Origin of the sequence: Aeromonas sp. QDB03, assembly GCF_027707985.1 — a bacterium.
Classification (GTDB): Bacteria; Pseudomonadota; Gammaproteobacteria; order Enterobacterales; family Aeromonadaceae; genus Aeromonas; species Aeromonas hydrophila.
The window spans coordinates 813,878-870,519 of the sequence record NZ_JAPCJG010000001.1 but is presented as its reverse complement, the minus strand read 5'-3'; the positions used below and the strand labels follow the sequence as shown (position 1 = coordinate 870,519).

At 61.4% G+C, this 56,642-nt stretch carries 50 protein-coding genes and 2 tRNA genes; 27 read left to right on the top strand and 25 right to left on the bottom strand.

From position 1 onward, the window contains the following. Positions 1–243: 243 nt before the first annotated feature. Positions 244–957 (top strand): fatty acid metabolism transcriptional regulator FadR, encoded by a 714-nt coding sequence (gene fadR, locus PG900_RS03905; RefSeq protein WP_016350565.1) that lies wholly within the window; start codon positions 244–246, stop codon positions 955–957. A gap of 64 nt (positions 958–1,021) precedes the next feature. Here fadR and PG900_RS03900 read toward each other — a convergent pair whose 3' ends face one another. The 4 genes from PG900_RS03900 to PG900_RS03885 all read right to left on the bottom strand — a co-directional run bounded on the left by PG900_RS03900 (position 1,022) and on the right by PG900_RS03885 (position 8,262). After that, entirely contained in the window at positions 1,022–2,539 is a 1,518-nt protein-coding gene (locus tag PG900_RS03900) for a SpoVR family protein (RefSeq protein WP_226033462.1), read from the bottom strand. 10 nt (positions 2,540–2,549) lie between these two features. After that, complete coding sequence (locus PG900_RS03895) at positions 2,550–3,821, bottom strand: YeaH/YhbH family protein (protein WP_016350566.1); 1,272 nt, start codon at positions 3,819–3,821, stop codon at positions 2,550–2,552. A 23-nt stretch (positions 3,822–3,844) separates the two neighbouring features. Next, complete coding sequence (locus PG900_RS03890) at positions 3,845–5,767, bottom strand: PrkA family serine protein kinase (RefSeq protein WP_011706273.1); 1,923 nt, start codon at positions 5,765–5,767, stop codon at positions 3,845–3,847. A gap of 545 nt (positions 5,768–6,312) precedes the next feature. Then, on the bottom strand, positions 6,313–8,262 hold the full coding sequence (locus PG900_RS03885; RefSeq protein ID WP_270799197.1) for a RecQ family ATP-dependent DNA helicase: 1,950 nt from the start codon (positions 8,260–8,262) through the stop codon (positions 6,313–6,315). A 337-nt stretch (positions 8,263–8,599) separates the two neighbouring features. Here PG900_RS03885 and sstT point away from each other — a divergent pair, with 337 nt between their 5' ends. Continuing rightward, entirely contained in the window at positions 8,600–9,850 is a 1,251-nt protein-coding gene (sstT, locus tag PG900_RS03880) for a serine/threonine transporter SstT (RefSeq protein ID WP_029303148.1), read from the top strand. A gap of 408 nt (positions 9,851–10,258) precedes the next feature. On the opposite strand, the gene PG900_RS03875 is transcribed toward sstT, so the two are convergent. The 3 genes from PG900_RS03875 to pabB all read right to left on the bottom strand — a co-directional run bounded on the left by PG900_RS03875 (position 10,259) and on the right by pabB (position 13,673). Next, positions 10,259–11,557 (bottom strand): serine/threonine transporter, encoded by a 1,299-nt coding sequence (locus PG900_RS03875; protein WP_270799200.1) that lies wholly within the window; start codon positions 11,555–11,557, stop codon positions 10,259–10,261. Positions 11,558–11,772: 215 nt separating this feature from the next. Next, positions 11,773–12,339 (bottom strand): CoA pyrophosphatase, encoded by a 567-nt coding sequence (locus PG900_RS03870; RefSeq protein WP_011706269.1) that lies wholly within the window; start codon positions 12,337–12,339, stop codon positions 11,773–11,775. Positions 12,340–12,386: 47 nt separating this feature from the next. Beyond that, positions 12,387–13,673 (bottom strand): aminodeoxychorismate synthase component I, encoded by a 1,287-nt coding sequence (gene pabB, locus PG900_RS03865; RefSeq protein ID WP_270831007.1) that lies wholly within the window; start codon positions 13,671–13,673, stop codon positions 12,387–12,389. A gap of 296 nt (positions 13,674–13,969) precedes the next feature. Between pabB and PG900_RS03860 the strand changes: the two genes are divergently transcribed. Next, the gene (locus tag PG900_RS03860) at positions 13,970–15,493 is read left to right on the top strand and encodes a fumarate hydratase (protein ID WP_024944465.1); all 1,524 of its coding nucleotides are present in this window, start codon (positions 13,970–13,972) and stop codon (positions 15,491–15,493) included. Between the two features lie 401 nt (positions 15,494–15,894). On the opposite strand, the gene PG900_RS03855 is transcribed toward PG900_RS03860, so the two are convergent. Continuing rightward, positions 15,895–16,383 (bottom strand): cell division inhibitor, encoded by a 489-nt coding sequence (locus PG900_RS03855; protein WP_270830953.1) that lies wholly within the window; start codon positions 16,381–16,383, stop codon positions 15,895–15,897. A 233-nt stretch (positions 16,384–16,616) separates the two neighbouring features. On the opposite strand from PG900_RS03855, the gene PG900_RS03850 reads away from it, so the two are divergent. After that, a complete protein-coding gene (locus PG900_RS03850) occupies positions 16,617–16,814 on the top strand; it encodes a DUF4250 domain-containing protein (RefSeq protein ID WP_005300391.1) in 198 nt (65 codons plus the stop codon). Positions 16,815–17,199: 385 nt separating this feature from the next. Further along, positions 17,200–19,674: a glycogen/starch/alpha-glucan phosphorylase gene (locus PG900_RS03845; protein ID WP_041217444.1), complete on the top strand. Its 2,475-nt coding sequence runs from the start codon at positions 17,200–17,202 to the stop codon at positions 19,672–19,674. A gap of 254 nt (positions 19,675–19,928) precedes the next feature. Here the strand turns inward: PG900_RS03845 and PG900_RS03840 are convergent, their stop codons facing one another. Together PG900_RS03840 and trxC are read right to left on the bottom strand one after the other, a co-directional pair. Continuing rightward, on the bottom strand, positions 19,929–21,317 hold the full coding sequence (locus PG900_RS03840) for an SLC13 family permease (RefSeq protein ID WP_106552683.1): 1,389 nt from the start codon (positions 21,315–21,317) through the stop codon (positions 19,929–19,931). A 165-nt stretch (positions 21,318–21,482) separates the two neighbouring features. Then, positions 21,483–21,911: a thioredoxin TrxC gene (trxC, locus tag PG900_RS03835; RefSeq protein ID WP_029303141.1), complete on the bottom strand. Its 429-nt coding sequence runs from the start codon at positions 21,909–21,911 to the stop codon at positions 21,483–21,485. A 154-nt stretch (positions 21,912–22,065) separates the two neighbouring features. On the opposite strand from trxC, the gene PG900_RS03830 reads away from it, so the two are divergent. The 4 genes from PG900_RS03830 (at position 22,066) to PG900_RS03815 (ending at position 29,242) form a co-directional block, all read left to right on the top strand. Continuing rightward, entirely contained in the window at positions 22,066–24,867 is a 2,802-nt protein-coding gene (locus tag PG900_RS03830; protein ID WP_270830952.1) for a response regulator, read from the top strand. Positions 24,868–25,008: 141 nt separating this feature from the next. Beyond that, complete coding sequence (locus PG900_RS03825; RefSeq protein ID WP_270830951.1) at positions 25,009–26,745, top strand: ABC transporter transmembrane domain-containing protein; 1,737 nt, start codon at positions 25,009–25,011, stop codon at positions 26,743–26,745. Positions 26,746–26,851: 106 nt separating this feature from the next. After that, positions 26,852–28,603, top strand: coding sequence for an ABC transporter transmembrane domain-containing protein (locus tag PG900_RS03820; RefSeq protein WP_270830950.1), 1,752 nt, complete (start codon positions 26,852–26,854; stop codon positions 28,601–28,603). 165 nt (positions 28,604–28,768) lie between these two features. Then, positions 28,769–29,242, top strand: a complete 474-nt coding sequence (locus PG900_RS03815; protein ID WP_005300417.1) for a DUF4442 domain-containing protein — start codon at positions 28,769–28,771, stop codon at positions 29,240–29,242. A 38-nt stretch (positions 29,243–29,280) separates the two neighbouring features. Here the strand turns inward: PG900_RS03815 and ybcJ are convergent, their stop codons facing one another. The 4 genes from ybcJ to PG900_RS03795 form a co-directional block, all read right to left on the bottom strand. Then, positions 29,281–29,514, bottom strand: a complete 234-nt coding sequence (gene ybcJ / locus PG900_RS03810) for a ribosome-associated protein YbcJ (RefSeq protein ID WP_010674882.1) — start codon at positions 29,512–29,514, stop codon at positions 29,281–29,283. Positions 29,515–29,703: 189 nt separating this feature from the next. Continuing rightward, positions 29,704–30,108 (bottom strand): MaoC family dehydratase, encoded by a 405-nt coding sequence (locus PG900_RS03805; RefSeq protein WP_270830949.1) that lies wholly within the window; start codon positions 30,106–30,108, stop codon positions 29,704–29,706. Next, entirely contained in the window at positions 30,105–31,889 is a 1,785-nt protein-coding gene (locus tag PG900_RS03800) for a class I poly(R)-hydroxyalkanoic acid synthase (RefSeq protein WP_270830948.1), read from the bottom strand. Before PG900_RS03800 ends, PG900_RS03805 begins: the two co-directional genes overlap by 4 nt. A 93-nt stretch (positions 31,890–31,982) precedes the next feature. Continuing rightward, on the bottom strand, positions 31,983–32,333 hold the full coding sequence (locus tag PG900_RS03795; RefSeq protein WP_011706254.1) for a phasin family protein: 351 nt from the start codon (positions 32,331–32,333) through the stop codon (positions 31,983–31,985). Positions 32,334–32,651: 318 nt separating this feature from the next. Here PG900_RS03795 and PG900_RS03790 point away from each other — a divergent pair, with 318 nt between their 5' ends. The 4 genes from PG900_RS03790 to pdxY all read left to right on the top strand — a co-directional run bounded on the left by PG900_RS03790 (position 32,652) and on the right by pdxY (position 35,241). After that, positions 32,652–33,215 (top strand): VC2662 family protein, encoded by a 564-nt coding sequence (locus PG900_RS03790; RefSeq protein WP_017409548.1) that lies wholly within the window; start codon positions 32,652–32,654, stop codon positions 33,213–33,215. 78 nt (positions 33,216–33,293) lie between these two features. Continuing rightward, positions 33,294–34,049, top strand: coding sequence for a DUF429 domain-containing protein (locus PG900_RS03785; RefSeq protein ID WP_270830947.1), 756 nt, complete (start codon positions 33,294–33,296; stop codon positions 34,047–34,049). A gap of 37 nt (positions 34,050–34,086) precedes the next feature. Further along, the gene (locus tag PG900_RS03780) at positions 34,087–34,356 is read left to right on the top strand and encodes a hypothetical protein (protein WP_270830946.1); all 270 of its coding nucleotides are present in this window, start codon (positions 34,087–34,089) and stop codon (positions 34,354–34,356) included. Positions 34,357–34,377: 21 nt separating this feature from the next. Then, a complete protein-coding gene (pdxY, locus tag PG900_RS03775) occupies positions 34,378–35,241 on the top strand; it encodes a pyridoxal kinase PdxY (protein WP_270830945.1) in 864 nt (287 codons plus the stop codon). Between the two features lie 206 nt (positions 35,242–35,447). On the opposite strand, the gene PG900_RS03770 is transcribed toward pdxY, so the two are convergent. The 5 genes from PG900_RS03770 to cyaB form a co-directional block, all read right to left on the bottom strand. Then, positions 35,448–35,753 carry an antibiotic biosynthesis monooxygenase family protein gene (locus PG900_RS03770; RefSeq protein ID WP_016350587.1) on the bottom strand — a complete coding sequence of 102 codons (306 nt, stop codon included), beginning with the start codon at positions 35,751–35,753 and terminating at the stop codon, positions 35,448–35,450. A gap of 116 nt (positions 35,754–35,869) precedes the next feature. After that, positions 35,870–36,988 (bottom strand): glycerol dehydrogenase, encoded by a 1,119-nt coding sequence (locus tag PG900_RS03765; protein ID WP_016350588.1) that lies wholly within the window; start codon positions 36,986–36,988, stop codon positions 35,870–35,872. A gap of 266 nt (positions 36,989–37,254) precedes the next feature. Continuing rightward, positions 37,255–37,761, bottom strand: coding sequence for a GNAT family N-acetyltransferase (locus tag PG900_RS03760; protein WP_041217453.1), 507 nt, complete (start codon positions 37,759–37,761; stop codon positions 37,255–37,257). A 169-nt stretch (positions 37,762–37,930) separates the two neighbouring features. Next, positions 37,931–38,323 carry an NUDIX hydrolase gene (locus PG900_RS03755; RefSeq protein ID WP_270830944.1) on the bottom strand — a complete coding sequence of 131 codons (393 nt, stop codon included), beginning with the start codon at positions 38,321–38,323 and terminating at the stop codon, positions 37,931–37,933. Further along, the gene (cyaB, locus tag PG900_RS03750) at positions 38,320–38,892 is read right to left on the bottom strand and encodes a class IV adenylate cyclase (protein ID WP_270830943.1); all 573 of its coding nucleotides are present in this window, start codon (positions 38,890–38,892) and stop codon (positions 38,320–38,322) included. Before cyaB ends, PG900_RS03755 begins: the two co-directional genes overlap by 4 nt. Positions 38,893–39,249: 357 nt before the next feature. Here cyaB and PG900_RS03745 point away from each other — a divergent pair, with 357 nt between their 5' ends. The 4 genes from PG900_RS03745 to PG900_RS03730 all read left to right on the top strand — a co-directional run bounded on the left by PG900_RS03745 (position 39,250) and on the right by PG900_RS03730 (position 41,559). Next, entirely contained in the window at positions 39,250–40,095 is an 846-nt protein-coding gene (locus PG900_RS03745) for a DUF5718 family protein (RefSeq protein ID WP_257689394.1), read from the top strand. Between the two features lie 161 nt (positions 40,096–40,256). Then, positions 40,257–40,589, top strand: coding sequence for a YnfA family protein (locus tag PG900_RS03740; protein WP_011706244.1), 333 nt, complete (start codon positions 40,257–40,259; stop codon positions 40,587–40,589). Positions 40,590–40,622: 33 nt separating this feature from the next. Next, the gene (locus PG900_RS03735; RefSeq protein ID WP_270830942.1) at positions 40,623–41,114 is read left to right on the top strand and encodes a GNAT family N-acetyltransferase; all 492 of its coding nucleotides are present in this window, start codon (positions 40,623–40,625) and stop codon (positions 41,112–41,114) included. 7 nt (positions 41,115–41,121) lie between these two features. After that, positions 41,122–41,559, top strand: coding sequence for an acetyltransferase (locus tag PG900_RS03730; RefSeq protein ID WP_270830941.1), 438 nt, complete (start codon positions 41,122–41,124; stop codon positions 41,557–41,559). A 63-nt stretch (positions 41,560–41,622) separates the two neighbouring features. On the opposite strand, the gene PG900_RS03725 is transcribed toward PG900_RS03730, so the two are convergent. Continuing rightward, the gene (locus PG900_RS03725) at positions 41,623–43,008 is read right to left on the bottom strand and encodes a DEAD/DEAH box helicase (RefSeq protein ID WP_011706241.1); all 1,386 of its coding nucleotides are present in this window, start codon (positions 43,006–43,008) and stop codon (positions 41,623–41,625) included. Between the two features lie 148 nt (positions 43,009–43,156). After that, complete coding sequence (locus PG900_RS03720) at positions 43,157–43,633, bottom strand: glutathione peroxidase (protein ID WP_135319639.1); 477 nt, start codon at positions 43,631–43,633, stop codon at positions 43,157–43,159. A 287-nt stretch (positions 43,634–43,920) separates the two neighbouring features. Here PG900_RS03720 and PG900_RS03715 point away from each other — a divergent pair, with 287 nt between their 5' ends. Both PG900_RS03715 and PG900_RS03710 read left to right on the top strand, forming a co-directional pair. Then, a complete protein-coding gene (locus PG900_RS03715) occupies positions 43,921–44,529 on the top strand; it encodes a 2OG-Fe(II) oxygenase (RefSeq protein ID WP_016350596.1) in 609 nt (202 codons plus the stop codon). A 200-nt stretch (positions 44,530–44,729) separates the two neighbouring features. Beyond that, on the top strand, positions 44,730–45,719 hold the full coding sequence (locus PG900_RS03710) for a D-alanine--D-alanine ligase (RefSeq protein WP_024944446.1): 990 nt from the start codon (positions 44,730–44,732) through the stop codon (positions 45,717–45,719). A 78-nt stretch (positions 45,720–45,797) separates the two neighbouring features. On the opposite strand, the gene PG900_RS03705 is transcribed toward PG900_RS03710, so the two are convergent. Further along, on the bottom strand, positions 45,798–46,211 hold the full coding sequence (locus tag PG900_RS03705; RefSeq protein WP_270830940.1) for a VOC family protein: 414 nt from the start codon (positions 46,209–46,211) through the stop codon (positions 45,798–45,800). 166 nt (positions 46,212–46,377) lie between these two features. Between PG900_RS03705 and PG900_RS03700 the strand changes: the two genes are divergently transcribed. Then, positions 46,378–47,139, top strand: coding sequence for a tRNA-uridine aminocarboxypropyltransferase (locus PG900_RS03700; protein ID WP_270830939.1), 762 nt, complete (start codon positions 46,378–46,380; stop codon positions 47,137–47,139). A 349-nt stretch (positions 47,140–47,488) separates the two neighbouring features. Beyond that, on the top strand, positions 47,489–48,268 hold the full coding sequence (locus PG900_RS03695) for a TSUP family transporter (protein ID WP_011706235.1): 780 nt from the start codon (positions 47,489–47,491) through the stop codon (positions 48,266–48,268). 84 nt (positions 48,269–48,352) lie between these two features. Here PG900_RS03695 and PG900_RS03690 read toward each other — a convergent pair whose 3' ends face one another. Continuing rightward, entirely contained in the window at positions 48,353–49,207 is an 855-nt protein-coding gene (locus PG900_RS03690; RefSeq protein ID WP_016350602.1) for a LysR family transcriptional regulator, read from the bottom strand. Positions 49,208–49,264: 57 nt separating this feature from the next. Continuing rightward, positions 49,265–50,176: a DMT family transporter gene (locus tag PG900_RS03685; protein ID WP_270830938.1), complete on the bottom strand. Its 912-nt coding sequence runs from the start codon at positions 50,174–50,176 to the stop codon at positions 49,265–49,267. A 167-nt stretch (positions 50,177–50,343) separates the two neighbouring features. Between PG900_RS03685 and PG900_RS03680 the strand changes: the two genes are divergently transcribed. From PG900_RS03680 to PG900_RS03665, 4 genes are all read left to right on the top strand, one after another. Further along, positions 50,344–51,231, top strand: a complete 888-nt coding sequence (locus PG900_RS03680; RefSeq protein WP_270830937.1) for an AraC family transcriptional regulator — start codon at positions 50,344–50,346, stop codon at positions 51,229–51,231. Between the two features lie 61 nt (positions 51,232–51,292). After that, on the top strand, positions 51,293–51,415 hold the full coding sequence (locus PG900_RS03675; protein ID WP_254902163.1) for a hypothetical protein: 123 nt from the start codon (positions 51,293–51,295) through the stop codon (positions 51,413–51,415). Positions 51,416–51,492: 77 nt separating this feature from the next. After that, the gene (locus PG900_RS03670) at positions 51,493–53,130 is read left to right on the top strand and encodes an ATP-dependent endonuclease (RefSeq protein ID WP_011706231.1); all 1,638 of its coding nucleotides are present in this window, start codon (positions 51,493–51,495) and stop codon (positions 53,128–53,130) included. A gap of 207 nt (positions 53,131–53,337) precedes the next feature. Continuing rightward, the gene (locus PG900_RS03665) at positions 53,338–54,057 is read left to right on the top strand and encodes a hypothetical protein (RefSeq protein ID WP_076360836.1); all 720 of its coding nucleotides are present in this window, start codon (positions 53,338–53,340) and stop codon (positions 54,055–54,057) included. Positions 54,058–54,140: 83 nt separating this feature from the next. On the opposite strand, the gene glgX is transcribed toward PG900_RS03665, so the two are convergent. Beyond that, positions 54,141–56,204, bottom strand: coding sequence for a glycogen debranching protein GlgX (glgX, locus tag PG900_RS03660; RefSeq protein ID WP_270830936.1), 2,064 nt, complete (start codon positions 56,202–56,204; stop codon positions 54,141–54,143). Between the two features lie 196 nt (positions 56,205–56,400). Between glgX and PG900_RS03655 the strand changes: the two genes are divergently transcribed. Then, positions 56,401–56,477 (top strand) — tRNA-Met (locus PG900_RS03655). 92 nt (positions 56,478–56,569) lie between these two features. After that, positions 56,570–56,642, top strand: a tRNA-Met gene (locus tag PG900_RS03650).

Genomic DNA, 56,642 nt, shown 5'->3' with positions numbered 1-56,642 from the left:
TTGATTCCTCATGATTTTAATCAAAAAGAGCATTAACTATAAATAACATAGTCGGCCTTGCCCACGAGATTGGCCGTTTTATCGACAATCGATGGGGTTGGCTGACACCCATCGCATGAATAAATACATATTTTTAACAAAATGGCCTGCTTATGTGAGCAGAGGACCGACCTTCTGCTTGCCAGCCCTCCCTGCTTTGCTATTATTCGTGAGCCTTTTTACGTACTACAACAGAGTCACTACATGGTCATAAAAGCGCAGAGCCCTGCAGGGTTTGCCGAGGAATATATCATCGAGTCCATCTGGAACAATCGCTTTCCTCCAGGATCCATCTTGCCGGCCGAGCGTGAGCTGTCCGAGCTGATTGGTGTGACTCGAACCACCTTGCGTGAAGTGCTGCAGCGTCTGGCCCGTGATGGCTGGCTCACCATCCAGCATGGCAAACCGACCAAGGTGAACAACTTCTGGGAAACCTCGGGACTCAACATTCTGGAGACCCTGGCCAGGCTGGATCAGGACAAGGTGCCGGACCTGGTAGCCCAGCTGCTGTCGGCGCGCACCAACATCTGCACCATCTTCATTCGTGGCGCGATCCGCAACAATCCGGAGCAAGCCGCCGAGATCCTGCGTGGTGCCGACGCGGTAGAGAACTCCCCGGAAGCGTATGCAGAGTTTGATTATCGCCTGCACCACCAGCTCTCCTTTGCCTCAGGCAACCCGATTTATGCCCTGATCCTCAACGGCTTCAAGGGGCTGTACAGCCGGGTTGGCCGTTACTACTTCTCCGACAAGCAGGCCCGTGAAGCAGCCGATGCCTACTACAAGACCTTGCTGAACCTGGCCGAGACCAAGAATCACGAAGCCGTGTTCATGACGGTACGTCAGTACGGCATCGAGTCAGGCAAGTTGTGGACCCGTCTGCGTCAGGACATGCCGAGCAATCTGTGCGACAACTGATGGTATTCTGATACAAGAAAAACGCGCCGAATGGCGCGTTTTTCTATGGTGGATGGCTGGTTGCTCAAGCCGGTTTTTTCTCCGGGCAATGCCCGATGATATCGGCAGGCAGTTCACCATTGTCCTGTTCCAGCACCACATCGAACCCCCACAACTGGTGCAGATGCTTGAGCACCTCGTGACGTGAGTCACCCAACGGGATCCGGTTGTGCGGCACGTAGCGCAGCGTCAGCGAGCGATCGCCCTTCACCGCCACGTTGAATACCTGGATGTTGGGCTCCAGATTGCTCAGGTTGTATTGGGCCGACAAGGTATTGCGTACCTGGCGGTAGCCCTCGTCATTGTGGATGGCGGAGACCTTGAGATAGTTCTTCAGATCGTCGTCATCAATGGCGAACAGCTTCATGTCACGCATCACCTTGGGGCTGAGGAACTGGCTGATGAAGCTCTCATCCTTGAAGTTCTGCATGGCGAAATGCAGGGTATCGACCCAGTTGCTGCCGGCGTAATCGGGGAACCAGTATCTGTCCTCCTCGGTCGGGTTCTCGCAGATGCGGCGCAGGTCGGTAAACATGGCAAAACCGAGGGCGTAGGGGTTGATCCCCGAGTAGTAGCGACTGTTGTAGGGGGGCTGGTAGACCACGTTGGTGTGGCTGTGCAGCACCTCAATCATGAAGCGATCACTGATCTTGCCCTCGTCATAGAGGTGATTGAGGATGGTGTAATGCCAGAAGGTGGCCCACCCTTCGTTCATCACCTGGGTCTGCTTTTGCGGATAGAAGTACTGGCTGATCTTGCGCACGATGCGCACTATCTCGCGCTGCCAGGGCTCCAGCAGAGGGGCATTCTTCTCGATGAAATAGAGAATGTTCTCCTGTGGTTCAGCCGGGTAGCGTCTGTCCTCCACCCCGGAGGCTTTGTGCTGCTTGGGCAGGGTTCGCCACAGCTCGTTGACCTGGGTCTGCAGATAGTCTTCCCGTGCCTTCTGGCGCCGCTTCTCTTCGGCCAGCGAGATCTTCTGGGGCCGCTTGTAGCGATCCACCCCGAAGTTCATCAAGGCATGGCAGGAGTCGAGCAGCTTTTCCACCGCATCGATGCCGTGTTTCTCTTCACATTCGGTGATGTAGTTCTTGGCGAACAGCAGATAGTCGATGATGGAGGAGGCATCGGTCCAGGTCTTGAACAGGTAGTTGTTCTTGAAGAAGGAGTTGTGGCCGTAGCAGGCGTGGGCCATCACCAGTGCCTGCATCGGCATGGTGTTCTCCTCCATTAGATAGGCGATGCAGGGATCCGAGTTGATGACGATCTCGTAGGCCAGCCCCATCTGGCCACGTTTGTAGTTTCGCTCGGTGTGAATGAAGCGCTTGCCGAATGACCAGTGCTGATAACCGATGGGCATGCCGACACTGGAGTAGGCATCCATCATCTGCTCTGCCGTGATCACCTCGATCTGGTTGGGGTAGGTATCCAGTCGATAGAACTTGGCGACCCGGGCTATCTCCTGATGGTAAATGTCCAGCAGGTCGAAGTTCCAGTCCGGGCCATCGTCCAGCGGTGCGACTTTTCTTGCGGTTTCTACCATATGACCTCCCTCACGCCGCTTGCTTCTTGAACAGCTCCCGGAATACCGGATAGATATCCTCTACCTTGCGAATGTGTTCCATCGCGAAGTGGGGGAACTCGCTGGCGACCGATTCATATTCGTGCCACAACGTCTGGTGGGCACGGGTGGTGATCTCGATATAGGAGTAGTACCGCACTCGCGGCATGATGTCCCGCGCCAGGATTTCCCGGCACTGTGGCGAGTCGTCGGCCCAGTTATCGCCATCCGAGGCTTGCGCCGCATAGATGTTCCACTGGTGGGCAGGATAACGCTCGTTGATGATGTCGTTCATCATCTTGAGGGCGCTGGAGACGATGGTGCCGCCGGTTTCCTGGGAGTAGAAGAACTCATGCTCGTCCACCTCCTTGGCCTGGGTATGGTGGCGGATATAGACCACTTCGACGTTTTTGTAGGTCCGGCTAAGGAATAGATAGAGCAGGATGTAGAAGCGCTTGGCCATCTCCTTGGTGGCCTGATCCATGGAACCCGACACGTCCATCAGGCAGAACATCACCGCCTGGCTGGAGGGGACGGGCCGCTTGACGAAGTTGTTGAATTTGAGATCGAAGGTGTCGATAAACGGCACCGCGTCGATCCGTCTTTTCAGCTCCCTGATCTCCTTCTCGAGCTGGGCTATTTCGGCAAAATGTTCGTTGGGATCTGCCGCCAGCAGGGCCAGCCTATCTTCCAGCTCATGCAGCTGGCGTTTCTTGCCGGCCTGCAGCGCCATCCGACGGGCCAGCGAATTTTGCAGTGAACGCACCACGTTGATGTTGGCGGGCACCCCGTTGGAGGTGTAGCCCGCCCGGTAGGTTTTGACTTCCATCAGCTGGTTGAGCTGGGTCTTCTGCAGCCGCGGCAGCTCAAGATCTTCAAACAGCAGATCGAGGTACTCATCCTTGGAGATCTGGAAAACGAAGTCATCCGCCCCTTCTCCCTGGTTGGAAGCCTGCCCTTCGCCAGAGCCTTGACCGCCACCTCCTCCCTTGGGGCGGTCAATCTTGTCGCCGGAGACGAACTGGTCATTGCCGGGATGCACCATCTCCCGTTTGCCGCCTTGCCCCTGATGGAAATGGGGCTCGCCGATATCCTTGGTCGGGATGCTGATGCTCTCGCCTGTGTCTACGTCCTGGATGCTGCGCTTGGAGACAGCATCAGAGACCGCTTGTTTGATCTGCTTCTTGTAGCGGCGGATGAAGCGCTGCCGATTGACAGCGCTTTTGTTTTTGCCGTTGAGCCTGCGGTCGATAAAATGCGCCATAACTCCCCCTTGAACAGTCAGGGTCAGGATGACTTGCGTACCCTGAGATACCATTCGGAGAGCAGTCGCACCTGTTTGCGGGTGTAGCCTTTCTCCATCATCCGTTCGACAAAGTTATCGTGCTTCTTCTGCTCCTCGGCTGAGGTTTTGCTGTTGAAGGAGATAACTGGCAGCAGCTCTTCCGTGTTGGAGAACATCTTCTTCTCGATCACGGTGCGCAGCTTCTCGTAACTGGTCCAGTTGGGGTTACGGCCTGCATTGTTGGCCCGGGCACGCAGCACGAAGTTGACGATTTCGTTGCGGAAATCTTTCGGGTTGCTGATCCCGGCGGGTTTCTCAATCTTCTCCAGCTCGCTGTTGAGCGACGCGCGGTCAAATAGCTGGCCGGTCTCGGGGTCACGGTACTCCTGATCCTGGATCCAGAAATCAGCGTAGGTGACGTAGCGGTCGAAGATGTTCTGACCGTACTCGGAGTAGGACTCAAGGTAGGCGGTCTGGATCTCTTTGCCGATGAACTCCACATAGCGCGGGGTCAGATAGCCCTTGATGAACTCGAGGTAGCGATCATGCAGCTCTTGCGGGAACTGCTCGCGCTCGATCTGCTGCTCCAGCACATAGAAGAGGTGCACCGGGTTGGCTGCCACTTCCGCGTGATCGAAGTTGAACACCCGGGAGAGGATCTTGAACGCGAAGCGGGTCGACAGGCCATTCATCCCTTCATCCACGCCGGCGTAGTCGCGATACTCCTGATAGCTCTTCGCCTTGGGATCCGTGTCTTTGAGGCTTTCACCATCATAGACCCGCATCTTGGAGTAGAGGCTCGAGTTTTCCGGCTCCTTGAGGCGCGACAGCACGGAGAACTGGCCCAGCAGTTCAAGGGTGCCCGGGGCGCACTTGGCATCGGTCAGCTCGCTGTTGACCAGCAGCTTCTCGTAGATCTTCACCTCTTCCGACACGCGCAGGCAGTAAGGCACCTTGACGATGTAGACCCGGTCGAGGAAAGCCTCGTTGTTCTTGTTGTTGCGGAACTGCTGCCACTCGGATTCGTTGGAGTGGGCCAGCAGGATGCCGTCAAAGGGCAGGGCGGAGAGCCCCTCGGTCCCGTTGTAGTTACCCTCCTGGGTGGCGGTCAGCAGCGGGTGCAGCACCTTGATGGGCGCTTTGAACATTTCGACAAACTCCATGATCCCCTGGTTCGCCTTGCACAGCGCGCCCGAGTAGGAGTAAGCGTCGGCATCATCCTGGGCAAAGTGCTCCAGCATGCGGATATCCACCTTGCCGACCAGCGAGGATATGTCCTGGTTGTTGTCATCGCCCGGTTCGGTCTTGGCGATGGCGATCTGGTCGAGGATGGAGGGATTGACCTTCTCCACCTTGAACTTGGTGATGTCGCCACCAAACTCGTGCAGTCGTTTGGCGACCCAGGGGGACATGATGGGGCGCAGATAACGGCGCGGAATGCCGTACTCCTTCTCCAGAATCTCACCATCTTCTTCGATGTCAAAGAGGCAGAAGGGGTGGTCGTTGACCGGTGAGCCCTTGATGCGATAGACAGGCACCTTTTGCATCAGGGATTTGAGTTTCTCTGCCAGCGAGGATTTACCACCGCCAACCGGCCCCAGCAGATAGAGGATCTGCTTCTTCTCTTCCAGGCCCTGAGCCGAGTGCTTGAGATAGGAGACAATCTGTTCGATGGCCTCTTCCATGCCGTAGAAATCTTTGAAGGCGGGATAGCGTGCCACGACGCGGTTGGAGAAAAGGCGACTGAGTCTGGGGTTGACCGAGGTGTCGATCATTTCCGGTTCGCCGATGGCGACCAGCAAACGCTCGGCGGCGGAGGCGTAGCAGGATTTGTCCTGCTTACACATATCCAGAAATTCCTGGATGGTGTATTCCTCTTCCCTGGCTTTCTCATATCGCTGTTGATAATGCTCGAAGATGCCCATAACTTTGCCCTCGTTATAGTCGCTTACCCTGAAAAGAGTGGATCACTACTTTTGTTCTGTTTACCTCATTAAGCCTAGTCAACAGCCCCCAGTAATCCATCACCAACTATTGGTTTAAATTTGCAAGGGTACTTCCCGACCCAATGCGGGAAGGCGCAATCAGTGACACACCTATGTTACTGACTGTTAAATTATTTTTGCCACGATAGTGAGGTAAATGTCAAAGACATAAAAAATAAATGTTTGTCGGAAAATGGAAATGACATCGCGTTTATTTGGGAGACTGACTGCAGCACAGACGGGGCAAGGGGCAGGGCGTAGACGAGATGAACTGGCATTACGTTTACGTGAGCGGAAAGTGTTTTGTTTGGTGTTTTAGCTCTAATTTTTACATTGACGCTACATTGCGACTGCTCTAGATTGGCCCTGTGTCAGGCAGTCAGCGCTTTAGCAAGAGAGTGGCTGGTTGCTGATACAAAGCTCTGTTTAAGCACGTTTCCGTTGGCTTGACCCTCGCAGATGCGAGGGTCTTATTTTTTTGGGGTCTACCCGATGTTTAAGTCGTTTATCACCTGTTGGTGAGCGGCATAAATGTTGGATACAGCCGCCAGCACATCGGCAAAGGGGTGGGACGCCAGCTGGCCGAATCCAGCCAGGCTTCTGGCCTTGAGTCGGGTGGTGAGCGGGGTGGTGATGCCGCACAGGAAACGCGTCAGGATGCGGGGATCCCGACTGTGACACAGGACTACCAGCGGATCGCACCAGGCTCTGAGCCCCTGTTCATTGGGGAGTGTCCGGCTGGGTAAGGAGGGAAGCTGCGCCACCTCTCCCCGACAGACCGAGCAGTGCCCGCAATGGGTGGGTGCGGCCTGATCGGCAAAGTAGCGGGCCAGCTCCTGGCTCAGGCAACTGCTGGAGGTAAAGAAACCCAGCAATGCCTGCAGACGCGCCAGCTCGCTTTGTTCTTTCTTTTCAAACAGTCCGTGCAGCTGATCGGCCAGCGTTGCTATGTCCAGATCTTGTTGCAGCACCCGATAAACCTCGGTCATCTGCTTGCTCTCCAGCTCGATCCAGCCTTGCTGCTGCAGGTAATCCAGCGCGGCAGCGGCCCGCGACCGCTCCCCCTGATAACCCTGCCAGAGCGCCTCGAAGTCCATGGTGCACCAGCTGCGCGCCTGCGGGGCACTGGCGAACACTTGCTCCAGAAACTGGCGTCGCGCTGGATTGAAACGGGCCAGTATGTCGGCCTTGTCCAGCACGAACTTGAAGCGATACTCGGCAAAATAGCTGTAGGCCGGCGCTATGATGCCCGCCATCTCCAGGTAGACCAGCAGGGTCTTGAGCGGCAGTTGGCGGATATTGGTGTCGTTGGAGAGGCGCAGCAAGCCAAATTCCCACTCGCTGCCGCTTTGCTGCAGGATCTCGAGCAAGGTGACGATGGCTGCTCTGTCCGGGGTGTCGCCATAGACGAAGTTTTCCAGCACCGGCAACTGGCTGCGATTGGCCAGTACCATGCAGCGGGAAGGCAGACCATCCCGGCCGGCGCGGCCTATCTCCTGACTGTAGTTTTCGATGGATTTGGGCAGATCGTAATGGATCACCCGGCGAATATCGGCCTTGTCGATCCCCATGCCGAAGGCGATGGTCGCCACGATGCAGTCCAGCTTGCCGGCCATGAAGTCTTGCTGGATCTGGCTGCGCAGGGTGGCATCGAGCCCTGCGTGATAGGCGCGCGCTCTGATCCCGGCTTGTTGCAAGCGGGCGGCGCACTGCTCTGCGGTGTGTTGCAGGGTGACATAGATGATGGTCGGTGCGGCGGGGTCACGAGCCAGCTCGGCATGCAGCCAGCTATCGCGAGCCTCGTCAGGCAGCGGTACCACGGCCAAGTCCAGGTTGGCGCGATAAAAGCCGGTGACGATGAGCCCCTCATCCTCGATCTCGAATTTGGCCTGCATGTCGGCCATGACCGCCGGGGTGGCGGTGGCCGTCAACAGCAACACCTGCGGGATCTGCAATTCACGGCGGTAATCCGGCAGCTTGAGGTAGTCGGGGCGAAAGTTGTGGCCCCACTCCGAAATGCAGTGGGCCTCGTCCACCACCAGCATCGACAGCGGCACCTGCTGGATGAAACGGCGAAAGCGTTCGTTTTTGAGCCGCTCCACCGAGATCATCAGGATCTTGAGCTGGTCATCGCTGGCCTGCTGCATCACCCGGCGGCTCTCTTCCGGTGTCAGGCTCGAGTCGAGGGTGGCGGCGGCGATCCCTTTGCTGCGAAGGAAGGCGAGCTGATCGTGCATCAGCGCGATCAGCGGCGAGATCACCAGGGTCAGATGGGGCAGGGCAAGCGCCGGCAACTGATAACAGAGGGACTTGCCGGAGCCGGTGGGGAAGATGGCGGCGGCACTCTGGCCGGCCAGTAATCGGCTGATCACCGCCTCCTGTCCCGGTCTTAACCGATCGAAGCCGAAGTGACGGGTCAACAGGGATGAGATCATGGCAGGGCTCCAGCGCAAAAACCGTCATGATACCACCGCCGTGGAGTGTCTGGATGGCCAAGCGAGGGAAAACGGCATCCATTTGAATGCTGTTGATATTGTGTTATCGCATTGTTGTGGTTTTTTTGTGAGGTAAACCGGATATTTTTCAGTGATTATATGGAAAAAAGCGGTTGCAGATGGGATATTCCTTGTCCGCAACCCCGTGTGTTACCGGACAGGCTCAACAGAAGGCTTGCCGGGGCAGATGACGCCAGCCGTGACATGGGTGTCGCCTGGCGTAGCGGTTGCCAACAGGACTAATGATTCACGCACTTCGGTGCTCAGGGACTATTTGATGACACAACAACACCCCCTCGTAAGACTGGTCAACAGTACCAGCCTGGTTAGCCAGATCCTGGTCGGTCTGGTCTTCGGTATCCTCCTTGCCATGTTCATGCCGGAATGGGCCAAAACGGCGGGTCTGCTCGGCAGCCTGTTCGTTGGCGCCCTGAAGGCGGTCGCCCCGCTGCTGGTCTTTGTACTGGTCATGGCGGCGATCATCGGCCACAAGCAGGGCCAGAAGACCAACATGAAACCGATCCTGCTGCTCTATCTGCTGGGTACCTTCCTGGCTGCTGCGGTCGCCGTCGTGGCCAGCTTCCTGTTCCCCTCCAACCTGCATCTGGTGGCCAACAGTGCCGAGATCACCCCGCCGGGCGGCATCACCGAGGTACTGCAGACCCTGCTGTTCAACGTGGTGACCAACCCGGTCAAGGCGCTGCTGGATGCCAACTACATCGGCATTCTGGCCTGGGCCATCGGCCTTGGCATCGCCATGCGCCACGCCAGCGAGGGGACCAAGGCGGTGATCACCGACCTGTCCCACGGCGTCTCCACCATCGTGAAAGCGGTGATCCGCTGCGCGCCGCTCGGCATTCTGGGTCTGGTTGCCTCCACCCTGGCGGAAACCGGTTTTGACGCCCTGTTCGGCTATGCCCAGCTGCTGGTGGTGCTGATCGGCTGCATGCTGTTCATCGCCTTCGTGGTCAACCCGCTGATCGTGTTCTGGAAGATCAAGCGCAACCCCTATCCGCTGGTGCTGACCTGCCTCAAAGAGAGTGGGGTGACCGCCTTCTTTACCCGCAGCTCCGCCGCCAACATCCCGGTCAACATGGCGCTGGCCGAGAAGCTGCGCCTGCCGGAAGACACCTATGCGGTCTCCATCCCGCTGGGTGCCACCATCAACATGGCCGGTGCCGCCATCACCATTACCGTGCTCACCATGGCGGCGGTACACACCCTGGGGATGGAAGTGGATCTGGCGACCGCCATTCTGCTCTCCGTGGTTGCCACCATCAGCGCCTGCGGCGCGTCCGGCGTGGCTGGCGGCTCCCTGCTGCTGATCCCGCTGGCGTGCAGCCTGTTTGGCATCAGCAACGACATCGCCATGCAGGTGGTCGCCGTGGGCTTCATCATCGGGGTACTGCAGGATTCTGCAGAGACTGCCCTGAACAGCTCCACCGACGTGCTGTTCACCGCTGCGGCCTGCATGGCCGAAGATGAAACCCTGCTGGATGCTTCGCCGGTGCCCAACAGCGAAGCCTGATAGTACCGCCTTCACCGCACTGAAAACGCCCTCATTCGAGGGCGTTTTTTATTGTCTGGCGGCTGGTCCGGCCCGCATCTACAGGGGCTGAGGGGAGCAGGCTGAAGTGGATACCGCAGGCACATCAAGAGCCCGGAGGAACGCCTTGCCAGGCAGGCTGCGTGACACCGGCTTGATAAGGCTGCATGGGCTATGGGCCAGCCATTGTCGGTTGCCGTTTGAGGGGGATGACGAGAGAAAAGGGGGGAATCGTCGGGAGGGGGAGCAGGGCCGGTGTTTTGCGAGTGGCGCGTCGGCCAACATGCCTGTGCATGCTCGCCTGCTGGAGAGCCATCATCCGCTGCTGTTGGCATCATAAAAAATGCCAGCCGGTTACCCGGCTGGCATGTTTACTGGCATGGCCGAGTGTCAGCCGAGCAGTTGGTAGAGGATGGCGGAGATGGCCGTCATCCCCATCACAGCCACGAAGCCGTTGCTGATATGGCCCTGATACTTCGCCATGGCCGGCACGCGCTTGATGGCGTACATCGGCATGATGAACAGGATGGTGGCGATGATGGGGCCACCCATCGACTCGATCATGCCGAGGATGGAGGGGTTGATCACCGCAGTACCCCACAGGGTCAGGATGAAGAAGGCGATGATGAACATCTCGACCTTCTTGTGGTTCGGCTCCTTGCCGGACTTGCGCAGGTTCTGGACGATCATCCCCTTCAGGCCTTCACGGGCACCCAGGTAGTGGCCGAAGAAGGAGGAGACGATGGCCACGAATGCCACCAGCGGGCCGAAGTAGGAGATGATGGGGCTCGCGTGCTGGTTGGCCAGGTAGGAGAGCACGGCGATGTTCTGGGACTTGGCTTCTGCCAGCTGTGCCGGGGTCAGGCTCATCACGCAGGAGAAGACGAAGAACATCACGAAGCCGAGCAGGATGGTGGCGGTGCGCTTGAGAATGGCGTCAGACTTCTCGACCGCGTGCTCGCCGTGATCGCGGCGCTGGGCCAGCGAGAAGCTGGAGATGGCCGGGCTGTGGTTGAAGGAGAACACCAGCACCGGAATGGTCAGCCACAGGGTGATGGCAAAGTCCTTGCCGGACGGCATCTGGGAGAGGGCTGCGCCGGTCCAGTCCGGGATCAGGTAGAAGGAGATCCCCACCAGGATGGCGATGAGCGGGTAGACCAGGAACTCGGTCACCTTCAGCATCAGTTTTTCACCGGCCAGCATCACCGACATCATGCCCATGATCAGCACGATGGAGAGGATCCAGCGCGGGGGCGCCGTCATCTGCAACTGGTTGACCATGAAGCTCTCAACCGTGTTGGTGATGCCCACCCCGTAGATCAGCACGATGGGGTAGATGGCGAAGAAGTAGAGCAGAGTGATTAATTTTCCGGCACCCACGCCGAAGTGCTCTTCCACCACTTCCGTGATGTCGGCATCGGGTCTGCTGGAGGAGAGTACGAAGCGGGCGAGGCCGCGGTGGGCCAGGTAGGTCATGGGGCCAACCAGCAGCGCCATCACCACCAGTGGCCAGAAGCCACCCATGCCGGCGTTGATGGGCAAAAACAGAATGCCGGCGCCGACGGCGGTGCCGAACAGGCTGATCACCCAGCTGGTGTCTTGCTTGGTCCAACCACGCGATTGGATGGAGCGGGTTCCTTGCTCCTGTGAGGTCGCAACGTCCTGTGCGCCGGTGACAGTATTAGACATGTGTCTCACCCCGAATTGTGGTTTTTATTGAATCGGCGCAAGGATACGGTTTTTTTAATCAAAAATGTTGATCAAATTCACCTTTATGGGGCTCAAACCCGCATTCTTTTGTGGAAATGTGATCGAAAGAAGAATTAATCAATTATTTTTTATAAAAACCTACGTTAGTTTAATGTTAATGCACGAATGTTGCACAATCTTTTGTAGGCAAAATGTTATATGGCAAGTTGCCGAGAGAGTTGGCGGATCATGCTGGCGGTGGCGCCCCAGATGAAGTGATGCTGCCAGGGGATCCAGTAGATGGTGTGCAGGTGATCGGCTCTGGGAATGGTGAGCGCGATATGGTGGCGTGGATCCAGCAGGTGGTTGAGGGGTACTTCAAAAGCCTGGTCGACCTCGTCCCGGCTCAGAGTGAGCTGATAGTCGGCCGTGACCAGCCCCAGCACCGGCAGCACGTCGTATTGGGAGACGGTGTTGAGGGGCGTGAGGGTGCCCAGCACCTCTATCTGGGCAGGGACTATGCCGAGCTCTTCCTGGGTTTCCCGCAGCGCCGTGTGGATCAAGTCCCGGTCGTCCGGATCCTGCCTGCCGCCGGGGAAGCTTATCTGCCCTGCGTGGTGGCGCAGGTGCGGGCTGCGTCGGGTCAGCAGCAGTTGCAGGCCGTCGGCCCGCTCGACCAGCGGCAGCAGCACGGCGGCGGGCTTGAGCCCGGCCACCGTCAACCGGTGGGCGGGGGCAGGGCGTTGTAATAAAAAGCGGGTCAGCAGTTCGGCACGTTCCATCTCGATTCTTCTTCGCTCCAGTTGCTGTGATCCATTCTGTCAGGTTTTCAACGCAGTGTGTCCAGCAGCGGCAGAATGCGGGCCACCTTGTCATAGGTTTCCTGATATTCGTCGTCCACCTCGGAGTCGGCAATGACGCCGCCACCGGCCCAGCAGTGGAGCTGGCCCTGTGCGGCGATCAGGGTGCGGATGCAGATGCTGGTATCCATCCGGCCATGCTGGCTCAGATAGCCGATGCTGCCGCAGTAGGCGTTGCGCCGTTGTGGCTCCAGCTCTTCGATGATCTCCATGGCCCGGATCTTGGGGGCGCCGGTGATGGAGCCGCCGGGGAAACAGGCGCGCAGCAGATCCACCGCCTGCCACTGGGCGTCCAGCTCGCCGTGGATGGTGGACACCAGGTGATGCACTGCCGGAAAGGACTCTACCGCAAACAGGCTGGGCACGCTGACCGAGCCGGGTCGACTCACCCGGCCGATGTCATTGCGCAGCAGATCCACGATCATCAGATTCTCCGATCTGTCCTTGTCGGCGCCAGCCAGCTCCAGGGCGCTTGCCTGATCTTGCTCCGGGTCGGCCAGCCGCGGGCGGGTGCCCTTGATGGGCTTGGTCTCGATATGGCGCTGGTCGAGCAACAGGAAGCGCTCGGGGGAGAGGCTCAAAATGGCGCCCTGCGGCAAGCGCAGGAAGGCCGAGAAGGGGGCGCTGTTGGCCTGTGACAGCGCCTGATAGGCCTGCCACTCGTCGCCCCGATAGGGCGCGCTGAAGCGCTGGGTCAGGTTGATCTGATAGCAGTCCCCGGCGGCCAGATAGGCCTGGACCTTGGCAAACTTGTCACCGTATTGCGCGCGGCTCATGTTGCTCTGCCATCTTCCCTGAAGCGCAAAGGGCTCAGTGGCGGTAGCCTGCTGCGCCTCAAGCCACTGCAGGCGGCGGGCAAGGCCGGCTTCATCGCCCCAGTGCACCAGTTGCCACTGGCCCGTTGCCACGTCCCGCAGCAGGGCCCAGTCATAGATACCGACCGCCATGTCCGGGATGGTCACGTCACGGGCGGCCAGGCTCGGCAGACGCTCGAAACGGCGGCCCAGATCATAGCCAAACAGGCCGAGTGCACCGCCGATGAAGGGCAGGGGGGTCGCTTGACTGATGACCTCTCCCAGCAACGTGTGCTGGCGTTGGGCCAGCAGCGTCAACGGATCATCTTCATGGGATTCGTGCTGATCACCCTGCGCGATGCGGGTCAGCGTTCCCTCGGTCTGCAAAGTGGCCAGCGGATCGGCGGTGATGATGTCAAAGCGGTTGTCCGCTCCCAGCGGGCCGGCGGATTCCAGCAACATGGCCCAGGGCAGATGATGAAGGCGTGTGAACAGGGCATGGAGCGCCGTCTGGTGATCAAAATGGTGGATATGCAGCGTTGGTTTCATTTTTTGTTACACAGGCAACAGTTTACAGCCTGCTCCCTAGCCGGTACGGGGGTGGCAAGCGTATCATAGCCGCCGGAATTTTTAGAAAAAACACGCCGTTGTCTTATCGGGCCGACAGGCAAGCCGCCTGGCACCACCCCACCGAAGCACGGCTCATATGGAAGCCCTTGCTCTGCATCAAGCCGGAGACAAGGACCAGTGAGGATGATATGAGCATCATTAAAAAACAGGATTTTATCGATTCCATCGCCGACGCCCTGCAGTACATCTCCTACTACCACCCCCTCGATTTCGTGCAGGCCGCCAAGGCTGCCTATGACCGCGAGATCAACCCGGCCGCTAAGGACGCCCTGGCCCAGATCCTGATCAACTCCCGCATGTCCGCCGAAGGGCATCGCCCCCTGTGTCAGGACACCGGCATCGTCACCTGCTTCGTCAAGATCGGCATGCAGGTGCAGTGGGACAGCGACATGACGGTGCAGGAGATGGTGGATGAGGGCACCCGCCGTGCCTACACCAATCCGGACAACCCGCTGCGCGCCTCCGTGCTGGCCGACCCCGCCGGCAGTCGCAAGAACACCAAGGACAATGCCCCGGCCGTGGTGCACATCGACATGATCCCGGGCGACAAGGTAGAGGTGAGCATCGCGGCCAAGGGCGGCGGCTCCGAGAACAAGTCCAAGATGGTGATGCTCAACCCCTCCGACGACGTGGTGGAGTGGGTGCTCAAAACCGTGCCGACCATGGGGGCCGGTTGGTGTCCACCGGGCATGCTGGGGATCGGTATCGGTGGTACCGCCGAGAAGGCGGCTGTACTGGCCAAAGAGGCCTTGATGGAGCACATCGACATCCAGGAGCTGATCGCCCGTGGTCCGGAAACCACCGAAGAGAAGCTGCGGGTCGAGCTCTACGACAAGGTCAACAAGCTGGGGATCGGTGCCCAGGGCCTCGGCGGTCTCACTACCGTGCTGGATGTGAAGGTGAAATCTGCGCCGACCCACGCCGCCTCCAAGCCGGTGGTGATGATCCCCAACTGCGCGGCGACCCGTCACGTGCACTTCGAACTGGATGGCTCCGGCCCGGCCGAGCTGACTCCGCCGAAGCTGGAAGATTGGCCGGAGATCACCCGCTCGGCTGGCGGCAACGTACGCCGTGTCAATGTCGACGGCATCACCAAGGCAGAGCTTGCCAGCTGGAAGAGCGGGGATACCGTGCTGCTCTCCGGCAAGATCCTGACTGGTCGCGATGCAGCTCACAAACGCATTGCCGACATGCTGAAAAAAGGCGAGGGGCTGCCGGAAGGGGTCGACTTCACCAACCGTTTCATCTATTACGTTGGCCCGGTCGATGCCGTGCGTGATGAAGTGGTCGGCCCGGCCGGCCCGACCACCTCCACCCGGATGGACAAGTTCACCGACATGATGCTGGGAGAAACCGGCCTTATCGGCATGATCGGTAAATCCGAGCGAGGCCCCAAAACGGTCGAGAGCATCAAGCAGCACCAGGCTGTCTATCTGATGGCCGTCGGCGGCGCCGCCTATCTGGTGGCCAAGGCCATCAAGAAGGCGCGGGTAGTGGCCTTTGCCGACCTGGGTATGGAAGCCATCTATGAGTTCGAGGTGGAAGACATGCCGGTGACCGTGGCGGTCGATTCCCAGGGCAACAATATCCATGAGACAGGCCCGGCTTACTGGTCTGCCAAGATTGCCGAGCTCGATGGCAAACTGGCGTGAGCGAAAGCTGTTTGATGGCTGCTCACTCACGGTCTGGAGACTTGTCTCGAGGCTCAACGTGAGCGGACATGGCGCGTGACTGTTATCAATACCACCGTTATACCGCTGCAGCCATAGCAGACAGAACGAAGGCGACCTCAGGGTCGCCTTCTCTTTTGGCCTGCGTGCAGTCGCATGAGTGCCAACTGCCAACTGCCAACTGTGCTCGGTGCGAGGGGCTCTGCGCCTTGTTTTCAATGCCGGCTTCCACTTCCGTCTGTCGGCAGGCACTTGCCGCTGTTGTCTGATGGCTGCAGGGCTCTTGTCACTCAGTGATTGCTGGGCTGTTCAGCGCTCACCGAAAAGCCCGTTCAACTCAGCAGCCAATCCTGCAAGGCGTCTCCTCGCACTTTTGGCACCTGTCAGTGGTTGAGATAGACATCCTGCCCGCCATAGACCAGTGAACCACTGTGGACAGGAGAGGATGCGGCCGGCTCGAAGAAGCGGGTCAGAACCCCGCAGCGTTGTCCTAGCTTGCTCAACTTGGCGCGATCCAGCATGACCTGCTCCGGCAGCCAGGTGAGCACGGCGGCGCAGCGGCCGTTGCCCAGACTCTGTTCCAGCGTACGCTGCCAGTTTTTGATCTTGGGGCTATGCACCACCAATACTCTGGCGGGATTTATCCCCTGTGCCTGCAGCTGCTTGGCTACCGGCAGACCGGGGGGGGCAATCAACAGGATCCAGCCCGTATCGCCATGACTCAGTCTCACCAGCTCATCAAGTAGCGGGGCTTCATGGGCAATCGTTGCGCTATAACGCTCATCGTCCATGTTGCCTTGATGCCGGGTGGGCCAGGGATTGCTCATACCGGCTGAGGTGGTGACCGGGTGCTGACTCATGGGCTGGCTCATATGTTTGTCCTGTATGAATAACCATGCTGTATGAGCATACAGTAGTTGCTGTTGATGCCAGTGACAAGCCATTTGTGCTCTAAAATGTGATCGGATTGGCAGTGATTGAATCTATATCATTGATTATAAATATTATTTATTTGATGTTGGCGGTGGGTGTTTTTTAGCCTATGGACAAAGCAGGAGGGGACGCCCATGGTTATACAGTATGTCTTGCACAGAGGAGAGATGAGATGGACGTCAGCACCTTGCAACGACTGGATGCCAATATCCTGCTCGGGATCATCAACGAGAAGCTGCGGCTGGAGTGTGACGGGCTGGAAGAGTTGTTGGCCTACTACGACATGACGGAGGATCAGCTGGCTACCCGCTTATTGCAGATAGGCTATCACTATGACCCCATGAGCAACCAGTTCAAGGCCCATGGTTGACCCGCAGAAATCAACCGAACAGCCTTGGTCTTTGCTTTTCATGAACGGCGCACATTGAAATCGTTTTCAATGTGCGCTGAATTTTCAGTTATTTTCAAGGATTTTCAGCACTTGGCAATCATTGAAAACCTATTCACGTATTTATATTTTCATGAAGATATTAACTGTATGATTTTTAATGAAATTAAAGATTCATAATGGCAGGTTTCAGGAAAGGGTTTTCAAGCTTGAACTGTCATTTTTATGCGTTAAAGTGTGACTTGCGTTAACTTTTAAACCAGCGGCTTTAGCTAGTATGCCCACGCCGGAACATATTCTGAGATAACAACAGCGCCGGTCCCTGATGGGATAACAATTTATTATTCTGTAACGAAGGAAATGGTTTATGGCTACCAAGAAGAAGACAGACCAGGATCTCCAACTGGATAAAGATCAGCTCAAGGCGAGTATCGTGCGTCACCTGCGTTCTACCTTGGGTACAAGCGAACAGAAAGCCTCGCCAGAAGCGTGGTGGAAAGCGACCGCAGCCGCCGTCAACGAACAGGTGTACGAGCGCCTGACCCGCACTCAGCAGACTCACTTCAAGAAAGATACTCGTGCGATTCACTATCTCTCTGCTGAATTCCTGATGGGGCGTCTGACCTCCAACAACCTGCACAACCTCTCCCTGTACAAAGTTTGCGAAGAGGCGCTGGGTGAACTCGGTCTGGAGCTGACCGATCTGTGTGAACAAGAGCCCGACATGGCGCTCGGCAACGGCGGTCTGGGCCGTCTGGCCGCCTGCTTCATCGATTCCCTAGCGACCCTGAACTACCCGGCGGTCGGTTATGGTATCCACTACGAGCACGGCCTGTTCCGTCAGGAAATTCAGGATGGCCGCCAGATTGAACGCCCCGACTCCTGGCGTGAATATGGCAACCCCTGGGAGATCTGCCGCCCGGAATCCGTGCAGGAGATCCCGCTCTACGGCTATGTCGAGACCGTCTTTGGTGACAACGGTGGCCTCAAGAAGGTGTGGCACGCCGGCCGCAAGATCAAAGGGGTGCCTTGGGATATCCCGGTGGTCGGTTTTGGCGGTCATACCGTCAACATCCTGCGCCTGTGGGAATCCCGCGCCTCCGAGTTCTTTGACTGGGACGTGTTCAACGCCGGTGGCTATATCGATTCCCAGGCGGAGAAAGCTCAGGCCGAGACCATCTCCAAGGTGCTCTATCCGAACGATGAGACCGATGCGGGCAAAGAGCTGCGCCTGATCCAGCAGTACTTCTTCTGTGCCTGCTCCATCAAGGACATCATGCGTCGTTACAAGCGGGTGCATGGCGCCGACTTCAGCAACTTTGCCGCCCAGATTGCCATCCAGCTCAACGATACCCACCCCACCGTGGCCATCCCCGAACTGATGCGGGTGCTGGTGGACGAAGAGGGGCTGACCTGGGACGCGGCCTGGGCCATCAGCTATCAGGTCTTCTCCTACACCAACCACACCCTGCTGCCGGAAGCGCTGGAGAAGTGGTCGGTCAGTCTGTTCGAGAAGGTACTGCCCCGTCATCTTGAAGTGATTTACGAGATCAACGCCCGCTTCTTGAGCGAGCTGGTGGAGCCCAAGTGGCCGGGTAACGATGCCATCAAGGCCAAGCTCTCTATCATCGAAGAGGGTGATGTGCGCAAGGTGCGCATGGGCAACCTGTGCGTCATCGGCTCCTCCAAGGTCAACGGTGTGGCCGAGATCCACTCCAAGCTGGTGAAGGAAGATCTGTTCCCCGAGTATGCTGAGCTGTGGCCCCAGAAGATGTGCAACGTCACCAACGGCGTGACCCCGCGTCGCTGGCTGCTGGCTTGCAACCCGGAACTGGCCGAGCTGTACAACGAGGTGGTGGGCAAAGAGTGGCCGCTGCAGCTCGACAAGCTGCGCAGCGTGGTCAAGTTTGCCGACGACAAGGCGTTCCAGCAGCAGTTCATGACCATCAAGCGCCACAACAAGGAGAAGCTGGTCAAGGTGATCAAGGCCGAAACCGGCATCGAGGTGAGCTCGGAGGCGATCTTCGACGTCCAGATCAAGCGCCTGCACGAGTACAAGCGTCAACAGCTGAATCTCATCCATATCATGGCGCTCTACCGTCGCCTGCTGGCCAACCCGGACTATGACATGCACCCGCGGGTGTTCATCTTCGGCTCCAAGGCGGCGCCCGGTTACAAGCTGGCCAAAGACATCATCTACGCCATCAACAAGTTGGCGGAGCGGGTCAACAACGATGCTCGCATCCAGGGCAAGCTGAAAGTGGTGTTCATGCCGAACTACCGCGTGAGCCTGGCCGAGAAGCTGATCCCGGCGGCTGATGTCTCCGAGCAGATCTCCACCGCCGGCTATGAGGCCTCCGGTACCGGCAACATGAAGATGGCGCTCAACGGTGCCATCACCATCGGTACGCTGGACGGCGCCAACATCGAGATCGCCGAAGAGGCGGGAGCCGAGAACTGCGCCATCTTCGGTCTGAACGTGGACGAGGTGAAGGCATTGAAGGGCCGCGGCTACAACCCGTACGACTTCTACTATGCCAACTCCGAGCTCAAAGCGGTGCTGGACTGGTTTGATACCGACTACTTCACGCCGGGTCGTCCGGGCGAGCTCTCCTCCATCAAACGTTCCTTGCTGGAAGGGGGGGATCCCTACCTGACCCTGGCCGATTTCGCCTCCTACTCGGAAGCCCACAAGCTGATCGACAGCTGGTATCGGGATCCGGCTCTGTGGGCGAAGAAGGCCATCATCAACTCGGCCACCATGGGCAAGTTCAACTCCGATCGCTCCATCCAGGACTATGTGGATCGCATCTGGCAACTGAAACCCTGCAGCATCGGCTAACCAGACGGTAAATCAGCAAACCCCCGCCATGCGGGGGTTTTTTATTTTGAGTGGGCGGTGTTGGTGATGGGGATTGTGGACAAGAGAGCACAAGGGGGAAGCGTCAAACCAAAACCTTCACAATACGACTCTTTTAGCTGAGAACTGTGGCTGTTCAAAGGTGGTGACTGAGTGAGAAGGGGTAAAGTTTGGCCGAGACTGCATGCAGAAGAGGTAATAAAAAGGCCCCGTCAGGGGCCTTGGTACTCGGCATATCAGTGCAGTATGTCACCCATGAAGTAGGCGAGCAGGGTCAGAATGACGGTGAAGACCAGGTTCAGCACCAGGCCGGCCCGCATCATCTCACGCTGTTTGATATGACCGCTGGCGAACACGATGGCGTTGGGCGGGGTGGCCACCGGCAGCATGAAGGCGCAGGAGGCACCGACGGCGATCAGCACGGAGACAACGATGGGCGATACACCCAGCGCTTGGGCTACCCCGGCAAACAGCGGCACCAGCAGGGCGGCAGTGGCGGTGTTGGAGACCAGCTCGGTCAGGAACACCACGAACGCGGCCAGACAGAGCAGGATGATGAAGATCGGCATGGTGGCCAGACCGTTGGAGAGGTGCTCCGCCAGGAAGGCGTTGGCCCCGGTCTGCTTCAGGATGGCGCTTAAGGTAAGGCCGCCACCAAACAGCATCAGCACGCCCCAGTCGGTGTTCTGGTTGATGTCATCCCAGCTGGCCACCCGGCTGATGGCAATGGCCACAATGGCACCCATGGCGATCAGGGTATCGAACTGGGGAATGCCCCCCATTGCCTTGGCAATGGGCTGGGAGCCAATCCACAGCAGTACTGTGGTCAGGAAGATGAGCAGGGTGATCTTGCGTTGACCGGTCCACTGGATGGTGACCTGCTCGGTGCTGACCTGATGGGAGAGGTTGGGACGGGTCACCATATAAAGCAGGCCGATGCCCACTGGCATGAAGATGAGCACCACCGGGATGCCAAACTTCATCCAGTCGGTGAAACCCAGCCCCATCTGGGCGGCTGCGATGGCGTTGGGCGGGCTGCCGACCAGGGTGCCGATGCCACCGATGCTGGCGCTGTAGGCAACCCCCAGCAGGACGAAGACCAGGGTACGGCGCTCCTTGTGGGCGTCGAGCCCTTTCAGCATGCCGAGGGCCAGCGGCATCATCATGGCGGCGGTGGCGGTGTTGCTGATCCACATGGAAAGCGCGGCCGTGATGGTGAAGAGCACGATGGCGGCCCAGCCGAGGTGGCCCCTGGCAAGCTGCATCACCTTGGCGGCGATCTGGGTATCCAGCCCCTGTTTGGAGAGTGCGGCGGCCAGTGCAAAGCCGCCGAAGAACAGAAACAGCACCGGGTTGGCGAAGTCCGTCAGCGACTTGCTCATGTCAAAGACCCCGAGCAGGGTGGCAAGTACCGGGATGGAGAGAGCCGTGATGGTGATGTTGACTGCTTCAGTCAGCCAGAGGATGGCGATGAAGACCAGGATCCCCAGCCCCTTGTTGACGTTGGGGTCAAAGGGGAGCCAGGCCAGCATGGCACAGAGCAGCAAGACATCCAGGATGACGATCCCGGATTTGATGTCCAGCCAGCGCGATGGGGTAGTGGAGGGTACTGCAGATGTGTGCATATTGTTCTCTCGGTTAATTTATGGTTGTTGTTGTGTTGCCGAGATTACATTCATCCCCCCGTTTGAAACAGGGGGAACTGGTCAAAGCATGCCGGGACTCACAGAGTCAAGGCAAATGAAAACATTAAATAAACACAAATTAAACATATCGGTATCATTTGTGGCCTAGATGAAGCTGTGCAACCACTCCTTGAACAGACTGGGAGGAAGGGAGCCACTGCGCTGTGCCACCATCTTGCCCTGCTTGAAGACCATCAGGGTGGGAATGCTGCGAATGGCGTAACGGGCCGCAATGGCGGCTTGTTGCTCGGTATCGACCTTGACGAAGCGGAGCCTTGGTTCAAGTTCACTGGCAACTTGTTGAAAAACAGGTGAAAATTGAAGGCATGGTCCGCACCAGCTGGCCCAGAAGTCGACCACGACCGGGATGTCAGACTGGATCAGGGTATCGAACTGCTGCTCCTGGCCGTTGACCGGGGTGGTGGCGAACAGCCCGCTCTTGCAGCGGCCGCATTTCGCGTTTGAATCCACTTTTTCTTCAGGCAGGCGGTTCCTGGTGAAGCAATGGCTACAATAGGTAGTGATAAATGACATAATTGATTCCTGTATGCATAAGCCCTGCAACATCTTATTGCACTGACAGGGCAGAGTAACGGTAACATAGTAGTCAGTTATCTTTCACAGCCAGTGATCCTGTGTCGACATGATGTCGGTGGATGCGTGGCCATGACATGAGAATCGAGACGGGATGAATAATGTGACACGGGTCAATCGTGTTGTGCTTAGCCTGATCATCGTATCGCTGCTGGGGTTTTCCGGCTATTGCTGGCAGCTGCTCAGCCAGCAGCAGAAGGCTTCCGAGCTCAGCGTTGCCGCAGAGTTGATCCTCAACCGGGTCAATACCGATACCGTCTATCTGCTTGGCCGCGAGAAGGCCAACGACGGCAACGTACAGCAACGTCTCAACCAGTTGTCGAGCAACCTCGACAGCTTCGTGCGGCAGGTGCGCAATGATCCCGACTCTGCCGACAATCCCCACTCCCAATCCCTGTTGCACGACATCGACAGCTATTTGCTCGACTTGGCCAAGCTTTATTCCATGGAGATGGCGATCGAGTACATAGAGCAGCCTTTTCAAAAGCAGCTCAACGGCTTGCTGTCCACCTTGCCGGCAGACTCTCCGCTTGCCATCGACCTGACCGAGCTGGCTCAGCTCAGTCACTACCTCAAACGCAGCTGGGACAAGGGCGAGCAGCTGCGACTGCAGGCCCTACAGCGCCGCCTCAAGACGGCCTATCCCGCCAATCCCGAAGTGGCGGGGCTGGCCCAGCTGAGCGAGGATGTCAGCCATCAGGTGGTGGAGTACCACGTACTGCGCAACCAGGTGATCGACATGCACGAACTGGAGGGGCTGTCACTTTGGAAGCAGAGCAAGATGGAGCAGGCCTCCTCCCTCAAGAGCCGCTTCTATCTGATGGTATTGGGGGGGGCCATGCTCTGTTTCGGGCTGGTGGCGGTGACCCTGTGGCGGCGCAACCAGAAGCTGAGCGAGCTGTCGCGCCAGACTGGCTTGCTGGCCCAGGCCAAGAGTGACTTTCTGGCCAACATGAGCCACGAGATCCGCACCCCCATGAACGCCATCATCGGGTTCAGCTCGCTGGCACTGCAGACCGAGCTGGATCAGCAGCAGCGGGATTATCTCAGCAAGATCAAATCCTCGTCGGACACCCTGCTGCTGCTCATCAACGACATTCTGGATCTGACCAAGGTGGAGTCCGGCAAGCTGACTCTGGAGGAGATCGACTTCGATCTGAGCGAGCAGATCGACTCGCTGGCCGGCATGTTTGCCGACCTGGCCGAGCGCAAGCAGGTCGAGGTCATCATCAACAAGTCGCCGGCCGTGCCGGATTTTCTGCGCGGCGATCCGCTGCGCCTCGGCCAGGTGCTGGTCAATCTGGTCAACAACGCCATCAAGTTTACCGAGCGGGGCGAGGTGGAAGTAGCCATCACCCTGGTCAACCAGCACCCCATGCAGGTGCGTTTCAGCGTGCGTGACACCGGCATCGGCATCGCCGAGGAGAAACAGGCCCAGCTGTTCCAGCCCTTCACCCAGCTGGAGGCAGGCAACACCCGCAAATACGGCGGCTCCGGGCTGGGTCTGAACATCTCCCAGCGTCTGGTCGAACTGATGGGGGGCCGGATCACGGTACAGAGCAAGCCGGGAACGGGCTCGGTCTTCCAGTTCGAGATCCCCATGACCAAGGCTGTGTATGGCGTCTCCGGGCGGCGGGTCTTCTTCGAGCATCAGCCGCTGGTGCTGGTGATGGATGACAACGAGCTGGTGCTGGATCTGGCCAAGGATATCCTGGGTCGGGCCGGTGCCAGGGTGATGGCGGTCAACAGCCTCTCCCGGGCTCGTCAAGTGCTGCGGGAAGAGGGGCAGAATATCCGGCTGGCCATTCTGGACTGGCGCATGGGGCAGGAAGACGGGCTGGATCTGGCGCTCGAGATGTATCAGCACAGCCAGTGGCGCCGTCTGCCGATCCTGATGACCAGTGCCTGGGCCAAGGAGGGACTGCATGGGCGGATGGAGAGCATGGGATTGACCCACTTCCTGCCCAAGCCGATGACCGAAAATGCCCTGCTGGCCAAGGTGGACGAGCTGCTAAACGGCAGTTCCCACGATCAGCAGTTCCGCCAGGCCGAGGCGCAGGGGGATCAGCAGCATTTTCGCGAGTTGCTGCAAGGCATCCGGGTACTGCTGGCCGAGGACAACCGGGTCAACCAGCAGCTGATCATCGAATACCTGCGCCGGGTCGACGCCCTGGTGACCGTGGTGGGCAACGGTCGGGAGGCGGTCGAGCGGGTGGCCGAGCAGCCCTTCGACGTGATCCTGATGGACTTGCAGATGCCGGTACTGGACGGGCTGGATGCCACCCGCCAGATCCGCAAGATGGTCGACAAACACGATGTCCCGATCATTGCCCTGACCGCCAGTGCCATGCCGGGGGACAGGGAGCGTTGCCTCGGGGTCGGCATGAACGGCTATGTCACCAAGCCGGTCAGCAAGCTCGATCTCTACAACAACCTGCTGCAGTGGGTGAAGAGCGCCAGTGGCGAGCGACGGGTGCCGCTCGAAGTGAAACCGCCCGATCTGATGGGGGTGCTGGATCTGGAGGATGCTCTCAGGCGGCTGGAGCAGGACAAGGAGGCGCTGCAGATCCTGTTCAAGCTGTTCATGTCGGAGCACAAGGACGACTTGTGGGAGATCCGCTCCGCCCTGCGTCGTCAGCAACCTGATATCGCCTGCCGGTTGCTGCATACCCTCAAGGGGGTCTCCGCCAATATTTCCGCCTCCCGTCTGCAGATCATGGCCGGTGAGCTGGAGTGGCGGTTGCGCCAGCAGGAGGAGCTGACCGAGCAGGATCTGGAGCAGCTGCAACAGGTGTTCAGTCTGACCCGGGAGGAGGTGTCCCACTTCCTGCTCACCGGGGAGCAGCATGAAACACCGTACGCAGGCTTCGGACAGCGTGATGATCGCTTGTTGTAACAGGTGAAATAGCAATAATTCTCAAGCCGCTTGCTTCAGGCTATCATGACCCCCTCGTATCGCCCCCAGCCGGGGGCGATTGCATTGAGTTTCCCCGTGATGGGCACCGGCACTGGGCCGGTCGCGACAAAGGATATCTACGTGAGCGTATTTGCAAGGCTGGGCTGGTTCTTCAAGGAGCAGTGGCGGCGTTACCTGATCGCCATCTCCCTGTTGATGATGGTGGCCCTGTTGACCGTGATCCCGCCCAAGGTGGTGGGCTGGGTGGTGGATGGCATCGCCAAAGGGTCCCTTGATAGTGCAACCCTGACGGGTTATCTGGCCGGGCTGTTCGGTCTTGGCCTGCTCATCTATCTGCTGCGCTACGTGTGGCGAGTCATGCTGTTTGGCGCTTCATATCGGCTCGCCTATGTGCTGCGCAACCGACTGTTCAGCCACTTCACCCGCATGAGCCCGGACTTTTATCAGCGCCATCGTACCGGCGATCTGATGGCCCATGCCACCAACGATATCCAGGCGGTGGAGATGACCGCCGGGGAAGGGGTGCTGACCCTGGTGGACTCCATCATCGTCGGGGTGCTGGTGCTCTCCATCATGTGCAGCCAGTACTCCTGGCAGCTGACCCTGCTCTCCCTGTTGCCGTTGCCGGTGATGGCATTTTTCATGAACCGCTTCGGCACCCAGATCTACAAGGAGTTCAAGGCGGCGCAGGGAGCCTTCTCGCGGCTCAACAACAAGACCCAGGAGGCGCTCTCCGGCGTGCGGGTGCTCAAGTCCTATGCGGTGGAATCGCTTGAAGATCGTGGCTTTGCCGAGCTGACCCGGGAGGCGGGCGCCTGCAACATGGCGGTGGCCCGCATCGATGCCAAGTTCGATCCCGTGATCTACCTCTGCATCGGCTGCTCCTACTTTCTGGCGGTGGCCGGCGGCAGCGCTCTGGTGCTGCGCGATGAGCTGACCCTGGGGGAGCTCACCAGCTTCACCATGTACCTCGGTCAGCTGATCTGGCCCATGTTCGCCATCGCCTGGTTGTTCAACATCATCGAGCGCGGCAGCGCCGCCTATTCACGGATCGAAAGTCTGCTGGCCGAGCGCAGCGACATCGAAGAGCCGGCCCAGCCGGTGGCGCTGGCCTCGGCCTTTCCGCTGCGCGCCGTGGCGCTCAGCTACCAGCTCGAGCAGCGCACTCTGCTGCGCAATGTGGATTTCACCCTGCAAGCCGGTGGCATGCTGGGGATCGTCGGGCGCACCGGCGCGGGCAAGAGTTCCCTGCTCAAGCTGTTGATGCGACTGGCCAACCCCACCGCAGGGGAGATCCGCATGGGGAAGGTGCCCATCTCGCAACTGGCGCTGGGTGAGCTGCGCGGTCAGTTTGCCTATGTGCCGCAGGAGCCGTTTCTCTTCTCCACCACCATTGCCGCCAACATCGCCCTTGGCCGCCCCGATGCCAGCCGGGAGGAGATTGAGCGGGTGGCGCGCATCGCCTGCGTGCACGACGACATCAGCCGTTTCCCCAAAGGCTATGAGACCGAAGTGGGGGAGAAGGGGGTGACCCTTTCCGGCGGTCAGAAACAGCGGCTCGCCATCGCCCGAGCCCTGCTGCTGGAGGCACCCATCCTGGTGCTCGACGATGCCCTCTCGGCGGTGGATGCCCACACCGAGCAGCAGATCCTGCACGCCCTCAAGGCCCACAAGCGTACCCTGATCCTGGTCAGCCACCGGATGACGGCGGTGGAGCAGGCCGACGAGATCCTGGTGCTGGATCAGGGCCATGTCAGTGAGCGGGGTCGCCACGGCGCCCTGATGGCCCACAACGGCTGGTATGCGGATATGGTGCGTTACCAGCGTCTCGAGCAAGACGTGGAGGAGAGCCTGTGAACCCACTCATCAAGACCTTCACTCTGTGTGGTGCAGAGCCTGAGTGCTGGTATGTCGGCCTGGTGCCTCATCATCAGCGGCTGAAACAAGACGTGGAGGAGTGCCTGTGAACCCGACCATCAAACGACTACTCGGGTATTGTGCCCGTTATCCGCGCTGGCTCATTCAGGCGGGGATCTGTCTGCTGCTGGCCACCGGCGCCGAAGTGGCCGGTCCCTTGCTCATCAAGCTGTTCATCGACGACTACCTGGCGCCGCGCCAGCTGATGTGGCCCGCCATCGCGGCCATCGCCGCCGGCTATCTCGGCCTGCAGGTACTGTCTGCTGCCGGTTTCTACCTGCAGTCCCTGCGCTTCAACCGCATCGCCCAGGCGGTGGTGCAGCGGCTGCGCGAGCAGGTGTTTGCCACCGCCATCCGGCTGCCGGCCCGCTACTTTGACCAGCATCGCTCCGGCTCGCTCATCTCGCGCATCACCAACGACACCGAGGCGATCATGAACCTCTATGTGCAGGTGATCGGGCTGCTGGTGCAGAAGGTAGTGCTGCTGTGCGGCATCCTCATCTCCATGGCGCTGCTGGATCTGCGGCTGATGTTGGTGTGTGCCTGTCTGTTGCCGGCGGTGGGCGGCGTGATGTGGCTTTATCAGAAACTGAGCGTGCCCGTGGTGCGAGCGACCCGCAGCCTGCTCTCCGACATCAACAGCCGTCTCAACGAGTCGCTGCAGGGGATGCCGGTCATTCAGGCCATGGTGCAGGAGCGCCATTTTGCCAACGCTTTTGCCGAGGTGAATCAGCAGCACTGGGCGGCGCGCCTCAAGAGCCTCAAGATCAACGGCATCCTGCTACGCCCGCTCATCGATCTCTTCTACATGATGGTGCTGATCGGCCTGTTGGCGCTGTTTGCCCGCGAGGGGCTGAGTGCGGAAGGCGCCATCCAGGTGGGGGTGCTCTACGCCTTCATCAGCTATCTGGGACGGATGATCGAGCCGCTTATCGAGATGACCAACCAGCTCAACCAGTTGCAGCAGGCCATGGTGGCCGGGGAGCGGGTCTTTGCCCTGCTCGATGAAGCGCGCGAGAGCACCGAGGGCGAGATGCGCCCGCTCAAGGGGCAGGTGAGCTTCGAGCGGGTGAGCTTCTCCTACGATGGCGAGCAACAGGTGCTGCGCGACGTGAGCTTTACCGCCAAACCGGGCCAGATGCTGGCGCTGGTGGGTCACACTGGCAGCGGCAAGTCCACCATCATCAGCCTGCTGATGGGCTTCTACCCGCTGGATCAGGGCACCATCCGCTTCGATGATCATCCGATGGTGAGCCTGTCGCTCTCGGCGGTGCGTCGCAGCATTGGGCTGGTACAGCAGGATCCCTTTATCTTCGTTGGGACGTTGGCGGAAAACCTGCGCCTTGGCCGTGACGGCATTGACGAGGCGCGGCTGTGGCAGGCGCTGACCGAGGTGCAGCTGGCCGAGTTCGTGCTGAGTCTGCCGGAGGGCTTGAACACCCTGATGGAGGAGGGGGGCAAGAACCTCTCCGCCGGCCAGCGTCAGCTGCTCTCCTTTGCCCGCGCCCTGGTGGGCGATCCGCGCATCCTCATTCTGGACGAGGCGACCGCCAGCGTGGACTCCCAGACCGAGCTGGCCCTCTCTTCGGCGCTGGCGGCGGCGCGGCGCGGCCGTACCACCATCGCCATCGCCCACCGTCTCTCGACCATCGTCGACGCGGACGAGATCTTGCTGCTCTCGCGCGGTCAGGTGAACGAGCGGGGTACTCATGGCGAGCTGATGGCGCTGGGCGGCCATTATGCCCAGCTGTTCGAGATGCAGAGCCAGGGCGCCTGGCTGGAAGAGAAGCGGGCCTGACCAGTGCATCTGCTGTGAACCAGTAAGATGGAATAAAGAGGGAACCGGTGCGGTTCCCTCTTTTTTGATGAGAGGAAATGACGGCAAGCGTGATCCGCATCCTTGTCGAACGCCAGCCATGCTGGCAACATGTTGTTTACATCAACTCATCGGATCAGTTCGCATATGGATTTGCAACGTTTGAAGGCCAACCTGGCGCTGCGGCTTTTTGCCTGGCGCTACATCCCCGTCATCGGATTTTGTGCCCCCGTCATCGAAGAGATGAGTGCCAAGGCGCTGCGCATTCGCATCCCGCTCGGTTGGCGCACCCGCAACCACCTGGGCAGCATGTACTTCGGCGCGCTGGCGACCGGTGCCGATCTGGTGGGCGGTCTGCTGGTGATGGAGAAGGGGCGGCAGCGGCGCAAGAAGGTGCACTTCGCCTTCAAGGATGTGCAGGGGGAGTTTCTGAAACGGCCCGAAGGGGATGTGCAGTTTGACTGCGCGGCCGGGGAGGAGATCGACGCCATGATCGACGAGTCGCTGGCGAGCGGTCAGCGCATCAACCGCCCCATCCAGGTGGTGGCCACCTGTCCGTCGCTGAACGGGGATGAGGCGATGGCGCGCTTCGTGCTGACCCTGTCGATCAAGGCCAGCTGAATACCAAAGGGCGCGTCGGCGCCCTTATTCAAGCGAGGTCAGAGGATCTCCGGGCTGACGCCTTCTTTCACGACCACTTTCATGCCGTTGAAGTTGACTACTTGCTCGGCCACGATCTTGCAGCGTTTGCGGGTCTCGACCTGACCGTCCACCTCTACCAACCCTTCGGCGACCAGCGCCTTGGCCGCACCGCCACAATCGGCCCAACCCTGATGTTTGATAAGGTCGCACAAGGCAACGAAGGGGTGGCCTTCGAGCAGAAACGTCTCCATGGGAAATCCTCTAGTGGATGAATGGCTGAAACAGCAGGGCGGTTATTTTAGGCAGTTCGGGTCGTCAAGGAAAGGGCAAGGGCACCTCTCTGCGGGCAATTGTGGCTTGCAAGACCATTTTTGGGGCGCACACCATAGCAGTCAGCCCGGCTGTTGCCGGGCTGACTGAGATCATGGGGCAAACCCTTTTCAGCCGAACTTCACCACGGCTTCACCGCTGACGGCGATGGCGCCGGTTGCCGTCAGGATGCGGGTGGCCAGGGTGATGATGGGCTTGTCGCTGCGCAGGGCGATGATCTCCACCTCTGCCGTCACCTCATCCCCCACAAACACCGGCTGCTTGAAGGCGAGGCTCTGACCGAGATAGACGGTGCCCTTGCCCGGCAGTTGCTGGCCCAGCAGCCCCGAGAAGAGGCTGGCCAGCAGCATGCCGTGCACGATGGGGCGCACGAACGGCGTGGTAGCGGCGAAGGCGGGATCCAGGTGCAGCGGATTGAAATCCTCCGACAACCCGGCAAACGCCTCGACCTCTGCCGCCCCGAACCGCTTGGTCAGGCTGGCCTGTTGGCCCACCTCGAAGGGAAGCGTGCTCATGCGGGCTCCTCCTCGGGGGTCTGGGTAAAGATCGGGTTGAGCCGAACCTTGACGTAGCTGCCGGGGGCCGCGTCCAGCCCTTCGCTCGGGATGCGGGCGGGGAGGGGGGCGGGATCCTCTTCCCGGCTCTGGATAAAGGTCGCCATCTGCGGCCACCAGGAGCCTGGGGTGTGGCTTGCGCCGGCGAGCCACGCCTCGGGGCTGGTGGCCTCGGCGTCGTTCTGCCAGAAGCCGTACTTGTTGGCGTCCGGCGGATTGACGATGCCGGCGATATGGCCCGATTCAGCCAGGATGAAGCGCTGCTCGCCACCGAACAGCTTCATGCCCTGCCAGGTCCCTTGCCAGAGGGCGATGTGATCGTCCATGGCCGAGACCAGCAGCACCGGGGTCTTCACCTTGCCGAGATCGATGCGGGTGTGGCGGATCTTGAGCTCCCCCTTCACCAGCTGGTTCTCCAGATAGAGCCGGCGCAGCAGGCTGCTGTGGGTCTTGCCCGCCACGTTGGTGCTGTCGCTGTTCCAGTGCAGCAGATCGAACGCCACCGGGCTCTGCCCCTTGAGGTAGCTGTCGATGTAGTAATTCCAGTAGAGACTGTTCTCCCGCAGCAGGCTGAAGGAGACCGCCAGCTGGCGCCCGTCCATGATGCCCTTGGCCTCGTTCTGGGCTTCCAGTGCCGCAATAATGGGCTCGTGGATGAAGATGCCAAGTTCCCCCGGTTGGGAGAAGTCGAGCAGGGTGGTGAACAGGGTGGCGGAGCGAACCCGTTGCTTCTGGCGTCTGGCGGCCAGCCAGCCCATGGCCAGGGAGAGGGCGGTACCGCCGATGCAGTAGCCGATGCCGTGCACCTCCCGCTCGCCGGTGGCCGCCTCTACGCCATCCAGCGCGGCGATGACGCCTTCTACCACGTAGTCGTCGAGATCGATGTCGGCCTGGGCCGGACCCGGGTTGCGCCAGGAGATCATGAACACCGTCTGGCCCTGGGCGACCAGCCAGGCCACCAGGGAGTTCTGGGGTCGCATATCCAGGATGTAGTACTTGTTGATGAAGGGCGGCACGATCAGTACCGGCGTTCTGGCCACCGTTTCCGTGGTCGGGCTGTACTGAATGAGCTCATACAGCTCGGTGCGCTGCACCACCCGGCCCGGCGTCAGCGCCAGATCCCGGCCGAGCTCAAAGGCGGACTCGTCGGTCAGCCGGATGTTGAGCTGATCGGCGCTGCGCTCGAGATCTTCGGCCAGCAGCGCCAGCCCGCGCACCAGATTCTGGCCGTCAGACTCCAGGGTCAGCTTGAGCAGCTCCGGGTTGGTGGCCAGAAAGTTGCTGGGGGCCATGGCGTTGATGTACTGGCGGGTAAAGAAACGCAGCCGCTCCCGGCTCTTCTGGGGCACCCCCTCGAGGGCATCCACCGAAGCCAGCAGGTGCTTGGCGGTCAGCAGATAGGATTGTTTGAGGTAGTCATAGATGGGCTGCTCGCTCCAGGCGTCGGCCTTGAAGCGGCGATCACTGCGCTCCGGGGCGATGAGGGGTTCGCTCTGCTGGCCTGCGCTTTTGAGCAGGGTGTGCTGCATCAGCTTGAGCTGATCCTGCCACCAGTTCATCTGGGCATTGATCAGTTGCCAGGGCTGCTGGCTACCCTGTTCCAGCACCTGGCCGAGATCGTCGAGATTGGTCTGCAGCAGGGCTTGGGCCGTGCGCTCGGTCTGCGCCTTGGCCATGTCCAGCAGCTTGTCGTTGTAGTGGGCCAGGGCCTCGAACAGCGGGCCGTAAGATGATTGGCTCATGTTCTCTCCTTCACCCATCCCCGGCGCAGGGCGAGCCTGTCGTGACGGAGCATGGGGAGATGTGGCTGCCCGTCGCGGGCAGCCAGGGGGATATCAGGCCTTGCCCGTGCTCTTTTTGATGCCGTCGGCAGCCAGGGCGTCGAGGTCGTCCTTGAACTGCTGGCCGAGGGTGTTGAGCTTCTGGATGTCGTCCAGCATCTGGCGGGAGAGCTGGCTGGCGGTCTCCAGCTGGACGGTGCCGAGGGCCGCCAGGCTCTGGGCATCCTGCACCTTGCCGGCGGCCTGCAGCTGGTTCAGTCCCAGCTCGGCATAGGCGTTGGCGGACGCCAGCTGCAGCCGGGTCAGCTGTTCGATGTTGCTGGCCAGCAGCTGGTTGTAACGGGTGAGGGGGGCGGCAAAGCCTTGCATCTGCTCGGTAAAGGTCTTGATTACGTCCATATTCATCGCGTGTCTCCGTGGTTGGCAGAAGGGTATTGCAAAAGGCCGATGGGCCCATTCTTCGGTTACATCCGTTCGACTACATCCTTAAGTCGTCACGTGTCGTTTGCTCTGTTCAAACGCACGTTTAGGCATTGTGTTACCAAATGAGGCTTGATGTAAATAATATAAATGTTAATTTTTGGCGAAATATTGATTCTGGTCTGTCCAGTTTGGCTGGCCCGATTCAGACGAGGGGTGACGCAGCCACGTCCGTTTGGTCTCGTTCCCAGGCCGCGGGGCTGGTAGGCTGACGCCACTCCCTGAGTCTTGAGGAATGCATCGATGAAACCTGCTCGCCTGCTGCTTGCCCTTGGGGCTGCTGCCCTTGGCGGCGTTGCCCACGCCAGTACCCCTGTCCAGCTCTCCTTGCCCGGCGTCAATCTGCCCGCATCCCATCAGGTCGAGGGGGCCAGAGCCTCTGTTCTCTATGGTCGTACCGGTCAGGTGAAAGGGATCGATCTGCCGGTCTTCGCCCTCTCCGACGTGGATCAATTCACCGGTCTGCAGCTTGGCATCTTCCTCGGTGCCGGCCGGGTACGCCACCAGTTTGGCGGGGTGGCGATCAACGCGGTCAACTGGCACGAGGGTCAGGACAAGGGCGTCAACCTTGGCTTCGTCAACCTGACCAACAATGTGCAGGGCCTCAACTGGGGGGCCGTCAACATCGCCAAGGGCAATGCCCTGGCCAACGTCGGCTTCGTCAACTATGCCGAGCGCACCACCTTCCAGCTGGGCTTCATCAACGCCACCAAGCACCTGGACGGTCTGCAGATTGGCCTCGCCAACTACGCCGAGAACGGGGTTTTCCCCATCTTGCCGCTGATCAATTTCAAGAAATCCTTCTAAGCCGCGCCGCCAACCTTGCTTTAGGGGCTCCAGCCATTACCCTGTGCTGCATTGATAGCGTGCAGAGGTGACACTGGCATGACAATGGAACACATGGATGCCATCGGCATCGGTTGGGACGTAAGAGGCTGGCAGGGCAGTGCCCAGGCGGTGGCCGTGGTGGGGTGGCAGGCTCGTGAACAGCGGCTGCACTGGTTTGGGGTATCGCCCCTGTTTCGACTGAGCTCACGGGTTGCGCCGGATCTGGATGCCTTGCTGCGCCCAGCACTGCACGACGAGATCCATCTGCTGCAGGTGCTGGCCTGCCCGCAGTTGGCGCTGGGGATCGACGCGCCACTGGCGTTTCCTCGCGCCTTGGGCGAGCTGCTGGCGGGGAGGGCGACCGAGTGCGCCGTGCCCCAGCGCGAGATAGACAACCCTTATGCCTATCGGGACTGCGAGCGCTGGCTGCACCGGCAATATGGCAAGAAGCCGCTCTCGGCCACCTTCGACAGGCTCGGCAACAACGCGACCCTGGCGCTCGCCATGCTGCCCCGACTGGCCGACTTGCAGCTGGTGCCCAAGCAGCAACCACAGGCCGATCGCGCCGTGCTGGAGGTCTATCCCGCTCTTGCCAAGGTGGGGGGCAAGGCATCGGCGGTGCGCACCGAGCTGCTGGGGCATCTGCCGGCCGATGTGACAGCGGGCACCGATCGTTACGACGCCGCCATCTGCGCCCTGATGGCGCTGCAATACGCGGCCAAGGGGAGCGTCTCTCTGTTGCCGGCTCTGGTGGTACCGCCCGCCGAGATGGCTTTGGACGAAGGCTGGGTCTACCACTTCGCTCGCCCCTGATAAAAACCGGATCGGGCCGGTCAGCCCGATCCGACGTTTGGCCGGTTTACTCGTCATCACATGGCTCTGCGCATCAAAAGCCCATTTATTAATCTCATATGCCATCAAACAAGAGCTTTGTATCACTTTATCAGACCACGTCGGCCATGCTCGCGGTTGCAAACTGCGGCATGTCAGTAAAGAGGGGGCCGGTGATGGCGGTGGCAACCAGAACGTCATCGATAATTTTGCCGACCAAATAAGGGTTTGTGCTGATCAAGGGTGGAAGATCAATATCTTCATCCGATATATTGCGCCTTTCCCCTGACTCTTCTCTGCGGTGATGTCGATGAAACGCATTCTCTCTATCCAGTCCCACGTGGTGTTCGGCTGTGCCGGCAACAGCGCCGCCGTGTTTCCCATGCGCCGTCTCGGTATGGAGGTATGGCCCATCAACACGGTGCAGTTCTCCAACCACACCCAATATGCGGCCGGTTGGCAGGGAATGGCGATGCCCGCAGGGCATATCAGCGCCCTGTGCGAGGGGCTCTCGAATATCGAGGTGCTGGCGCACTGCGACGCCGTGCTGAGCGGTTATCTGGGCTCGGCGGAGCAGGGGGACGAGATCCTGGCGGTGGTGGCGGCGGTCAAGGCAGCCAATCCTGCCGCCATCTATTTTTGCGATCCGGTGATGGGCCACCCGGAAAAAGGGTGCATCGTCGCCCCCGGGGTGACCCGTTTCTTGACTGAGAAGGCGCTGCCGGCGGCCGACATCATGGCCCCCAATCTGCTGGAGCTGGAGACCCTGTGCGATGTCCATCTGACGGATTTGGCGCAGACGCGGGCCGCCGCCCATCAGCTGCTGGCACACGGGGTGAAGATGGTGCTGGTCAAGCATCTTGGACGCGCCGCTCGCGAGCCGGGCCGTTTCGAGATGCTGCTGGCCACCCCCGAGGGGGATTATCTGATCGACCGTCCGCTCTACGAGTTTGCCCGCCAGCCGGTGGGTGTGGGGGATCTCATCAGCGCGCTGATGCTGGCCAATCTGCAGGCGGGTTACGATGCCGTCAGCGCGTTCGAGCGCACCAACGCGGCGGTGGATACGGTACTGCTGCACACCTGGCAGGCCGATGCCTATGAGTTGCAGCTGATCGCGGCCCAGGAGGCCTTTGCCGCTCCCCTGATCAAGGCGCGGGCCGAACGGTTGGCCTGATTTTCCCATTGGGGGCCAAGTCTGGGCGTGGATGATCCACGTTCTGCTTGGCCCCCTGATCACTCTTCCTCACTTCTCTCTCGGTTAACAGTCCAGCCCTGCGCCGCTTATCTGGTTGCACATCGAACGAGGCAATGTCGCCTCAGCCGTCACCTTGGCCTTGGCACCGGGCATCCGGTTCAGATCAGGCCGTTATCCTGTTCCCGCTACTCTGCCTCATCGAATGTGACCTGCCGGTAGTGCTCGACCGTGGGGAAGGGATCGTAGAAGTGATGGAGCAGGGCCTTCCACTGCTGGTACTGGGGTGAGCCACGAAAGCCCTGGGTGTGATCTTCGAGGCGCTGCCAGTTGACCAGCAGCAGATAGCGGTGGGGATCGGTCAGCGAGCGCTGGAGCTGGTGTCCGCCGTAGCCCGGCATGGTGCTGATGATGCGCTGGGCCTGGGAGAAGGCCAGCTCGAAGGCGGCAGCCTGACCGGGAATGACCTGCAGAGGGGCGACTTCCAATATCATGGTGACTCCTTGTCCCAAGGATAAAGGGGCCATTGCAGCAGGTCGGGCAGGGAATGACAAGGCCGGCCGCAGGGGCCGGCCTTGTCGGTGTGATCACGACTTTGCTTGAGTGCTGATCAGGCGCGTGGGTGACGGGCCCGGTAGCGCTCGGCCATGGCATTGGCCGCGATCATGGCGTGGTAGACATCCTGCTCGCTGACGCTCATCGGCATGTTGCCCATGGTGTCGAGGGGATCGCAGGCAAGCTTGGCCACCTGGCGCCACTCGCTCTCCACGAAACGGCTCAGCCCCATCTCCTGTAGGGTCATGGGCAGGCCGGCCAGCTGAATGATGCGCATCACCTCGTCCAGCTCTGCCTGGGGCGCGCGCTCGAGAACCAGCTGGGTGAGCAGGCCAAACACCACCTTCTCACCGTGCTGGGCCCGGTGCAGATCCGCCACCACCGACATGCCGTTGTTGACCGCATGGGCCGCCGCCAGGCCGCCCGCTTCGGCGCCCACGCCGCTCAGATAGATGGTGGCCTCAATGGTCTGCTCCAGCGCCGGGGTGGTGACATGGTGGCGCACCGCGTCCATCGCCAGCTCGATGTTCTCCCCCAGCAGCTCGTAGCAGAGCCGGGCCAGCCCGAGGCCGGTGCGGGAGGGGCGCTTGCCCACCAGATTGATGCCGTCCGCCCGGTAACAGGCGCGGGCCTCAAAGTAGGTGGCGAGCGCATCGCCCACACCGGCGGCGAAGAAGCGGGCAGGGGCCGCCGCTATGATGGCGGTGTCGGCGATCACCACATCCGGGTTCTGGGGCAGGAACAGATAGCGCTCGAACTCGCCCGCCGGGTTGTAGATCACCGCGAGGGCGGTGCAGGGGGCATCGGTGGAGGCGATGGTGGGAAACAGCACCACGGGGCGGCGCAGGTAGAAAGCCACCGCCTTGGCAACATCCAGGGTCTTGCCGCCACCGATGCCGACGATGACGTTGGCCCCCTGTTGTTCGGCCAGATCGCACAGGCGGCGGATCTCGATGTCGGTACATTCGTAGTTGAACTTCTCTACCGCACCCTTCAGACCTGCCTGCAGCAGGCCGGCCAGCGCCTCCTCCCGCACTCGTTCCAGAATGAACTCGTCGCTGACGAGCAGGGCGTTGTCGCCGAAATCTTTTACGTGATCATGGAGTTGGGGCAGCAGATCGTGGCCGATGATGAACTTTTTGGGGGAGGTGACGGTACGAGGCAGGATAGGCATGCAGTATTCCTCAAGGCAGTGAGCAGTATCCGTTTGGTATGCAAACGGGTCTTTCTGTCACACCATACGCCTCGTCTAGGGTGAGGTGAAGGAACAATCATATGCAAATGGGGCTATAGCAGATTCAAAATTAATCCTAGTGCTGATTTGATTGTTTTTGAAAGCTGAAGGGGTAACGCAACACGCCCTCCATGGGGAGGGCGCACTGTGGCTACAAAGTAGGGGCGAGCAGGGTAGAGGCGTGCGAAGCGGAGGCGATGCGCGGCTCAGAGCTGCTTGTAGAAGAAGAGGGTGGCCGCCAGGGTGCCGTCGGCACTGCGGGCAAAGGCGGGGATCTGGCCCGCCTCCTGGTAGCCGAGCTGGCGATAGAGGCGGGAAGCGGCATCGCCCACCCGGGTGTCGAGCACCAGCAGGCTGCGGCCGGCTTCTTTGGCCCCTTGCTCCATGCTGGCCATCAGGGCACGGCCGACCCCCTTGCCACGGTGGAGACTGTGCACCATCAGTTTTTCCACCTCGGCGCGGTGACGGCCATTGGCCTTGGTGCACAGCGAGAGCTGGAGGGCACCGACCAGCTGGTGTTGCAGGAAAGCGACCCAGAGCCGGCGGCTGCCCGCGGCCAGCTCCGTCTCTATGCCCTGCCAATAGACGAGCCCCTGCTCTTCGGTCAGCGGCGGCAGAAAGCCCACCGACGCGCCGCTGGCGACGCTGTCTTGCAGCAAAGTGATGAGGGCAGGCTTGATGCCCTGGGTGGTATCAACCTCAACTATGTCCATCAGGAGTCCTTGTCAACGAAGTTCACGCCGCCGGCCCGGTCTGCCGCGGCGCCTGCCGCCAACGGGACCGGCGGCAGGATGACTGGCTAGACTCGCCGTTTCTGCCGCCAATTTCAAGTCGTTGTCGCTCGCCGGGTGCGCCCGATCACGCCGTCCTGGCGGGTTCCCCTTAGCGGATGAGCTGCTGTTCGATCAGCCAGGCAAACAGCAGCCGGGAAACCGGAGAGATCTCGGCCATATGGCGGCGGTCGAGCCAGCGCAGCTCGGCGATCTCCGCCGAGGCGACGGGAGTGCCGTCAGCCTCGCCGGTGTAGCAGCGCAGCCTGACGTTGACCCCCTGCGGCTTGCCGTCGGCCTGGGCACTGAACTCGCAGGCAAACGCCAGGGTGCCGGGCTTGAGGGTCACGGCCAGCTCCTCCTCGATTTCGCGCATCAGCGCTGCTTCATCGGTCTCTCCCGCTTCGCGCTTGCCGCCGGGAATGTAGTAGATGTGCTTGCCGTGGGAGCGGGCACAGAGCAGTTGCTGATCCTTGAAGGTCAGCCAGGCGAGTTTGTCGATCATGAACGTCTCTCTGGTGATGGGGTGGTGGCTTGTTCACACAGGGTGCGATAGGAGCGGCTCTCCAGCCGTTCGGGGTCCAGCCCGAGCCGGGCGGCCAGGGACAGCAGTTGCTGGCGATAATCTGGCAGCAGGGTTTCGTCATCGGTCATGATGGCCAGCTCGGCAAAATCGCCAAGCCCCGCCAGGTGATCCAGGGTGACGTGGAAGGGGCCGACAAAATAGATGCTGCGCACTTTGCGAAGGGTCAGTATCGGCTGGTAACCCAGGGTGTACAGCATGCTGATGGCCTTGTCGGCGTCGGTGATGTTGACCGCCTCGCAGCGATCGGGTTCGGGCCCCTTCACGATCCAGAGCCGGATGCCGGAGGGTTGCATGGTACGGATCAGCAGGCTCTTGTCCGCCGCGCTCAGGCTGCGGTCCGGCGTGTCGAAGTAGGTGTCCTGCTCCTGGTTGTGCTCCAGCATCACCTCGGGATTGAGGGCGGCGAGGGCTGTGGTGAAGGCCTCGACATCGCCGAGTCTGTATTTGAACTCGACCTCGAAGCGGCCCTGAAAGTGCTGTGCTGACATCGACAGGCATCCTTGAGTGTGCGGATTGGCATGAGGGGCAGCCTAGCAAAGTTGGCGGGCGGGCCCAAGGGGCAAGGCGGCAGGATGTGGAAACGATCTGTTTCCGGTACCCATGGTTGATCAATGCGCTGCCTGTTGCCCTGATCAAGGGCAGGCGCCGCACACGGTCGAGTCAGTTTGGGCATGACGGTTGTTCACAAGCTCGCCGACCGGCTCGCAAAAGTTCGCGCTGGCGCACAGGATGGGGCGTGCAGGCTGGGCGAGGGCAGACCCCTGTGTTTTAATCCTCGCCACGTTTGCGGCAGCCGCCCCGTGCCGGGCCGCTGCCTTCGCTTTGGCAAGAGGCAGGTGAGCAAGATGCAAGTGACAGCAGAGAGCAAGTTTATCGGACTCGGGGTGGCGGGCAATTTCGCCGGTCATCTGGAGCAGGCCGGCGAGGCCTCGGATTTCGTGACGGTGGTGGTGCGCGACACCAGCGCCCCCAAGGCGCTGTTCCCCTTTTACGTGCCGGGCCACCCCGGCCAGCTCGGCGTCTTCCCCTTGAGCGGCGACGCCATCTTCTTGCCGGAAGCGGCGGTGAGCGGCGATGAAAAGGTGCAGATAGAGCCGGAAGTGGCGCTCTGGTGCGAGCTGGAGTACGCGGGGGAGCAGGTGGTGGCCATCCACCCGCGCGCCTTTGGTGCCTACAACGACTGCTCCATCCGCCGTCCCAACGCCAAAAAGATCAGCGAGAAGAAGAACTGGGGTGAAGAGAGCAAGGGGCTGGCCCCCGCGATGCTGCCCCTGTCCCACTTCGCCGCCGGCTGCGAGCTCGATGACTACCGCATCGCCTGCTATCTGGAGCGGGACGGCGAGCTGCACCCCTACGGAGTCGACAGCGCGGCGGTGGATTACAGCTACTTCCACGGCCAGCTGCTGACGTGGGCCATCGACAAGTTCAACCATCAGCAGGACGAGGGGCCGGCCGAGCACATCCAGGGGCTGCTGGCCCAGGCCGGGCGTCCGGCCCATGCCCTCATCAGCATCGGGGCCACCCGCTATACCCCGTTTGGCGAGACCCACTTCCTCAAACCCGGCGACACCGCCTGCGTGCTGCTCTATCCGGCCAGCCGTTATAGCGAAAGTGATATCCGTGAGGCCATTCGCACCCGTCAGTTCGGGCCGGATCTGTCTGTCCTGCTGCAGGCGGTCAAGACCCGCTGATGACCCGGCCTTCCCCCGTGTTGGCGGGGGAAGGCCGGCTGCGTGTTGCATCCGCTATCCTTCCCCCTCGCGATTATTACTCGGTCCCGCTTACCCGGCTTGGCCATTTGGCTTACCATTGCTCTTTTTGCCGAACACGTTGTTGAACAATGGGGTAGCCGATGGGCGAGTTGAAAACCATGGGGTTGTTTCTGGTGACGGCGCTGGCCGAGATCCTGGGCTGTTATCTGCCCTATCTCTGGCTGACCCAGGGTCGCAGCGTCTGGCTGCTGCTGCCGGCAGGGTTGAGCCTGATGCTGTTTGCCTGGCTCCTGTCACTGCACCCGACCGCAGCCGGGCGTGTCTATGCCGCCTATGGCGGCGTCTACATCTTCGTGGCCATCCTCTGGCTCTGGCTGGTGGACGGCATCCGGCCCAGCTTGTGGGATCTGGTGGGGTCGCTGGTGGCCCTGTGCGGCATGGCCATCATCATGTTTGCCCCCCGCGAGGCGTGAAGCCGCATCGCCCGCAGCTCAAGGAGAAGAGGGATGACGCACATCAGGGCTTGTACCCTGCAGGACATGTCCGGTCTGCTGGCGCTCTATCGGGAATTGCGCCCCCATGACCCTGCGCTTGCGCCGGACGCTGCCCGTACGGCGCTGACGGCCTTGCTGGCGCAGCCCCACCTCCATCTGCTGGTGGCGGAGGTGGATGGCCAGCTGGCGGCCACCTGCCAGCTCGGCGTGGTAGCGACCCTGACCAACGGCGGCCGGCCGTTTGGCATGGTGGAGCACGTGGTGACGGCCTCTGCGTTTCGGCGCCGGGGCATCAGCCGGCAGTTGCTGACCCATGCCCTCGCGCTCGCCTGGCAGCAGGATTGCTACAAGGTGATGTTGCTGTCGGGGGAGGGGCGCGAGGCAGCCCACCGGCTCTATGCGTCGCTCGGCTTCAAGGCCGGCATCGAGAAGGGGTTTGTCCTCAAGCAGGTCGACGCCATGGCGACGGCCGGACAGGCTCCAAACAATCAATCTGTTGAGTGAGTACGATATGAGACTGGAACAGCCATCGCGCGGGGATTATCAGGCCCTGATCGCACTGTGGGAGGCGTCGGTGCGCGCTACCCACCATTTCTTGCCGGATGAGGAGATCGCCACCCTGCGCGAGCTCATCCTGGAACATTACTTCGACGCAGTGACCCTCACCTGCGCCCGCAACGACCAGGGTATCGCCGGCTTTTGCGGGGTGCACGAGGGCAACATCGAGATGCTGTTCATCGACCCGGCGCTGCGCGGGGGCGGGGTGGGTCGCCTGCTGGTGGCCGATGCCATCGCCCGGCTGGGGGCGACCCGGGTGGACGTCAACGAGCAGAATGAGCAGGCACTCGGCTTTTATCGCCACCTGGACTTCGAGGTGGTGGGCCGCTCGCCACTGGACGGGCAGGGCAAGCCCTATCCATTGCTGCATATGACACTGGCAGGCCAGTGACACCGGCCCAGTAAAAAACCGCCCTCGGGCGGTTTTTTGTTATGACGGGATCAGGATGGCCTGTTACTCCTCGTTGGAGTTGTCCTGATAGTCGTCGCGCTGGGCCTTGGGCAGGCGGCGCATGGGGGTAAAGCCGATATCCTCGCCCACCACTTCCCGCTTGCGGGCTGGGGCTGGCTTCTTGCCGCCATCGCTCTTTGCCTTGCTCTTGCCTGCGGCGGATTTGCCGTTGCCGCCCTTGGCATTGGCGGCGCCACGGGCGCGCGGCGGGTTTTGTACCGGCTTGCTGCCCGGCAGGGTCTGCCGGCTCGGTTTGCCGCTGGGCTCATACCCTTCCAGGATCTCCACCGAGAGGGATTGGCCGATCAGTGCCTCTATCCCCTTGAGCTGGCCCAGCTCGTCCTGGCTCACCAGCGAGATGGCCTCGCCGCCACGGCCGGCGCGGCCGGTGCGGCCGATGCGGTGGATGTAATCCTCCGCCATCTGGGGCAGTTCGAAGTTGATCACATGGGGCAGCTGATCGATGTCGAGGCCGCGAGCGGCGATGTCGGTCGCCACCAGCACCCGCACCTTGCCTTCCCGAAAATCCGCCAGCGCCCGGTTGCGGGCACCCTGGCTCTTGTCGCCGTGGATGGCGACGGTATCGAGCCCGTCTTTTTGCATCTGCTGGGCCAGGCGATCGGCGATCTGCTTGGTGCGCACGAACACCAGCACCCGCTGCCAGTTGCCGCGGCCGATCATGTGGGAGAGCAGCTCGCGGCGACGTTCCCGGTCGACCTGAATAATGCGCTGGGTCACCTGCTCGGCGGCGGTGTTGCTGGGATCCACCTCGATCAGGGTGGGCTCTTTGAGCAGGTCATCCGCCAGCGCCTTGATCTCGCTTGAGAAGGTGGCGGAGAACAGCAGGGTCTGCCGTTCGGCCGGCAGCGCCTTCATGATGCGGCGAATGTCGACGATGAAGCCCATGTCGAGCATGCGATCCGCTTCGTCCAGCACCAGCACTTCCAGCTCGGACAGGGTCAGCGCCCCCTGGGTCAGCAGATCCAGCAGACGGCCCGGGGTGGCTACCAGGATGTCGATGCCGAGCTTGATGGCGTCCAGATTGGGCTTGATGCTGACGCCGCCGTAGGCGATCAGGGTGCGAAACGGCAGGTGGTGGGCATATTTGATGATGCTCTCACCCACCTGGGCAGCCAGTTCGCGGGTCGGGGTCAGCACCAGGGCTCGCACCTGACGGCGGCCACGGCCATGGTTGGCCAGCAGGCGCTGCAGCATGGGCAGGGTGAAACCGGCCGTTTTGCCTGTGCCTGTCTGGGCGCCGCCGAGCACATCCTGTCCGGCCAGAATGGCGGGGATGGCTTGTTGCTGGATGGGGGTTGGCTGTTCGTAACCCAGCTCCTTGACGGCCCGCAGGATGTGCGGAGACAGACCCAGTTCGTTGAATGACATGTTCGAGAGAGACTCCTCTGGTGAGCCTTGGGCTCAGCGGATGGCAGGTGCGCTGGCACCCGCCACAAGATGGAAATGATAACGGGGGCGTAATATAGCAGATGCGCGCCCTGCACGCAGCAGCCGTGTCGCGTTGTCCGACGCGGCCTCAGAGCAGGGCCAGGATATCGTCTCGCAGGCTCTCGGGTTTGCTGGTGGGGGCAAAGCGTGCCACCACCTTGCCGTCCCGGTCGATCAGGAACTTGGTGAAGTTCCACTTGACGTTCTCCAGCCCCAGCAGACCCGGTTGCTCCTTCTTGAGCCACTGATAGAAGGGGTGGGCCTGCTCGCCATTGACCTCGCACTTGGCCATGATGGGGAAGCTGACCGGATAGTCGAGGGAGCAGAAGCGGGCGATCTCCTCTGCATCTCCCGGCTCCTGGTGGCCGAACTGATCACAGGGGAAGCCCAGGATCATCAATCCCTCGGGCCCCAGCTCCTGATAGAGCGCCTCCAGTCCGGTGTACTGGGGGGTAAAGCCGCAGCGGCTGGCGACGTTGACCACCAGCACGACCTGGCCTTGCAGGGTGGACAAGGACAGTTCGGTACCGTCAAGGCGTTGCAGGATAAGGTCGGGCAATGACATGAAGCACTCCTGTTGCATGGGGCCCATTCAGGGCGTATCGCTCCACGGTAGCGGGCGCGACGGCGCGGAGCAAGCGCCGCTTTCCCCTTTGCCATGCAAGATCTGGCGCGGACTGAGGCCATTTGAGTGCGCCGGATCACAGGCTGGCGAGGGCGACCAGATAATGGGGGCCTTGTGCGCCCGGATAGCGTATTGATGGTGGGACTTCTGAGGATAAGCAAACCGGTTTGTGTCTTGCCCTGGAAGTCGCTAAAAAGCGCCCTCTCTCCACTTGTTGCGAGTCAATCTTGGACTATCAAGCCGTCATGGATGCCATTTACACCCGGGGATGGGTGATAGTGGATGATTTTTTAACCGCCGCCGAGGTGGATGCCCTCAAGGCGTGTCTGCCGGATGCGTGGCGGCCGGCGGGGATCGGTCGCGATGCGCTGCATCAGGACAATCGCGCCATTCGCCGGGATCAGATCCACTGGCTCGAACCCTCCCTCGGTGCGCCGGTGGCCGACTATCTTGCCCGGATGGAGGCACTGCGGCTGGCCGCCAACCGGATGCTGATGCTGGGGCTGTTCGACTACGAGGCCCACTTTGCCCGCTATCGCAGCGGTGACTTCTATGCCACCCATCGCGACGCCTTCGCCGGGCGCTCCAACCGCCGCCTCACCTCGGTGTTCTACCTCAACAACGACTGGCAACCCCAGGCGGGCGGGGTGCTGCGGATGTACGATGACGACGAGCAGTTTTTGATGGATGTCTCGCCCCGGGGCGGGCGGCTGGTGTTGTTTCTATCCGAAGAGTTCCCCCACGAGGTGTTGCCCGCCAACCAGGAGCGCTACAGCATCGCCGGCTGGTTTCGGGTCAACGGCAGCGGCAACGGCCGGCTCGATCCGCCGCGCTGAGTTCTTTTCATCCAATTTCTGACACAGGCGGGAATTTTTATGGCCCTTGTCGGCGGATGGGGCTCCCATCGGCTGACAAGGCTCGATCTCCCTTGCTACACTGGCCCGCACTTATCTTCGTATCTGGCTTCGTCCGGTTTTAATGCGGTTGGGTTTTAAATGGTGATGGCGAAGCCGCTTTTCCCAAGGGATCACATCTAATGAAGAACATGCATGTCTTGCTGCTGTGCGGCGGCGGTGGCTCCGAGCACGAAGTCTCTCTGCGAAGCGCAAATTTTCTCGAGCAACAGCTCGGTCTTTTGCCTGGGGTCGACGTGACCCGGGTCGAGATGTTTGCCGACCGCTGGCTCAGCGCCGACGGCCGCGAATGCAAGCTGGGGCTGGACAAGCTGCTGTCGTTTGACAGCGTGGCCCGTCCGGTGGATTACGTGGTGCCCTGCATCCACGGCTACCCTGGCGAGACCGGCGACCTGCAATCCTTCCTCGAGCTGGCGGGCCTGCCTTATCTGGGCTGCGACGCCGAGGCGAGCAAGATCTGCTTCAACAAGATCAGCACCAAGCTGTGGCTCTCCGCCATCGGCATCCCCAATACCCCTTATCTGTTCCTGACCGAGCAGAACGACGCGGCGCTGAGCGAGGCGAAAGCCGCGCTGGCCAAGTGGGGCAAGGTCTTCATCAAGGCGGCCTCCCAGGGCTCTTCCGTCGGCTGCTACTCCGCCAGCAACGAAGCGGATCTGGTGAAGGGCATTGCCGATGCCTTCGGTTACTCCGAGCAGGTACTGATCGAAAAAGCGGTCAAGCCGCGCGAGCTGGAAGTGGCGGTTTACCAGTACGGTGACGAGCTGGTGGCCACCTACCCGGGCGAGATTTGCGTGCCGCAGGACAAGTTCTACACCTATGAAGAGAAGTACAGCAGCGCCAGTCACACCGAGACCGCATTGCGCGCCGAGGGGCTGACCCAGGCGCAGGCTGATGCCATTCACGAGTACGCGCTCAAGGCGTTCCGTCAGCTCAAACTGACTCACCTGTCGCGCATCGACTTCTTCCTGACCGAAGAGGGCGAGATCCTGCTGAACGAAATCAACACCTTCCCGGGCATGACCTCCATCTCCATGTTCCCGAAACTGCTGGAGCATCACGGTCACCGCTTTGCCGACTACCTTGAGCAGATCCTGCGCAAGGCGGTCTGAGGTCGGTGCCCGAGCAGGGCGAGCTGAATGATGAAGAGGGGCCTGCGGGCCCCTCTGTCGTTGTTGCGGTAGGTGATGTCACATGGGGTCAGGGGTGAACAGCCAGATGTGCGCCCCTTGTGGATCTGCGATCAGGGCCATGCGCCCGACCCCCGGGATATTCATGGCGGGCACCACCACGCTGCCACCGTGCTGGTTGACCCTGAGCACCCTGACATCGACGTCATCCACCGCGATATAGGTTGCCCAGTGGGGTGGTACGCCGGCCATCTCGGGATTGCCCCGGGTGGCCTGCACGCCGGCGATCGGCCTGCCATTGGCAACCAGCATGGGGTAGTCGCCACCTTCCATCGCCATGGTCTGGCTCTCCCAGCCGAGCACTTCGGTGTAGAAACGGATCCCGGCCTCGGCATCGGGCAGATAGAGCTCGTGCCAGGTGAAGGTAGTGCCTTCGGCCAGAGCGTGCTCGCGGGCAATATCTTGTTCTGCCATCGTCATCCTCCTGTGTCCCATGCGTGGGTGCATGGGTTGACGACCAAGTATAGAGAGGCGTGGCCTCCCGGCTTGCCCCGGATGGGGGGCCTTGCTGCGCGGTGGACGGCTCGTTACAATCTGCCCCCTTTTTGTCCTGCCACAGGCATCGCCAGAGCCGCGTTCCATGAAGCCAATTCCCGATCACGCCGTCAATCGCCTGCGCATCTGGCGCAAGAGCGTCTCGACCCGACCCTTTCTCGCCCGTGGCGGCAGCGTGCCGCGCTGCGAAGCCTGCCAGCTGCGCCACGACTGGTGTGCCTGCGAATGGCGCCCCGAGCTCAAGGCCGAGGCCGGCTTCTGCCTGTTGATGTACGACAGCGAACCGATGAAGCCCTCCAACACCGGTCGTCTCATCGCCGATGTGTTGCCGGATACCACCTGGGCGTTTCTCTGGTCGCGCACCAAGCCCCATCCCGAGCTGCTGGCCCTGCTGGCGGATCCCGTCTGGCAGCCCTATGTGGTGTTTCCCGCCTGCGAGAAGGATCCCGCCCGGCTCACCTCGGTGGTGACCCCGGTTCCTGGCAAGAAGCCGCTGTTCATCCTGTTGGACGGCACCTGGCCCGAGGCGCGCAAGATGTTCAACAAGAGCCCCTATCTGGACGGCTTTCCGGTGCTCTCCATCAAGCCCGACGCACTCTCCACCTATGGTATGCGGGTAGCGCACTGCGACGAGCACCTGTGCACCGCCGAGGTGGCGGCCTGCGTGCTGGAGGTGGCCGGCGAGCTGGCGGCGGGGCAGGCGTTGCAACTGTGGTTCAATCTCTTCAGCAGCCGCTACATGGCGGGTCGGGTCAGCCGGGCCCCCGGCGAGGATGAAGCTCATCTGCAGCAGGCGCTGGCCGACATCAAGGGCAATAAGGCGACCTGCGCGCCCGATGCTGCCTGATGTGGTTCAATCTCTTCAGTTGCCGCTACATGGCCGGCCGGGTCAGCCGGGCCTCCGGCGAGAATGAAGGCCATCTATCTGCAGCAGGCGCTGGCCGACATCAAGGGCGATGGGGCGACCTGTGCGCCCGATGCCGCCTGAACAGGGTGGGTGAGGGGGCCGGCATGCTTGTCTGCCGCTTCACCGGGATGATTTATTGATGAAAATCAGGAATCAATTGCCTGCCACTGTTTCGTTAGCTTCATGAGCCAAGCGCCATTAGGATAGCGACCAGCGTTGTTCATCAGGCTCATGGCGAGCCTGCGCCGTGCGGGCCCTTGTCGGCCCCGTCAATGTTGTGAGGCTATGGATGGAATTGGAACTGTTTACCCTGCTTGCCCTGTTCGGCGTGGCCCTGGTGGCCGGCTTTATCGATGCCATTGCCGGCGGGGGCGGCCTGCTGACGGTGCCCGCCCTGCTCGCCACCGGCATGCCGCCGGCGCTGGTGCTCGGCACCAACAAGCTGCAGAGCAGTTTTGGCTCCTTCTCCGCTACCTGGTTCTATGCCCGCAAGGGGCTGCTGGAGTGGCACATCATCTGGCCGGCGGTGATCTGTACCTTCATCGGCGCGGCGCTCGGCACCCTGGCGGTGCAGACCATCGACGCCGCCATCCTGGAGCGGCTGCTGCCCTTCCTGCTGATGGCCTTCGCCTGTTACTTCTTCTTCTCCCCCCGGGTGAGCGATGCCGAGAGCTCCCGCCGCCTCGCTCCCATGGCGTTCGCCCTGCTGGTGGGCGGCGGGGTGGGCTTCTATGACGGCTTCTTCGGACCGGGCACGGGATCGTTTTTTGCCATCGGTTTCGTGGCGCTGGCGGGTTTTGGCATGGCGCGGGCCACCGCCCACACCAAGTTGCTCAACTTCACTTCCAACATCGCCTCGCTGCTGTTTTTCGCGCTGGGGGGCAAGGTGGTGTGGAGCGTCGGCTTCTGCATGGCGCTGGGCCAGTTCATCGGCGCCCGTTTCGGCTCAAAAATGGTGCTCAAGCAAGGGGTCAAGCTCATCAAGCCGCTGCTGGTGACCGTCTCCTTGCTGATGTCCGCCAAGCTGGTGTGGAGCCAGTACCCCGAGCTGTTTGCCTGGCTGGGGTAAGCGCTTTTCGCTGACAACGACAGTCACGGCTGTCAACACAAGGGGGCCCGATCCGCAAGATCTGGCCCCCTTGCATTGTGGCGCTCAGCCGGCGAGTGGCTGGAAGTGGGCCTGCAGGGCCTGCACCAGCTGGGCGATGCGTGCACGCTTGAGGCTGTTTGGCCGATAAACCAAATGCAGCGGGCGAGCGAGCCCGGCGAGGGGGCGAGCCTGGGTGCCCTGTGCACCGACCAGCGCCAGCAGGCCGGCCGGCAGCAGCACAGGGCCGATACCGGCCTTGGCCAGCTCGATCAATGCGAGGTAGGAGTCGAGCTCCATGGCGGGGGTAAGGCCAAGGGCCGCCAGCGGTTCGCGTAGGTAGCGATTGGAGGGGTTGTCCAGGTCCATGGTGAGGATCTGGCGCAGCCCTTGATCGGCGTTTTCGCCCTCGCGCTGATCGCCCTCCACCAGATAGAAGGGCTCCTCCAGCAGCAGTCTGGCCTCCAGGCCGTGCCCCGGTGGCAGGCGCCCGGCGCAGATGCCGAGCAGGGCATCGCCGCTGCGCACTCGCGCCAGAATGACCGGGGTATGGTGGGTGGAGAGGGCGAGATGGGGATCCTGTCGCAGGTAGTCGTGCATGAAGCGGGCGAGGTAGCCCGCCAGCAGAGTCTCGGAGCAGGCGACGGGCAGGGGAGTCAGGTCGGTGAGGGTCTGGCTGTCGGCCAGCACCCCCTTCATCTCGGCGAGGCTGGGAGCGACCCGGGCCAGCAGCTCTTGTGCCTGGGGGGTTAGCCTTATCTGGCGCCCGTCCGGCTCGACCAGCTTCTTGCCGAGGCGCTGCTCCAGCTGGGCGATGCGCTTGCTCACCGCCGACTGGCTGATATAGAGCCGGCTGGCCACCTTGGCCATGGTGCCTTCGCTGGCCAGCAGGCAGAGAGTCTCCAGCCCTTCCAGTAACATATCGCCTCCCGTCATCTGCGTAGGAAGGCGTTACCTTAGGGGCTGGCGTGGTTGGGATCAAGCATCCTTCGCCGCCCTGACGGGGCGCAGGCGCCACTCCCGCAGGGGCGGTGCGAAGATCACCAGGTTGCCAAGCAGGCTGATCATGACCCCCACCACCGACACCGGCTGCCAGACGAACCCCTCGTAGAAGGTGGAGAGCGTCAGCGCCACCAGGGGGAACAGCACGGTGGCATAGGAGGCCTTGCTGGCGCCGATCCGCCCCACCAGGGTGAGATAAGCCGTGAAGGCGATGACCGAGCCGAACAGGGCGAGATAGACCATGGCCGCCAGGTAGTGACCATCGGTCGGGATCACCAGCTGCTGGCCGAGCAGGGTGACCCAGCCCAGCAGCAACACCACCCCGTAGACCATGCCCCAGGGCACCAGCTGCAGCACATGGTAGCCCTGGCGCTGGCCGCGGGCCGAGACCAGGTTGCCGAGCGAGAAGCAGAGGGTGCCGCCGCAGGCGAGCAGCAGCCCCTTCCAGCTGTTTGCACCCAGTTGCGCATCCGCCAGCACCGGCCAGAACAGCAAGAGGGTGCCAAGGAGTCCCAGCAAGGATCCTTGCAGCCAGCGCAGGCCAGGACGTTTGCCCTCGAACAGCCAGAGGTTGAGGCCGTTGAAGATGCTGGCACTGGCGAAGATCACCGCCGACAGGCCGCTCGGAATATAGAGGGTGGCGTGGTAGAAACAGAGGAAGTTGGTGGAAAAGAGCAGGCCGCCGAGCAGGGCGGCATAACGCTGGCCGGCCCAGGGCAGGCGCGGGAAACGGCCGCTGGCGGTGAGCAGGGCAAACAGCGCCAGCGCCGCCAGGACGAAGCGATAGAGTACCGAGACCTCGATGGGAATGGGGCCAAGCTGCCAGGCGATGGCGATCCAGGTGCTGCCCCAGATAAGGACGGTGGCAAGATAGAGCATCAGATTCATGGGGTATCCGGTGAGATGACAACGACATGGGATCAGCATGCAGCGGGCGGCGGTGGCGGGCTTACACCATCTTGCGGTTTTTTGCAGGCAGCCGCAGCCTTTGCCGCCGCGCCGCGTTAAGATGGCGCACAAGGGCCATCAGGCAAGCAACAAGAGGAACGGAGCGGGTGCTGCAGACTAAGCCGGCGGGAGTATTCGATGCACTGGTCAGCACGGGCGCGCGACTGGAGAACGCCTGCTGGCTGGAACCCGGCCTTGGCGTTGCCAGCTGGCGCAACTGTTACGATCAGACCCGCTACCACAAGCCGGGCCACCATACCCTGAGCGTCTACCTGCAAGGGGGCGAGCAGACCGAGCGGCTGGACGGCCCGGGCGGCCACGGCGGCACCGGCAAGGTGTGCATCATGCCGGATCACCACAGATCCGAGTGGCTGGTGCGCGAGGAGTTTCGCTTCTTCCACCTCTACTTCACCCCGGCCCACCTGACCCGCATCGCCGAAGAGGTGTGCGACAAGGAGGGACGCCACCTGCTGCTGGAAGACAAGACCTTCATCGACGATCCCAAGGCCGCCACTCTGGTACAGGGCCAGCTGATGCAGCTGGACTGGCAGCACCAGGTGGATCGGATGGCGCTCTCCCACGGCGCCTGGATGCTGATGCTGCACGCCTATCGTCACCACACCCGGGAGGCGCCGCCCCTACCCGAGGTGCGTGGCGGCCTGGCGCCGGTGGTGATCCGGCGGGTGCAGGAGTACCTGCTGGCCCATCTGGCCGAGCCTGTCACCCTGGCCGAGCTGGCGCAGGAGGCGGGCCTGAGCGAATACCACTTCGCCCGCATGTTCGGCCAGAGCCTCGGCTGCCCGCCCCATCGCTACCTGCTGGGGCTGCGGCTCAAGCGGGCCAAGCAGCTGCTGGCCGGCGCCGACTCCCTGGCCAGCATCGCCATCCTGTGTGGCTTCTCGTCCCAGGCTCACCTTGGCAACCGCTTCCGGGAGGCATTCGGCCTGACCCCAGGGCAGTGGCGCAGCCAGCTGTCATCCTCCTGTCACAGATAAGCGGCAGATTGGTCGGCAACGAGGGGGAGCCTCGTTCCTTCAACCTGCACAGGAGTTGCCCTTGAATCATCGCAAACGTCAGACCCGTACCCGCCACCTCTGGTTCAGCCACTGGAATGCCCCTCAGGGCCGCCTTGGCATGCCGACCCCGCCCGAACCGCTCGTTCCTCACAGTTCCCGCTGAAAATCGCCACGACCCGATAGGATTTTCCCGACAACTTTGCCACTATTGCGCCATCAGGATGGACTGGATATGGCCGCATGTTTCTGGAACGCATTGAAGTCAAAGGTTTTCGCGGAATAAATCGCCTCTCGCTCGGGCTGGACAACACCACAGTGCTCATCGGCGAAAACGCCTGGGGCAAGTCCAGCCTGCTGCGCGCCCTCTGGTGTCTGCTGGGTCAGGATGCCGAGCCCTATCAGTTCAGCAGCGATGACTTTCACCAGCCCGAAGATCCCGAACTCGAGCCGGCCCGCCACCTGCAACTGGTGCTCACCTTCAGCGAGCACAGACCCCAGATGTGCCTGCACTCCCGCCGGCTGGCTAGACTTGGCGCGGCCTGGGTCAAGCACAAGGACAAGTTTCACCGCATTCACTACCGCGCCAGCGCCGAACTGCAGAGCGATGGCACCGTCACCACCACCCACGACTTTCTCGACGGCATCGGCAAGAGCCTGCCCATCGACGATGCCCATGAGCTGGTCTGCCTGCTCATCACCATGAACCCGGTGTTCCGGTTGCGGGATGCCCGTACCGCCCGCAACGGGGTGGAGACCCTGCAGTGGGGGGATCTCTCCGAGCACCGGCTGAGCGAGCTGGCCGACAAGCTGATCGACGAGCCCCAGCGCATCGGCGAGCCCGAACTCAAAGAGGCACTGCAGGCGGTGCGCCAGCTGATGGATCATTACTTCAACGCGCTGGCCCCCATCAAGAACAAGCCGCGCAGCCAGCGGGAGATCGTCAATCGCCCCATGACCCTGCGCAACCCCGGCAATCTGCAGGCGCTGCTGCGCAATGCCGACAACCGGGCGCTGCAGCTGGCGATGGCGGGCATGGCGGCCACCCTGCTGCAGGCGCGGGGCAACCGGGAGCTGGAGCAGGGTGCGCGCCCCATCATGATCCTGGAAGACCCGGAGAGCCGCCTGCACCCCACCATGCTGGCACTGGCCTGGGGGCTGCTGGAACAGCTGCCGGGGCAGAAGCTGCTCACCACCAATTCGGGGGACCTGCTCTCTTCGCTGCCCCTCAACCAGATCCGCCGGCTGGTGCGCCGCCAGCAGGACATCGTCTGTCATCAGCTGGGGGGCGAGCGCTACAGCAGCGACGACCTGCGCAAGATAGCCTTCCACGTGCGCATCAACCGCCCCATGTCGATGTTTGCCCGCTGCTGGCTGCTGGTGGAGGGGGAGACCGAGATCTGGCTGCTCTCCGAGCTCGCCCAGATCTGCGGCTACAGCCTGCGGGCGGAGGGGGTGCGGATCATCGAGTTCGCCCAGTGCGGCCAGTCACCGCTCATCAAGGTGGCGCGGGATTTTGGCATCGAGTGGCATCTGCTCACCGACGGCGACGAGGCGGGGGTCAAGTACGCCACCTCGGCCCGCTCCCTGCTCAAGGGCGAGCGGGAGCGGGATCGCTTGACCCAGTTGCCGGCGGCGGACATAGAGCACTACCTCTATCACAACGGCTTCGAGGCGGTGTTCCGGCGTGAAGCCGGCGTGGGGGGGCGCTCGACCCTCAACGCCGGGCGCATCATCAACAAGGCGATTCACCATCGCAGCAAGCCGGGCATGGCGCTGGCGGTGGTGGAGGAGGCGGAGCGGCTCGGTGGCGAGCACATCCCGCCGGTGCTGCGCCAGATGTTCGCCCGGGTGGTGGCGCTGGCCCGCGGCCAGGGCTGACCGCTGCCGGCCCTGTGCAGTGGATGGTGAGGGCGCTGCATTCTGGGCAGGCAAGGCGGCCAGCGCCCGTTGCCTGCATCTGATCGCCAGTCATCAATGGTGGACGTGCTCCCGGCAGGGATTGGGGATGGCGGCGGCTTTGGGTATACTCGGCCCCTTCATCCGGCGCCCATCGGCGCGTTCTGAATCCTTGCTGCTGGAGGCGTCATGTTCGTCCAACTCCCTTTTTGGCTCTTTCCCCTGACCGGCCTGATGGCGCTGGGGGCCCTCATCGCGCTGGGCCTGGTGCTCTGGCGCGGTGATCTCTGCCCGGGCCAGCGCTCGCGGATCACCACCCAGCTCTTCTCGGTCTGGGTGATCACCGGCCTCTCCCTGATGCTGGCGGTGGAGGCCAAGGCGGCCGACTGGCTGATCTGGAGCGGTGCTGCCGCCCTGATCCTGGGGGTGGTGCTGTCGCTGGCCCAATCCAGGCTGGAGGGCAAGCGCGCCATTCCCGCCACGCTGTTCTGGCTGCCAGCCATGCCGCTGCTGGTCTATGGCATCGGCTTGCTGCAGATCCAGGGCTGGCTTGGCGGCCTGCTGCAGATGGTGCTGCTGGGGGCGGCCTTTGCCCACCTGATGCTGCTGCGGGCCCGTCACCGCCTGCAGGCGTTCAATACCCTGTTGCCGCTGGCCGGGCTGGTGGCCGCCATCCTGAGTCTGCTCTGGCTGGCGGTGCTGGTGGGCTGGCAGGGAAGCAGTGCCGGCCTCGATGCGCTGATCCCCGCTGTACTGACCCAGGCTGCCCTGCTGATCGCGGCCCTGCTGCTCTGGTTCAGCCCGCTCTATCGCCAGCAGGAGACGGCCCCGGTGGTGGTCTCCACCGCCCTGTGCGGTCTCATCATCGCCCAGCTTGCGGCGACCAGCGTGCTACACCAGCTGGCCTGACAGACTGGCGTCATGAAAAAGCCCACCCCGGCTGCCCGGGGTGGGCTTTTTGCTGGCCGTGTGCGGCCCCTGGTTTGCGACCCCTAGTAAAAGTCGTCGGCACCGCAGATGAAGAGGCAACTGCTGCGCGGTTGGGCCAGGTACTCCCGGGTCAGCCCCTCCAGCGGCATACCGAAGGTGCTGATGTCCTCGGGCGAGGGCAGGGCGGTATCCAGGATCCGGCGCCAGTAGCCACCGACCCCCTTGGGGGGGCTTGGCAGATTGAAGGTGAGCGGCTCCCAGTAGGCGTTGAACAGCACGTAGAGGGCCAGCCGGGTTTCGCTCGACAGGGCTGACATGGCGATGGCGTGGGAGTGAGGGCTGAAGTCTGGCTGGGCGGCGTTGACCCCGTGCCAGCAGATCTCGCTGTGGCGCAGGATCTCGGTCAGCGACAGCGGCATGCTCTCCTGCTCCGGGCGTTGGAACAGGTGCTTGCGATATTGGATCAGCTCCTTCATGAAGCGGAACATCTCCTGGCCCATGGCGTCGGGCTGCCACTGCATCCAGCAGGTGTCGTTGTCCTGGCAGTAGCCGTTGTTGTTGCCGTGCTGGGTGCGCAGCACCTCGTCCCCCATCAGCAGCATGGGGGAGCCCACCGAGAGCAGGGTGGCCACCATCATGTTCTTGGCCTGTCGCAGGCGCAGGGCGTTGATCTGGGGATCCTCGCTCGGCCCCTCCTGACCGTGGTTCCAGCTGAAGTTGTGATCGCAGCCATCCCGGTTCTGCTCGCCGTTGGCGTCGTTGTGCTTGCCGTTGTAGCTGGCCCAGTCCCACAGGGTGAAGCCGTCGTGGCAGGTGACGAAGTTGATGCTCTTCTCCGGATCGGCGTGATGGTAGTGGTAGATGTCCGGGCTGCCGCACAGCCGCTCCACGAAGGGCATCACCGCATTGTCATCCCCGCGCAGAAAGCGGCGCACGTCGTCCCTGAACTGGCCGTTCCACTCGCGCCAGCGGGCGCCGGCCAGGCTGCCCACCTGATAGAGGCCCCCCGCATCCCAGGCCTCGGCGATGAGCTTGATGTCGGCGATGCGAGGATCGGTATCGATGGTGCGCAGGGTTGGCGCATTGGCCTGGGGCTGGCCCGACTCGTCCCGCGACAAAATGGCCGCCAGGTCGAAACGAAAGCCATCCACGTGCATCTCCTGGCGCCAGAAGTGGAGGCTATCCATGATCATGCGCAGCACCACCGGGTGGGCACCGTTGAAGGTGTTGCCGCAGCCCGAATAGTTGGTGTCCTTCTGATTGGTGTCGAGGATGTAGTAGGCCTCGTTATCGATGCCGCGAAACGAGAAGGTGGGGCCATCGTCGCCCCCCTCGGCGGTGTGGTTGTAGACCACGTCCAGGATCACCTCGATGTTGGCCCGGTGCAGCGCCTTGACCATGTCGCGAAACTCGGTGAGAGGATCCTCGCCGCTGGCGTACTGGGCGTGGGGGGCAAAAAACGACATGGGGCTGTAGCCCCAGTAGTTGGAGAGCCCTCTGGGAGAGTCCTGAGGATCGAACTGGAACACCGGCAGCAGCTCGACCGCGGTAACGCCGAGGGATTGCAGATAGGGGATCTTCTCGATGAGGCCGAGGTAGGTGCCGCGCAAGGCGGGGTCGACCCCTGAACTCGGCGACTTGGTGAAGCCCCCCAGGTGCAGCTCGTAGATCACCGAGCGGGAGAGGGAGTGGGCGGGCAGCTTGTCCCCCTCCCAGTCGTAGTGGCGGGTGTCCACCACCCGGTTCTTGGCACACTCCGCCAGGTTGCTGCCGGGACGGGCCGCCGCCCAGCGATCGTAGTTGGCACCCAGCTCGATGCTGCGGCCATACGGATCCAACAGCACCTTGTCCGCATCGAAGCGGGTGCCGTAGTAGGGGCGCCAGGGGCCCTGGATGCGATAGGCATAACGTTGACCGAGCTCGATGCCCTCTATATGGATGTGCCAGTAGTAGGCGGTACGGTTGAGACGGGGTGACAAAGGGATCACTTCCGGCGTGGCGTCGTCGGCGCTGGTAAACAGCAGCAGTTCGACCCGGCTGGCGAGGCGAGCCCAGATGGCGAAGTTGACGCCGTCGTGCTCGGGTGTGGCCCCCAATTGACGGCAATGACCAGCGGAGATGCGCATGATAAACCTACCCAAAACGAGGAGTTACAAACCATCTGAGTGTAGTGCGCCAAGCTGGCCCCAAACCTGCTTGTCTGAAAAATCGGCGCTCTGTTGCAAATTCCTGCGATTTGTGCCGGTTTAATCTTCGAATGAAGTTTTTTTAGGATATTTACTTGCAATCTGAGCGCCGGCGCCTATTATTGGCGACCTCAGACGCGGGGTGGAGCAGCCCGGTAGCTCGTCGGGCTCATAACCCGAAGGTCGTCAGTTCAAATCTGGCCCCCGCAACCATCTGAGTTCTTGTATCAGGATTGCCTTGCAATAGTTTGATAAACAAGAGAATTCGAACAGGCTACTGCTCAGCCTGAACGAAAAAATACGGACGCGGGGTGGAGCAGCTCGGTAGCTCGTCGGGCTCATAACCCGAAGGTCGTCGGTTCAAATCCGGCCCCCGCA

Bases quoted from the DNA above. Each gene is read 5' to 3' on its own strand.
- fadR (WP_016350565.1), top strand. From the start codon at position 244: ATGGTCATAAAAGCGCAGAGCCCTGCAGGGTTTGCCGAGGAATATATC.
- PG900_RS03900 (WP_226033462.1), bottom strand. From the start codon at position 2,539: ATGGTAGAAACCGCAAGAAAAGTCGCACCGCTGGACGATGGCCCGGAC.
- PG900_RS03895 (WP_016350566.1), bottom strand. From the start codon at position 3,821: ATGGCGCATTTTATCGACCGCAGGCTCAACGGCAAAAACAAAAGCGCT.
- PG900_RS03890 (WP_011706273.1), bottom strand. From the start codon at position 5,767: ATGGGCATCTTCGAGCATTATCAACAGCGATATGAGAAAGCCAGGGAA.
- PG900_RS03885 (WP_270799197.1), bottom strand. From the start codon at position 8,262: ATGATCTCATCCCTGTTGACCCGTCACTTCGGCTTCGATCGGTTAAGA.
- sstT (WP_029303148.1), top strand. From the start codon at position 8,600: ATGACACAACAACACCCCCTCGTAAGACTGGTCAACAGTACCAGCCTG.
- PG900_RS03875 (WP_270799200.1), bottom strand. From the start codon at position 11,557: ATGTCTAATACTGTCACCGGCGCACAGGACGTTGCGACCTCACAGGAG.
- PG900_RS03870 (WP_011706269.1), bottom strand. From the start codon at position 12,339: ATGGAACGTGCCGAACTGCTGACCCGCTTTTTATTACAACGCCCTGCC.
- pabB (WP_270831007.1), bottom strand. From the start codon at position 13,673: ATGTTGCTGGAATCCGCCGGCCCGCTGGGAGCGGACAACCGCTTTGAC.
- PG900_RS03860 (WP_024944465.1), top strand. From the start codon at position 13,970: ATGAGCATCATTAAAAAACAGGATTTTATCGATTCCATCGCCGACGCC.
- PG900_RS03855 (WP_270830953.1), bottom strand. From the start codon at position 16,383: ATGAGCCAGCCCATGAGTCAGCACCCGGTCACCACCTCAGCCGGTATG.
- PG900_RS03850 (WP_005300391.1), top strand. From the start codon at position 16,617: ATGGACGTCAGCACCTTGCAACGACTGGATGCCAATATCCTGCTCGGG.
- PG900_RS03845 (WP_041217444.1), top strand. From the start codon at position 17,200: ATGGCTACCAAGAAGAAGACAGACCAGGATCTCCAACTGGATAAAGAT.
- PG900_RS03840 (WP_106552683.1), bottom strand. From the start codon at position 21,317: ATGCACACATCTGCAGTACCCTCCACTACCCCATCGCGCTGGCTGGAC.
- trxC (WP_029303141.1), bottom strand. From the start codon at position 21,911: ATGTCATTTATCACTACCTATTGTAGCCATTGCTTCACCAGGAACCGC.
- PG900_RS03830 (WP_270830952.1), top strand. From the start codon at position 22,066: ATGAATAATGTGACACGGGTCAATCGTGTTGTGCTTAGCCTGATCATC.
- PG900_RS03815 (WP_005300417.1), top strand. From the start codon at position 28,769: ATGGATTTGCAACGTTTGAAGGCCAACCTGGCGCTGCGGCTTTTTGCC.
- ybcJ (WP_010674882.1), bottom strand. From the start codon at position 29,514: ATGGAGACGTTTCTGCTCGAAGGCCACCCCTTCGTTGCCTTGTGCGAC.
- PG900_RS03805 (WP_270830949.1), bottom strand. From the start codon at position 30,108: ATGAGCACGCTTCCCTTCGAGGTGGGCCAACAGGCCAGCCTGACCAAG.
- PG900_RS03800 (WP_270830948.1), bottom strand. From the start codon at position 31,889: ATGAGCCAATCATCTTACGGCCCGCTGTTCGAGGCCCTGGCCCACTAC.
- PG900_RS03795 (WP_011706254.1), bottom strand. From the start codon at position 32,333: ATGAATATGGACGTAATCAAGACCTTTACCGAGCAGATGCAAGGCTTT.
- PG900_RS03790 (WP_017409548.1), top strand. From the start codon at position 32,652: ATGAAACCTGCTCGCCTGCTGCTTGCCCTTGGGGCTGCTGCCCTTGGC.
- PG900_RS03785 (WP_270830947.1), top strand. From the start codon at position 33,294: ATGACAATGGAACACATGGATGCCATCGGCATCGGTTGGGACGTAAGA.
- pdxY (WP_270830945.1), top strand. From the start codon at position 34,378: ATGAAACGCATTCTCTCTATCCAGTCCCACGTGGTGTTCGGCTGTGCC.
- PG900_RS03770 (WP_016350587.1), bottom strand. From the start codon at position 35,753: ATGATATTGGAAGTCGCCCCTCTGCAGGTCATTCCCGGTCAGGCTGCC.
- PG900_RS03765 (WP_016350588.1), bottom strand. From the start codon at position 36,988: ATGCCTATCCTGCCTCGTACCGTCACCTCCCCCAAAAAGTTCATCATC.
- PG900_RS03760 (WP_041217453.1), bottom strand. From the start codon at position 37,761: ATGGACATAGTTGAGGTTGATACCACCCAGGGCATCAAGCCTGCCCTC.
- PG900_RS03755 (WP_270830944.1), bottom strand. From the start codon at position 38,323: ATGATCGACAAACTCGCCTGGCTGACCTTCAAGGATCAGCAACTGCTC.
- cyaB (WP_270830943.1), bottom strand. From the start codon at position 38,892: ATGTCAGCACAGCACTTTCAGGGCCGCTTCGAGGTCGAGTTCAAATAC.
- PG900_RS03745 (WP_257689394.1), top strand. From the start codon at position 39,250: ATGCAAGTGACAGCAGAGAGCAAGTTTATCGGACTCGGGGTGGCGGGC.
- PG900_RS03740 (WP_011706244.1), top strand. From the start codon at position 40,257: ATGGGCGAGTTGAAAACCATGGGGTTGTTTCTGGTGACGGCGCTGGCC.
- PG900_RS03735 (WP_270830942.1), top strand. From the start codon at position 40,623: ATGACGCACATCAGGGCTTGTACCCTGCAGGACATGTCCGGTCTGCTG.
- PG900_RS03730 (WP_270830941.1), top strand. From the start codon at position 41,122: ATGAGACTGGAACAGCCATCGCGCGGGGATTATCAGGCCCTGATCGCA.
- PG900_RS03725 (WP_011706241.1), bottom strand. From the start codon at position 43,008: ATGTCATTCAACGAACTGGGTCTGTCTCCGCACATCCTGCGGGCCGTC.
- PG900_RS03720 (WP_135319639.1), bottom strand. From the start codon at position 43,633: ATGTCATTGCCCGACCTTATCCTGCAACGCCTTGACGGTACCGAACTG.
- PG900_RS03710 (WP_024944446.1), top strand. From the start codon at position 44,730: ATGAAGAACATGCATGTCTTGCTGCTGTGCGGCGGCGGTGGCTCCGAG.
- PG900_RS03705 (WP_270830940.1), bottom strand. From the start codon at position 46,211: ATGGCAGAACAAGATATTGCCCGCGAGCACGCTCTGGCCGAAGGCACT.
- PG900_RS03700 (WP_270830939.1), top strand. From the start codon at position 46,378: ATGAAGCCAATTCCCGATCACGCCGTCAATCGCCTGCGCATCTGGCGC.
- PG900_RS03695 (WP_011706235.1), top strand. From the start codon at position 47,489: ATGGAATTGGAACTGTTTACCCTGCTTGCCCTGTTCGGCGTGGCCCTG.
- PG900_RS03690 (WP_016350602.1), bottom strand. From the start codon at position 49,207: ATGTTACTGGAAGGGCTGGAGACTCTCTGCCTGCTGGCCAGCGAAGGC.
- PG900_RS03685 (WP_270830938.1), bottom strand. From the start codon at position 50,176: ATGAATCTGATGCTCTATCTTGCCACCGTCCTTATCTGGGGCAGCACC.
- PG900_RS03670 (WP_011706231.1), top strand. From the start codon at position 51,493: ATGTTTCTGGAACGCATTGAAGTCAAAGGTTTTCGCGGAATAAATCGC.
- PG900_RS03665 (WP_076360836.1), top strand. From the start codon at position 53,338: ATGTTCGTCCAACTCCCTTTTTGGCTCTTTCCCCTGACCGGCCTGATG.
- glgX (WP_270830936.1), bottom strand. From the start codon at position 56,204: ATGCGCATCTCCGCTGGTCATTGCCGTCAATTGGGGGCCACACCCGAG.